The 57,671-nt window shown below is 36.6% G+C and carries 40 protein-coding genes (2 of these 40 only partly in view); 7 read left to right on the forward strand and 33 right to left on the reverse strand.

The features are described from left to right. The 7 genes from LOK78_RS01360 to LOK78_RS01390 all read right to left on the reverse strand — a co-directional run. A protein-coding gene (locus tag LOK78_RS01360; RefSeq protein ID WP_232633243.1) for an Eco57I restriction-modification methylase domain-containing protein crosses the window boundary here: on the reverse strand, positions 1 to 1,220 show its 5' end (the start). It extends 1,744 nt beyond the left edge of the window; only the first 1,220 of its 2,964 coding nucleotides appear in the window; its start codon is at positions 1,218 to 1,220; its stop codon lies off the left edge, out of view. A gap of 215 nt (positions 1,221 to 1,435) precedes the next feature. After that, entirely contained in the window at positions 1,436 to 2,125 is a 690-nt protein-coding gene (locus tag LOK78_RS01365; RefSeq protein WP_232633244.1) for a hypothetical protein, read from the reverse strand. Between the two features lie 59 nt (positions 2,126 to 2,184). Then, positions 2,185 to 2,472: a helix-turn-helix domain-containing protein gene (locus LOK78_RS01370; RefSeq protein WP_232633245.1), complete on the reverse strand. Its 288-nt coding sequence runs from the start codon at positions 2,470 to 2,472 to the stop codon at positions 2,185 to 2,187. Between the two features lies 1 nt (position 2,473). Then, positions 2,474 to 2,761, reverse strand: coding sequence for a helix-turn-helix domain-containing protein (locus LOK78_RS01375; protein ID WP_232633246.1), 288 nt, complete (start codon positions 2,759 to 2,761; stop codon positions 2,474 to 2,476). Between the two features lie 86 nt (positions 2,762 to 2,847). Continuing rightward, the gene (locus LOK78_RS01380) at positions 2,848 to 4,011 is read right to left on the reverse strand and encodes a hypothetical protein (RefSeq protein ID WP_232633247.1); all 1,164 of its coding nucleotides are present in this window, start codon (positions 4,009 to 4,011) and stop codon (positions 2,848 to 2,850) included. Between the two features lie 12 nt (positions 4,012 to 4,023). Continuing rightward, the gene (locus LOK78_RS01385; protein ID WP_232633248.1) at positions 4,024 to 5,331 is read right to left on the reverse strand and encodes a tyrosine-type recombinase/integrase; all 1,308 of its coding nucleotides are present in this window, start codon (positions 5,329 to 5,331) and stop codon (positions 4,024 to 4,026) included. A 253-nt stretch (positions 5,332 to 5,584) separates the two neighbouring features. Then, on the reverse strand, positions 5,585 to 5,992 hold the full coding sequence (locus LOK78_RS01390; RefSeq protein WP_053971294.1) for a hypothetical protein: 408 nt from the start codon (positions 5,990 to 5,992) through the stop codon (positions 5,585 to 5,587). 472 nt (positions 5,993 to 6,464) lie between these two features. On the opposite strand from LOK78_RS01390, the gene LOK78_RS01395 reads away from it, so the two are divergent. Further along, on the forward strand, positions 6,465 to 7,649 hold the full coding sequence (locus LOK78_RS01395; RefSeq protein WP_232633249.1) for an MFS transporter: 1,185 nt from the start codon (positions 6,465 to 6,467) through the stop codon (positions 7,647 to 7,649). A 4-nt stretch (positions 7,650 to 7,653) separates the two neighbouring features. On the opposite strand, the gene LOK78_RS01400 is transcribed toward LOK78_RS01395, so the two are convergent. Beyond that, positions 7,654 to 8,841 carry a TlpA family protein disulfide reductase gene (locus tag LOK78_RS01400; protein ID WP_232633250.1) on the reverse strand — a complete coding sequence of 396 codons (1,188 nt, stop codon included), beginning with the start codon at positions 8,839 to 8,841 and terminating at the stop codon, positions 7,654 to 7,656. A gap of 212 nt (positions 8,842 to 9,053) precedes the next feature. Here LOK78_RS01400 and LOK78_RS01405 point away from each other — a divergent pair, with 212 nt between their 5' ends. Then, on the forward strand, positions 9,054 to 11,171 hold the full coding sequence (locus LOK78_RS01405; RefSeq protein ID WP_232633251.1) for an elongation factor G: 2,118 nt from the start codon (positions 9,054 to 9,056) through the stop codon (positions 11,169 to 11,171). A gap of 22 nt (positions 11,172 to 11,193) precedes the next feature. Continuing rightward, on the forward strand, positions 11,194 to 11,577 hold the full coding sequence (locus LOK78_RS01410; protein WP_053971290.1) for a hypothetical protein: 384 nt from the start codon (positions 11,194 to 11,196) through the stop codon (positions 11,575 to 11,577). A gap of 96 nt (positions 11,578 to 11,673) precedes the next feature. Here the strand turns inward: LOK78_RS01410 and LOK78_RS01415 are convergent, their stop codons facing one another. The 7 genes from LOK78_RS01415 to LOK78_RS01445 all read right to left on the reverse strand — a co-directional run bounded on the left by LOK78_RS01415 (position 11,674) and on the right by LOK78_RS01445 (position 22,512). Further along, positions 11,674 to 13,341, reverse strand: coding sequence for a formate--tetrahydrofolate ligase (locus LOK78_RS01415; protein WP_232633252.1), 1,668 nt, complete (start codon positions 13,339 to 13,341; stop codon positions 11,674 to 11,676). A 130-nt stretch (positions 13,342 to 13,471) separates the two neighbouring features. Further along, a complete protein-coding gene (gene ppdK, locus LOK78_RS01420) occupies positions 13,472 to 16,204 on the reverse strand; it encodes a pyruvate, phosphate dikinase (protein WP_232633253.1) in 2,733 nt (910 codons plus the stop codon). A 189-nt stretch (positions 16,205 to 16,393) separates the two neighbouring features. Next, positions 16,394 to 16,579: a YgaP family membrane protein gene (locus tag LOK78_RS01425; RefSeq protein WP_053971287.1), complete on the reverse strand. Its 186-nt coding sequence runs from the start codon at positions 16,577 to 16,579 to the stop codon at positions 16,394 to 16,396. A gap of 11 nt (positions 16,580 to 16,590) precedes the next feature. Next, positions 16,591 to 16,896 (reverse strand): hypothetical protein, encoded by a 306-nt coding sequence (locus tag LOK78_RS01430; protein ID WP_053971286.1) that lies wholly within the window; start codon positions 16,894 to 16,896, stop codon positions 16,591 to 16,593. A gap of 12 nt (positions 16,897 to 16,908) precedes the next feature. Then, complete coding sequence (locus tag LOK78_RS01435; RefSeq protein WP_232633254.1) at positions 16,909 to 20,106, reverse strand: efflux RND transporter permease subunit; 3,198 nt, start codon at positions 20,104 to 20,106, stop codon at positions 16,909 to 16,911. Between the two features lie 12 nt (positions 20,107 to 20,118). Next, positions 20,119 to 21,192, reverse strand: a complete 1,074-nt coding sequence (locus tag LOK78_RS01440) for an efflux RND transporter periplasmic adaptor subunit (protein ID WP_232633255.1) — start codon at positions 21,190 to 21,192, stop codon at positions 20,119 to 20,121. Positions 21,193 to 21,201: 9 nt separating this feature from the next. Then, positions 21,202 to 22,512 carry a TolC family protein gene (locus LOK78_RS01445; protein WP_232633256.1) on the reverse strand — a complete coding sequence of 437 codons (1,311 nt, stop codon included), beginning with the start codon at positions 22,510 to 22,512 and terminating at the stop codon, positions 21,202 to 21,204. 179 nt (positions 22,513 to 22,691) lie between these two features. On the opposite strand from LOK78_RS01445, the gene LOK78_RS01450 reads away from it, so the two are divergent. The 3 genes from LOK78_RS01450 to LOK78_RS01460 all read left to right on the forward strand — a co-directional run bounded on the left by LOK78_RS01450 (position 22,692) and on the right by LOK78_RS01460 (position 27,566). Further along, the gene (locus LOK78_RS01450) at positions 22,692 to 23,426 is read left to right on the forward strand and encodes an energy transducer TonB (protein ID WP_232633257.1); all 735 of its coding nucleotides are present in this window, start codon (positions 22,692 to 22,694) and stop codon (positions 23,424 to 23,426) included. Between the two features lie 286 nt (positions 23,427 to 23,712). Then, entirely contained in the window at positions 23,713 to 24,708 is a 996-nt protein-coding gene (locus tag LOK78_RS01455) for a serine hydrolase (RefSeq protein ID WP_232633258.1), read from the forward strand. 2 nt (positions 24,709 to 24,710) lie between these two features. Continuing rightward, the gene (locus LOK78_RS01460; RefSeq protein ID WP_232633259.1) at positions 24,711 to 27,566 is read left to right on the forward strand and encodes an NTP/NDP exchange transporter; all 2,856 of its coding nucleotides are present in this window, start codon (positions 24,711 to 24,713) and stop codon (positions 27,564 to 27,566) included. Here LOK78_RS01460 and LOK78_RS01465 read toward each other — a convergent pair. Beyond that, positions 27,561 to 30,449, reverse strand: coding sequence for a PEP/pyruvate-binding domain-containing protein (locus tag LOK78_RS01465; RefSeq protein WP_232633260.1), 2,889 nt, complete (start codon positions 30,447 to 30,449; stop codon positions 27,561 to 27,563). The two genes, LOK78_RS01460 and LOK78_RS01465, sit on opposite strands and share 6 nt — an antisense overlap. 504 nt (positions 30,450 to 30,953) lie before the next feature. On the opposite strand from LOK78_RS01465, the gene LOK78_RS01470 reads away from it, so the two are divergent. Beyond that, positions 30,954 to 32,882: a glycoside hydrolase family 97 protein gene (locus LOK78_RS01470; RefSeq protein ID WP_232633261.1), complete on the forward strand. Its 1,929-nt coding sequence runs from the start codon at positions 30,954 to 30,956 to the stop codon at positions 32,880 to 32,882. A 72-nt stretch (positions 32,883 to 32,954) separates the two neighbouring features. Here LOK78_RS01470 and LOK78_RS01475 read toward each other — a convergent pair whose 3' ends face one another. From LOK78_RS01475 to LOK78_RS01555, 17 genes are all read right to left on the reverse strand, one after another. After that, a complete protein-coding gene (locus LOK78_RS01475) occupies positions 32,955 to 34,658 on the reverse strand; it encodes a sodium:solute symporter (RefSeq protein WP_166957697.1) in 1,704 nt (567 codons plus the stop codon). A 22-nt stretch (positions 34,659 to 34,680) separates the two neighbouring features. Next, on the reverse strand, positions 34,681 to 35,853 hold the full coding sequence (locus LOK78_RS01480) for an aldose epimerase family protein (RefSeq protein WP_232633262.1): 1,173 nt from the start codon (positions 35,851 to 35,853) through the stop codon (positions 34,681 to 34,683). Positions 35,854 to 35,877: 24 nt separating this feature from the next. Continuing rightward, the gene (gene araA, locus LOK78_RS01485) at positions 35,878 to 37,374 is read right to left on the reverse strand and encodes an L-arabinose isomerase (RefSeq protein WP_232633263.1); all 1,497 of its coding nucleotides are present in this window, start codon (positions 37,372 to 37,374) and stop codon (positions 35,878 to 35,880) included. 18 nt (positions 37,375 to 37,392) lie between these two features. Continuing rightward, a complete protein-coding gene (locus LOK78_RS01490) occupies positions 37,393 to 38,094 on the reverse strand; it encodes an L-ribulose-5-phosphate 4-epimerase (RefSeq protein WP_053971275.1) in 702 nt (233 codons plus the stop codon). Beyond that, positions 38,078 to 39,769, reverse strand: a complete 1,692-nt coding sequence (locus LOK78_RS01495) for a ribulokinase (RefSeq protein ID WP_232394042.1) — start codon at positions 39,767 to 39,769, stop codon at positions 38,078 to 38,080. Before LOK78_RS01495 ends, LOK78_RS01490 begins: the two co-directional genes overlap by 17 nt. Before the next feature lie 56 nt (positions 39,770 to 39,825). After that, entirely contained in the window at positions 39,826 to 41,787 is a 1,962-nt protein-coding gene (locus tag LOK78_RS01500; protein ID WP_232633505.1) for an alpha-L-arabinofuranosidase family protein, read from the reverse strand. Positions 41,788 to 41,854: 67 nt separating this feature from the next. Beyond that, positions 41,855 to 42,856, reverse strand: a complete 1,002-nt coding sequence (locus LOK78_RS01505) for a glycoside hydrolase family 43 protein (RefSeq protein WP_232633264.1) — start codon at positions 42,854 to 42,856, stop codon at positions 41,855 to 41,857. A gap of 1 nt (position 42,857) precedes the next feature. After that, a complete protein-coding gene (locus LOK78_RS01510) occupies positions 42,858 to 44,198 on the reverse strand; it encodes an MFS transporter (RefSeq protein WP_166957712.1) in 1,341 nt (446 codons plus the stop codon). A gap of 30 nt (positions 44,199 to 44,228) precedes the next feature. Next, the gene (locus LOK78_RS01515; protein WP_232633265.1) at positions 44,229 to 46,196 is read right to left on the reverse strand and encodes a glycoside hydrolase family 127 protein; all 1,968 of its coding nucleotides are present in this window, start codon (positions 46,194 to 46,196) and stop codon (positions 44,229 to 44,231) included. Beyond that, on the reverse strand, positions 46,196 to 47,437 hold the full coding sequence (locus LOK78_RS01520) for a glycoside hydrolase family 47 protein (RefSeq protein ID WP_232633266.1): 1,242 nt from the start codon (positions 47,435 to 47,437) through the stop codon (positions 46,196 to 46,198). The genes LOK78_RS01515 and LOK78_RS01520 overlap by 1 nt, the downstream gene beginning before the upstream one ends. Positions 47,438 to 47,452: 15 nt before the next feature. Beyond that, positions 47,453 to 48,763, reverse strand: coding sequence for a BNR repeat-containing protein (locus tag LOK78_RS01525; RefSeq protein WP_232633267.1), 1,311 nt, complete (start codon positions 48,761 to 48,763; stop codon positions 47,453 to 47,455). Between the two features lie 51 nt (positions 48,764 to 48,814). After that, on the reverse strand, positions 48,815 to 49,801 hold the full coding sequence (locus LOK78_RS01530; protein WP_232633268.1) for an arabinan endo-1,5-alpha-L-arabinosidase: 987 nt from the start codon (positions 49,799 to 49,801) through the stop codon (positions 48,815 to 48,817). 4 nt (positions 49,802 to 49,805) lie between these two features. Next, a complete protein-coding gene (locus LOK78_RS01535; protein ID WP_232633269.1) occupies positions 49,806 to 50,807 on the reverse strand; it encodes a glycoside hydrolase family 43 protein in 1,002 nt (333 codons plus the stop codon). Between the two features lie 5 nt (positions 50,808 to 50,812). Continuing rightward, positions 50,813 to 52,414: an arabinan endo-1,5-alpha-L-arabinosidase gene (locus LOK78_RS01540; RefSeq protein WP_232633270.1), complete on the reverse strand. Its 1,602-nt coding sequence runs from the start codon at positions 52,412 to 52,414 to the stop codon at positions 50,813 to 50,815. Between the two features lie 11 nt (positions 52,415 to 52,425). Further along, positions 52,426 to 53,967 carry an alpha-N-arabinofuranosidase gene (locus tag LOK78_RS01545; protein WP_272490911.1) on the reverse strand — a complete coding sequence of 514 codons (1,542 nt, stop codon included), beginning with the start codon at positions 53,965 to 53,967 and terminating at the stop codon, positions 52,426 to 52,428. A gap of 95 nt (positions 53,968 to 54,062) precedes the next feature. After that, positions 54,063 to 55,625 carry a RagB/SusD family nutrient uptake outer membrane protein gene (locus LOK78_RS01550; protein WP_232394051.1) on the reverse strand — a complete coding sequence of 521 codons (1,563 nt, stop codon included), beginning with the start codon at positions 55,623 to 55,625 and terminating at the stop codon, positions 54,063 to 54,065. Positions 55,626 to 55,648: 23 nt separating this feature from the next. Beyond that, positions 55,649 to 57,671: the 3' portion of a SusC/RagA family TonB-linked outer membrane protein gene (locus tag LOK78_RS01555; RefSeq protein WP_232394052.1), read on the reverse strand. It continues 1,028 nt past the right edge of the window; 2,023 of the gene's 3,051 nt are visible here — the last part of the coding sequence; its start codon lies off the right edge, out of view; it ends in the stop codon at positions 55,649 to 55,651.

Consider the following 57,671-nt stretch of genomic DNA (forward strand, 5'->3'; position numbering starts at 1 on the left):
GGGTCACAAATGGTTATGTTTAAAAGCCAATCACGATATTGTTTTAGACTTTCATCTAATTTTTTTATTGTCTCTTTTTTTCTATTACGCCTACCCTTAGCATATTCTTCGTCTATGACTCCAAACTCTGTTTTTCTTTCTTCACATAGTTTGCCAACTGTGTTTTCAACTATGTACTTTGTAATATATTTAGGTGTATAGAATACCCCGTCTTTTTTCCTTTTCGTTTTGCTTTTATCAATGTCATGCCCTTCAAGTTGAGCCGTTACATTCTCAATGTCATTTAGGGAGTTTTCAAAGATATGACCTAGAATATTGACATCAACGTCAGATTGAAAGTCGTAAGCTGTTAATTTAAGAATGTGCTTTTTTAGTAAGTCATCATCTATTATAAAAGCATCTAAAACATTGTCCTCTAAAAATAGCCCTCCATTGTAGGCAAAAATATCGTCTTGGGAAGTTTTACCCTTGCGGCCTAAATTAATATAATCGAAATACTGCTTAAATATATCATAAAGTGGCTTTTGGGCATCCAATTCAATTAATTGGTCATAGCGCTCTACCATTCTTGAAATGGAATTAGGCGGCAGTAAACCACTATCTTCTGCAAAAAAGATAAACAAGAACCTATCTAAGAGCTTTTGGGATTTTTTAAACAATAAAAGCTTGTCTTGATCTGGCGCATTCTTACATACGTTGCGCCATAGTTCATGCTTAAATGCTGAGTAATCTTTATATAATTGCTTGGTGATGTTTTCTTCTACAACAACACTTTCCTCTTTAGCTTTTAATGGTATATTGTTTAATAGGCATTCTGAATGCAAGCAGAGCCACATCAACTTAAAGTCTTCTGGGGAAAGATTGAATAGATTGAACTCTATGTGTTCTACGGCATTATGGATATAAAACCTTAGTTTTTCAAAGTTCGAGGTTACTACATAAATACAATCTGTATGATTGTTTTTATAGCCAAATGCTTGGTTAGTGATTTTGTCTAAGTCGGTAGTATCTGCTCCTTTTAATTCTATAACAGCAATAGGAGAATCATTTTTTAATATAGCACCATCTGCTTTTTTGCCATTGGTTTCATTCTTCTTTTCCCTGATTAGGGTGTAACCTTCTTTTGGTCTTTTAATGTACCCCAAGACATTGACAAATAAGTCATCTAGGAAACCATCTTGATATTCCTCTTCTTTCATATTTCTTATTTCCTGTTGCATCTTTGGATTTAGAAAATGAAGTGAGTAACTAGAGTAGGCTTCTTCAAGAACCTTATTATCTAATGTCCTCAGGTATTTGTTTAATACTGAATTTTGAAATAGTGGCATGTATTACCTATAATCTTTTGATTGGTACTTTATTTAAAATAGGGAGAGTTTAAATGTAAGTATTTTTTTATTATTTATTTAAGCATTTCCCTTATATATCCCTTAATTTATGTTTTCAAAGATTTCCGCTTTGTAAAATAAAAAAGAGGGCAAATGGTATCAATTAGCTGCAAATAATGATTGCCATCCTTAAAAACAATATTTTGCCTTTCCTCCCTGTATTTACAATACAATACCATTGCATTTTTATTTACTTTCAACTTTGAATAATTTTTTTGAACTTGTAGTAACCCTGCCTTTAAGGCACTATTTTTTAATCTTGAAGCAGTTGCCGGAGAGAAATTAAAAATGGCACTTACCCCTAAAACAGAAACAGGAGCCAGTTTATCTTTGTAGTTAAACTTAGGAGTTGGAAAATGATAGGTGCTTCCCTTAATTTGCACGCTTTTCTTACTCTTAACTTTTCTCCAAAAATCTTTATGGAGATACCCATAGATAACCGCTCCCGCTACTGCCTTTATATTTAGTATTCCTGAAAAATTTAATGGTATTGCCAATCTATTTTCCCAATCTTCTTTATCCCTAATCTTATCAAACGAATTGAGTATGTAATATTTTGTTTTTGCATTATACCTGACATACCCTTTTTCCACCAACCTTTCTAAATTCCTTTTAGTTGTTTTAATAGATTTGACCATTAATAAATAACTAACAAACCACATGGTTCCGTTGTCTAGTTTTATCTTACCTCCTACACTTATTAGCTTTAGAACACAAAACAATTTCAGCTCATTCAAGTAGCCGTTTTCAACTGCACTTATTATTAATTGAATGGGAACATTTACATGATCAATTTCTAATCTTTTTTTTTAGCAGGTTGGTAATTGCTATCGATAAGATTTTGAATATCCTCTAGCTTATAATAAAATTTATTATTGATCTTGGAATATGCCAAAATACCTTCATCACGCCAATTAGCTGCTGTACCTGAACTTATTTTGAACAATTGCAACACATCTGCATTATCCAAAATGATGTTATCCTGCGAGAGTTTTGTTTTTAACTCCACTTGTTTGATAAGATATTCTAACCTTTGAGTAATCTTATTAATACTATCCTGGAAAGGGTGTTTAATAACTGCCATCTTATTTGTTTATTTTGATTAATGCTTCATCTATTTCTGAACGTTTATACCTAATAAGGTTTCCTAACCTATAAGGATTTAAAACTCCTTTAGAATTCCAGTCTGATAAAGTCACTAAAGAAACTTTTAAGATAGCCGCCACCTCTTTTCTTGTCAGGTACTCGGGAGGACGAACGGGTTGGAAGTTTTGAGATAGCTCATTGAGCTCCTTTCTAACATCTTGAATGATGTCTTGTTTTAATTCGGCAGGAGTGATACCGAAAACCTGTGTAACATTTTTTTCTAACATATCTATACTTTTTTAAAGATTCGATATGCTAATAAATAACAAAGTTTATTCGAGAAAATTCGGATTTATTCGGGTTTGTTCGGCGCTTATCTGTTTAGATAAATCTGGATTAATTCTTCTACCCTTTCCTCATGATTTAAGCTAGCAGATAACTTGTCTTTAGCCCTTATTACATCATTAAACTGTTTGTTTAAAAATGAAATAAATGTTGAAATTTGAAGATGATATTTAAATATTTTCTCCTTACAAGATTTGTTGGAAAAAATAGCGTTGCACTTAGCTTGAAACCCTCTTGTTACTTTATTACCCATAATTGCATTCATTTCTTCAAGAGTATCGAAAAACCAATCTTGAGCTTCTTGCGACAGGAACACGTCTGAATAGAATTTTTCAGTTACGTTATCATTGTTTGGAGTTGCCTGCAATTTTAAATGCATCTCCAATAACTTACCCTCATCTAATATGGATTTATATATTTCGTCATTAGCAATTTTCTCTGATTCAATTTTTAGTACATCATGTAAATAAGTATCATAAAAATAAGCCTCGTTTATTCTATCTATAAGGTTAGATATTAATTTAACGGTCTGCAAATGATTATAGGGGCTATGATTTAATGAAACATATTTAATTAGCTTATGAAATGATTTATAAGATTCCTCTATTTGTCCTTTCACAAGATTAAATTTATTATCACTTAAGACCAAGATTTCCTCTGGCGTATATAATTTGAAACACTTTTCTGCTAGATCAAGTAGATTACCAACACTGTAAATAATAATTTGAGAGTAGGCTTTCGCATTCCCTTTTATATCCAGATCAAAATCAAAGAAATCACTTAACTCTTTGATAAATTGTTTTTTATAATCATCTAACTTCTTAAAACCATCACTAAAATGAATGGGCATATAAATAGCATCTAAATCCGATTTCCTGCGTTTAATCTCCTCTAAATATTCCATTTTATGGGCAGCATTATATAATACAACGCTACCTCTTTTGGTTTCACGGAAGAAAAATGACGGCATACCAGCCAAGGAATAAATATTAAGGCTTACATCTAAAACCTCGTATTTTGTTTTTGCTTTCTTATCATCCGTTTTTAAAAAGCCATATAAATCTTCGTAAAGATTGGGGTTCTTATCTAAGTATGGAGTTAAGTAAGGATTATTGCTTTGCACCTTTTTAAAATCGGCTAAGGAAATACTCTTATCAAAATTAAAGGATGTTGTTATAAATGGTGTACGCATACAAGTTCAAAATCAAATATTAAAAAAGCCACTTTTAGCTATATGTACCGCTCTTTCTTCATTTTTGATTCTAATATACTTATAAAACTCCTTTTCTGTAGTATGACCACTAAAAAGCATGATATCATAAACACTCATACCCGCTTTGTATTTATTGGTACAAAAACTTCTTCGGGCGGTATGACTTTTAATGAGGTCATATTTAGGAATCATTTCGGTTTGATACTCCCCTCCTTTTGTGAATTCACACTTCACAAGCTCATCCCATTCTAACATTTGACCTACTTGCTTGATGTTCTCGTTTAAATCTTGTTCATGAATTTTTTTTGGTGGATTTCCACTATACCTTAAATCCATAATAGACTTCATTTCTTTGGTAATTGGGCAATCAACTACCCTACTGTGTTTACGGTTCTTTTTTTGTCTTATTTTAAAGCATTTTAAACCTCCAATTACTACAATATCATCCTTCTTTAATCCATTATAATCACTTATCCGCTGACCGGTATAACAGCCCATTAAAAATACATCTCTGGCGTGTTCTAATTCAGGATACTTAGATAAGTCATATTCATACATTTGTTTAATTTCATCATCGGTCAAATATATCTCTGTTGTTATTTCCTTTTTGACTTTGAAATCATCGCTTTTAAACCTGAGATTAGTACTATACCCCTCTATCAAAGCATAATTCATAAAGGTTTTAAGGGTTTTAATGTGTTTTCCAATGGTATTTAAAGAATACCCGCTAGCTTCCATGAACCTATTAAATTTGTTGTAGAAAGACATATCAATAAAATCAAACATCAAAGTTTCATTATAATGCTTTTGATACTCTTCTAGCCTTTTTTTGGTTTGCTCATAGGACCTAATGGTTATTTTAGAAATTTCACCTTTCTTGATTTCTATAAATTCATCAATAACCTCAAAAAACGACATCCCTTTCTTGTTTTTCACTTTATGAGGAATGACCTTATTTGTTTTTACGTCTAAAGCATACTTTAAAAGGTGCTTAGGAACGACTTCATGCTCTTTAGACAATTCGTTATACTGCTTATAAATAAACTTCTCTAAATCGCTTAAATGGCCATTTACTTCATCCTTATTTGAAATACCTACTTTGTTTTTAATTCGTTGTCTAGTAAAATCCCAATCTTCAAAACAACTTTTATAACCGCTAGAATATTTAAACTTATTTTTACCATAAGTGAAGTGAAGATAAATAAGACTTTGTTTCTTCTTATTTTTTTGTAAACTTGCATTCGAGTCTTTAAATGCAAATCTAACTTTACCCTTAGACCTTTCAATTGTACTATTCATAAGACTTTATTTACCTTAAAGATAAACAAAAGGGTGCAAAATAGGGTGCAATTAAGGGTTTACTTATCAACATCAAAACCACTTATTTTTCAACATAAGAATACGAAAAACCTATATTTTATAGCACACAAGAAAGGTTTTAATAAAATCTAATAAGATTCAAAAAGGAAAAGAATAGTACTGGAGGCACCACATTAAAAACCCGAACAATTGTTCGGGTTTTTTTGTTTATAAAATGAGCTCTTAGTTACATTCACCTAGTCACAAATAATAGACACCAACTGTTTTCTATAAAACTTAGCGTGTTCATGACCCTTTGATTGAATAGTCTATTGGACGCCTCAAACTTATAAGTCTTCAAGCTTTTATGACAATCTTCATCAGGAACATTAATTACGGACGTTATTTTTTCCCGTTTTATATTCGCTGTCACACAAGCATTTTCACTACTATTCCAGTATGATATACGTTTCTCATTGCTCAGTTGTACATTATTAGAAAATTGATATCCCAAATGCTTTAGCACGGATTCAGCATGATTTGGATTCAAACCTTTTAAATGTTTCAATTCATAAACACCTGTTTGACTATACCCCTGATAGCCAATAAAAGCGAATAACAGGCAGATGCCCAAAGGAGTGGTTGTTAGTTTCATCATCATCGGTTTTGGTTATGGTTGGTTGGCCTAACAACAAAATGTATTAGACCTCTGTTTTGCTTGAAATCAATAATCAAAAACCACTTTCAAGTTAATATCATGTTACCATTTGGAGCGCTACGCTAATTAGTTCTTGTGTGAAGAATTGGAAATGTACAAAAACATTTCATATTTTCAAAGAAATAAAACCAAGTAACAATCTAAAAACCAAATAAATGCAACTTTTCTGTCAAAAAACTGAAAGAAGAACCTTGGATCCCAATTTACCAATTAAAACATCTAGCTATCAATTTGGCAAAAAGAATGTCTAAATGCTATGCAAAAAAGAAATAGCACCTAGATTATTTTCAGATTCTCCAATTAACTTTTTTTTACCATTTACCACCTGAGGCTTGCCATTAATATCCTCTACCTTTGACCCTTTAAAAGTGTTATTTTAACACCTTTAAAAAATCAAAACCATCAAGCAACAAACATGAATAAAGCGTTACTTTCCCTTGCAATAGGAGGTTTTGGCATAGGCCTTACCGAATTTGTAATTATGGGCATTTTACCCGATGTAGCAAATGCCTTTGAAATAAGCATTCCCATTGCAGGACATTTCATTTCAGCATATGCCTTAGGCGTTGTTGTAGGAGCTCCTACCTTAACGGGTCTTTGCAGCAAATGGCAACCACAAAAGGTTTTGTTGGGCTTAATGGTGTGGTTTACTATTTTTAATACCCTTTCGGCTTTTGCTACTGGTTACACTTCATTCTTGGTCTTAAGGTTTTTATCAGGGTTGCCTCATGGTGCTTTTTTTGGAATCGGTGCCGTTGTAGCAGGAAAACTATCTAAAGAAGGCAAACAGGCCCAAGGTATCGCCATTATGTTTAGCGGTCTTACAGTAGCCAATCTTTTAGGCGTTCCTTTAGGAACCTATTTGGGCAAGCACCTTAATTGGAGTATTTCATTTTTGATGGTTGGTATTGTTGGGATTCTAACTGTTTTGAGCATTAAATTTTGGATGCCCCTAATAAAACAAACCTCAGAAAGCAGCTTTGTTCGTGAACTACGAATATTTAAAAAACTGGAATTATGGATGATTATCATACTCACAACTATTGGCACCGGAGGTTTTTTCGCATGGTATAGTTATATCGCCCCTCTCATTACAGAAGTAGCTGGACACCCAGAGCAAGTAGTCTCTTATGCCATGATTCTTGCTGGTCTAGGTATGGTTATAGGTAATTTTATAGGCGCTAAACTGACTGAAAAAGTATCACCTATATACGCCGTTATTGTAACCCTCATTTTTATGGTGATTCTTCTCTCTTTAAACACTTTTGTAGCGACTAATAAAGTATTGGTATTAGTGATGACCTTCTTAATTGGAGTGGTCTCCTTCTGTATCTCTACCCCAATACAGATGACCATCATTAACGCTTCAAAAGGATCGGAAACCCTAGGATCATCTCTTAATCAAAGTGCCTTTAATATTGGAAACGCTTCTGGAGCCTATTTTGCTGGCTTACCCATTGCTATGGGTTACGGCTATACCGCTGCCGATTGGGTAGGAGCGGCCATGGCGGGATGCGGAATCTTTATTGCTCTTGGTATCATCCTATTGAGAAGAACCAAGGTTAAAAAACACACTAAATTAAGTACATCTTACACTTAAAGTGTTATTTTGTCTCTAAATAGGTTTTTACAAACTCAGACAATTCCTCTCCATGTAAATTTTTCTCTAAAACCACTCCTTGAGAGTCTAATATAAAATTTGCTGGAATCGTTTGAACTCTAATTTCTTTCATGAAAGCATTATCGTCCCCTTTCAAATGAGAGCCATGAGGCCAATTTTCGGCGCCATCTTTTTCAATAGCCATTTCCCAGCCTTTCCTATCACTTTCTAGACCATATGCCAAAATTTCCAATCCCTGCTTCTTATAGGTTTCATACAAGGGACGTAAGACCATTCTATTCTCTTTTCTGCATGGAGCACACCAAGACGCCCATAGATCAATGATGGTTAGTTTAGAACCAAATTGACTTTTGATTGATATGGTATCACCCGAAATCATTGGCCACTGTGAATCTGGAAATACATCTCCTTTCAATACGGGTAAATTATGAGCTTCTGCCATTTCACATAAATCCCTTATCCATAGAGAATCATTGGAACTAGCACCTTCCCATCGATTACATTGTCTTACCAAAAACTCGGGAATTCTTTCGTAATCCTGATTTGGGCTCACCAACCTAATGGCTGATAAAGCAGAAACAACGCTTGAAGTAGAATCGGCAAAATTCATTAATTCCTTTTGATAATGTAAAATTGCCGCTTCCTTTTCCAACAGATTGGACCCTTCTTCCAAATCCCATTTTCCACCCTTTAAATAAGTGGCATAACTTTCCTGATTAATTCCCACAAGCACCATTAAATCCTTGTTAGTAGCCGAAGGATCAAGAATACTAAAGTCCTTTTGAAAAGAGGTAACACTTGATTTAACGGAGATAGATTTATCTGAAGACAAAATAATGGGCATAAAATTGGATGAATCAACTTGATTCAATTCTAACTTCCCGACAGGTTCATCGGAAGGCTGCAACACCAATACCACCAACTCATTATTAAGTTTTAACGGCAGCAGATCAATTGAAAAATGTCCATCTACTCCCACAATGGTAGAATCTAAAACCTCTCCCAAATAAGGCGTAAACAATTCTTTCAAATTGTTTGGTTTCAACACATATAAGGTATAGTCCTTATTTTGCACATTTTCTATTTCCCCTTCCAGTACAGGTTCTTGAGAACAAGAAAATACCAAACAAATAAGCCATAAAAATATCCAATAAAATTTTTGTCTCATCATGCAATTAATTGGGCTTCGAAAATAGCGAAAATGTACCATTTAAACCGGTTTTTATGCTTATCTTTAATACCCTTTCATTAAGATATATAGTCTGCATATTTGGCCAACAAAACCTACTGATCCTTAAGGTATAAAATACCTAGAACTAACAAATATCATATTTTAACTTGAGTTGTTAGTGTATCTTTAAGTAACATTTAAACACCAAAAATATGGAAGTATTTGACGATAAGCACATCAAAAATGTGGTGTTTGTTGGAGCGCATCATAGCGGCAAAACAACCCTCGCTGAAACCATGCTTTTTGAAGCCGGCCTAATTAACAGAAGAGGTACTGTAGAAAACAACAATACAGTATCAGACTTTCACGATATTGAACACGAGCGTGGAGCCTCAGTGTTTGCCACTCCATTACATACGGAGTGGCGAAACTACAAGATCAATATCATTGACACTCCTGGATTGGATGATTTTATTGGCGAGATAATTTCATCCATTCGTGTTTCTGATACCATATTAACAATTATTGATGCCAAACAAGGCGTTGAAATAGGGACAGAAATCATATGGAATTACATTGATCAATACCACAAGCCAACTGTGTTTGTGATGAATCAAATCGATCATCCATCGGTTCATTTTGAAGATGCTTTTATAAGTCTCCAAGAACTAGTGGGAAACAAAGCAGTTAAAATACAGTACCCAATAAAAATTGACGGAGCTCAGGGCATTATTGATATTCTAAAAATGCGTCTTTACAAATTTGGGCCCAATGGAGGAAAACCTGAAAAGCTCCCAATTCCAGAAAGCGAGTTGGAAAAAGCCAACCAATTACACAATGAATTGGTCGAAAAAGCGGCTGAAAACGATGAAAGTTTAATGGAACTCTATTTTGAAAAGGGTAGCTTAAACGAAGACGAAATGCGTCAAGGGATAAAAGCTGGAATGCTTCAGCACGATTTATTCCCAGTATTTTGTGTGTCTGCTATCAATGATATGGGGTCTGGAAGATTAATGGGATTTATTGACAATGTAGCACCCGCGGCTACGGATATGCTTCCTGAAATAAGCTTAGAAGGCCATCAAATTAAACCCATTAAAGAAGACCCAACTACTTTGTTTGTTTTCAAAACACTTTACCTACCGAATATTGGCAAAGTCAGTTATTTCAAAGTAAAATCGGGTGAGATTAAGGTTGGAGATAAGTTAACCAATGCCAGAACAGGCGAAATGGAAGTTATCAACCAATTGTATATTATGGATGGCAAAAAACGACATGCCGTAGAAAAATTATCAACTGGTGATATTGGCGCCACTATTAAGCATAAGGATGCAGAAGTGAATGACACCCTTTACACCGGAGACGAAATTATCACCTTGTCGCCCATTGATTTCCCAGAGCCTAGAATTTACAAATCAGTGGCAGCCGAAAATAAAAACCATGAGGAAAAACTTTTTGAGGCCCTTAAAAAAATACATAGTCAAGATCCTACCATGGTTTTGAGATATTCTCCTGAAACAAACCAACACATACTAGCCTGTCAAGGAGAACTGCATTTAGCAACCATTAAATGGGAGCTTCAAAATCACCACGATATTGAAGCCATATTCAAAAAACCGAAAATTAATTATCGGGAAACCATTGAAGGCAGTGCTAAAGCTGTTTACAGACACAAAAAACAATCTGGAGGTGCAGGTCAGTTTGGAGAGGTTCATTTGAGAATCGAACCTTTTGAAGAAGGTATGGATGAACCTACAGGAGTCAGTATTAGAGGGAAAGAAGAAGTCTCCCTTTCTTGGGGAGGAAAATTAATCTTCTACAACTGTATCGTAGGAGGTGTTATTGATGCTCGATTTTTACCTTCCATTCAGAAAGGTATTATGGAAGTTATGGAAAATGGCCCGTTAACAGGCTCCAAGGTTCGCGATATTAGGGTTATGGTTTACGATGGAAAAATGCACCAGGTAGACAGCAATGACATCTCATTTAAAATTGCAGGCGCCCATGCCTTTAAGGAAGCTTTCCTAAACTCAAAACCCAAATTACTAGAGCCTCTTTTATCACTTACGGTTCTAGTTCCAGAAGATAATGTTGGTGGAGTAATGACTGAACTACAAGCCAGAAGAGCTGTTATACAAAGTATTGAAAGCACACATAAATATCAAACTTTAAAATGCTCCATGCCTGAAGCAGAATTATTTGGCTTCTCCACAGAATTGCGTTCCTTAACTCAGGGAAAAGCAACCTTTACATCAAAATTTAGGTCCTATGAGCCTGTTCCCGCCTATGTGCAAAGCGAATTGGTCTCTGGAGAATTCGTAGAACATTAACACATATAAAAACAGATAGTTTATGGAAACCAAAATATCTTATTTAAGTGACCTAAAATTTAATCTAGAAACCTGGATTAGAGAACTACGTTTTCATTTCAATGAGATGGAAACGTTTAAAACCAAATTAGAGGAAATAGCTTCTCGAGAATATACTTCTGAAGTTTTTAAACCTCTAGAGATGTTTGAAAATCGCATTGCTTTAGAAAAGGATGCTATTTCAAAATTAATTCACCGGTGCAAGCAAAAAATGCACAACTTGGAAATAGCAGACATGACCGAAGCTATAGACGGTAGGTTGCTTTATGAACAACGACCATTACGCGACGATATTAAAACCTATTTAAAGCTACACTATGAGCTAAAAGAAGAAATGATGGATTATTTCTTAAAGTGGCTTAATTAACTATTTATTCCAGCATTAAAAGTTAAGCCCCACTATTAAAGGTGGGGCTTATTCATTAAAGGACTAATTGTTTGCTATTAATCAACTTAGGGAAGTTTATGAAAGTCCTTTAATTTTACCAAAAGCATCAATCTGCATATTTTCTGAAGCAGGATGTTTAGGAAGCCCTGGCATTCGCATCATGTCTCCAACTATGGGAATTACAAAACCTGCTCCTGAGGCAATTTCTATATCTCTAATTACAATCGTAAAATCGGTGGGTCTTCCTATTTTTTTAGGATCTTGAGAAAATGACATCTGGGTTTTGGCAATACATACCGCCAAATGTTCCATATTCAAGTTCTTTATGGTTTTCAATTTATTTAAAGCTCTTTTATCATATTCAATTCGGCTAGCTCCATAAATTTCCTTTGCAACGACATCTATTTTATCTTCAATACTTTGTGTTGAAGCATATAAGGGCCTGAAATTTGTTGGCTCATCAAGACTATCCACTACCATTTGTGCAAGCTCCATATTTCCTTTTCCTCCTAATCTATGGCTATTTGATACCACTGCCTGAACCCTTAGTTCGTTACACAATGCTATTACTTGAGCAATTTCTTCATCACTGTCAGATTCAAACTTATTGATTGCTACTATAGGAATTAAATTAAACTTTTGAATGTTCTCCAAATGCTTCTGCAAATTTGAAAACCCTTTAGTTACAGCATCAACATCTGGAATATCATATTGCTCTTTTCCTACCCCTCCATGATGCTTGAGGGCTCTAATGGTGGCAACCACAACGACAATCTCAGGCTTTAGCCCTCCAGCAACCGATTTAATATTCAAAAACTTTTCAGCACCCAAATCAGCTCCAAATCCAGCTTCGGTTACAACAAAATTGGAAAGACTCAACCCCATTTTTGTTGCCACTAAGGTATTTGTTCCTTGAGCAATATTAGCAAAAGGACCACCATGGATAATAGCTGGAGTCCCATTAAGAGTCTGAACCAAATTGGGCTTCATAGCATCCTTCAATAAGATAGCCATGGCATCCTCCGCTTTCAAATCCCTAGCAAATACCGGTAATCGATCATGTGTAAAGCCAACCAATATATTTCCCAACCTTGTCTTGAGATCTTCAAAATCCTTGGCCATACATAAAATAGCCATCACTTCTGATGCCGGAGTAATATCAAATCCTGTTTCGCGAGGAACACCATTTATTTTTCCTCCCAACCCAGTAATGACCTGACGTAATGCCCGATCATTTATATCCATGACCCGCTTCCAGGTCACGGTTCTAGAATCTATGTTTAGATCATTGCCATTAAAATGGATCTCATTATCTATTAAAGCAGCCAATAGGTTATTTGCCTTTTCTACCGCATTAAAATCTCCAGTAAAATGTAAATTGATATCTTCCATTGGAACCACTTGGGCATTACCTCCGCCTGCAGCACCGCCCTTAATTCCAAAAACAGGACCCAATGATGGTTCCCGTAATACTACCACAGCTTGCTTTCCTATTTCACTTAAACCTTCAGCCAAACCAATTGAAACAGTCGTTTTACCCTCTCCAGCTGGAGTAGGAGTAATAGCAGTCACTAAAATCAAATGACTTTTCTCAATGGTATCATCCTGGATTAAAGAAAGAGGAAGTTTAGCTTTATACTTTCCATAAAGCTCTAATTCATCTGTTGGAACTTTAAGTTTTTCAGCAATTTCCGATATGGGCTTTAACTCACAACTTTGGGCTATTTCAATATCTGATATCATATAATTCCTTATTATTTACAAAGTTACCTCCAAATGTTAAAATCTTCTATGACAATTATCAGCATTTAAACCAATAAAAAAACCCGAAATCATTATCAGATTTCGGGTTTTCTCACCAAACAAGTTTCCTTTAATTTAGGACACTTTTAATAGCTGCTTGTGCCGCAGCTACTCTTGCTATGGGAACTCTATAAGGTGAACAGCTTACATAATCTAATCCGGTATTATAGCAGAACTCAACTGAAGAAGGTTCACCACCATGCTCTCCACATATTCCTACTTTTAGCATCGGATTCACACTTCTACCTCTTCCTGTACCTAATTGAACCAATTGCCCAACACCTGCTTGATCTAGCACTTCAAAAGGATCGTTCTTAAGGATACCTTTTTCTAAATAAATTGGTAAGAACTTACCAGAATCATCTCTTGAGTAACCAAAAGTCATTTGGGTTAAGTCATTGGTTCCGAAAGAGAAGAAGTCTGCTCTCTTAGCTATTTGATCTGCCATCAAAGTGGCGCGAGGAACTTCCATCATGGTTCCAACGAAATATTCAACGCGATCTTTTCTTTCCTCAAAAATGGTTTCGGCAGTTTCTCTAACAATGGTTTCCTGAGCCACAAACTCCTCATAAATACCTACCAAAGGAATCATGATTTCTGGTTTTGTCTCAATACCTCGTTGTTTCAAATTCAACGCTGCTTCAATAATGGCACGTGTTTGCATTTCTGTAATTTCTGGATAGGTATTTCCTAAACGGCAACCACGGTGACCCAACATAGGGTTAAATTCTTCCAAGTCTGCTACTTTAGATTTTACAGATTCTAAAGACACATGCATCTCCTCTGCCAACTCACGTAACGTTGCCAATTGGTGAGGGACGAATTCGTGCAATGGTGGATCCAATAAACGAATAGTTACTGGCAGACCTTCCATGGCTTCAAACAATCCTTCAAAGTCACTACGTTGCATAGGTAATAATTTGGCAAGGGCTTGTTTTCTTCCTTTAACTGTATCTGCCAAAATCATTTCACGCATAGCTTTAATACGATCTACTTCGAAAAACATATGCTCAGTACGGGTTAATCCAACACCTGAAGCTCCAAAACTTCTAGCAATTTTTGCATCTTGTGGCGTATCTGCATTGGCACGCACTTTCATGCTGCTATACTTATCTGACAACTCCATGATTTTTGCAAACTCACCTGTTAATTCGGGCTCAACTGTAGCTACTTTGCCATCAATAATATTTCCTGTAGAACCATTGAGTGAAATCCAGTCTCCTTCATGATACTCTTTTCCTTCCACTCTCATGGTTTTAGATTTATAATTTATTTTAATGGCTCCAGCACCAGCCACACAGCATTTACCCATTCCTCTGGCTACAACCGCAGCATGTGAAGTCATTCCTCCTCTAGCAGTTAAAATACCTTTAGATAAATTCATTCCTTCCAAATCTTCAGGAGAGGTTTCTACACGAGCTAAAATGCTATTTTTAAATTTATTGGCATCTTCAGCAAAGAACACCAATTGACCTGTAGCGGCTCCTGGAGAAGCAGGAAGACCTTGTGTAATCACATGGGCAGATTTAAGTGCCTTAGGATCAAAAACAGGATGTAGTAATTCATCTAATTTATTTGGTTCGATGCGTAAAAGCGCTTCTTCCTCAGAAATTGCTCCTTGCTCAAGCAAGTCTATAGCAATTTTTACCATAGCTGCACCAGTACGTTTTCCATTTCTAGTTTGTAGAATCCATAATTTACCTTCTTGAATGGTAAACTCCATATCCTGCATATCTCGATAATGCTTTTCAAGCGTTTCTTGATAACCATTTAATTCATTAAAAATCTCAGGCATCAACTCTTCTAATGAAGCAAATTTGGATTTTCTTATTTTCTCAGTAACTTGAGCAAGTTCTGCCCATCTTTGAGATCCGATTTTGGTAATTTGTTGGGGCGTACGAACACCAGCAACAACATCTTCACCTTGAGCGTTCAATAAATATTCGCCATTGAATAGGTTCTCTCCAGAACCTGCATCTCTAGTGAAACACACTCCGGTACCCGAATTATCACCCATATTTCCAAATACCATGGCCTGAACGTTTACAGCTGTTCCCCAATCTGCTGGATATCCATGCATATTTCTGTAATATACAGCACGTTTTCCATTCCAGCTATCAAATACGGCCATGACCGCCAGCCATAACTGATCCCATGGATCTGAAGGGAATTCTTTTCCTAAACGGCGATAGATGGCTTTTTTGAAATCAAACACCAAATCCTTAAGATCTTGAACGGTGAATTCGGTATCCAACTCTATTTCACGTTTCTCCTTAAGGTTATCAATTATTTCTTCAAAAGGATCTAAATCATCCTTATTTATAGGTTTCATTCCCATTACCACACTACCATACATTTGAACAAAACGACGGTAAGAATCCCATGCAAAACGATCATTCTTAGTCTTTTTGGCCAGTCCTTGCACTACGTCATCATTCAAACCAAGATTAAGAACGGTATCCATCATCCCAGGCATAGAAACACGTGCCCCTGAACGAACAGAGAGCAACAACGGGTTTTTGGAGTCTCCAAATTTGGCTCCCATTGTTTTTTCAACGTTGTTCACTGCGGTTTCTACATCTTTCTTGAGAAGACTAATAACAGCTTCTTTTCCTAATTGATTATATTCAGTACATACTTCTGTAGTAATGGTAAATCCTGGAGGAACCGGAATTCCTATAGCACTCATTTCTGCTAGGTTGGCTCCTTTACCACCTAACAAGTTCTTCATCGAACTATCTCCATCGGCTTTTTTGTCACCAAAGGTGTAGACTCGAGTTTTGGTTTTGTTTTTTAGTTCCATAATACGAACATTTTTAATTTCATTTTCAACATGTTAAAGGTAAACTAGCTCTTGAAGAATAACTATGACAATAGTCATGTTTCGTTCATTTTTTAACCATTAATTAGAATCATTATAAAACCAAAAAACCCAGACAATTAATCTGTCTGGGTTATCTAATTACCTAATATTTATTGCGCTATAAATGGATTAATCCTTAATCCCTATTTTCTTTAAAATATCTTCCATTAAGCACCATTTGGTAATTGAAGATTGCAGTAAATTGGCCCCAACAAATATTGTAAACCAAAACCAGTTTTCGTTTACGTACATTCCTAGCAGCACACTAATTATTACAAACGTTCCTGCAATTGCTCTTATATACCTATTAATCATCTTATTTAATTTTAAATGTGTTTTTCAATTGGAACTACAATGGCTTTCATGGGATTATTGGTTTCCAAATCTTTATTGAAATCTGAAATCAATCCAAACAAAGTATCAATGTGCTCTTCATCTGTAAATGAAAAGAACATACTTGATTCATTACCTCCTTTTACATTAGGAAACCAACTAGAAGTTGCCAACAAAGTGGGCGCATTCTTATAACCGTCAATTTCAGAACTGCTGAAACTTTCTATTCCAGCTTTCTTAAAAAGTCTCAAAACATCCTTTTCAAAGACTTCTACTGCTGTTACTATGACTAATTTCATATACCTGTTTTTTTAATCTTGATAATTTTTACGTTCAATCATGTAGTAAACTAAAGGCACTACCAATAAGGTCAGAATGGTTGAAACAATGGTTCCTCCCATAAGTGAAATAGCCAACCCTTGAAAAATAGGATCAAATAGAATCACAAAAGCCCCTATAACAACCGTACCAGCTGTTAATAAAATAGGTGTGGTTCTTACTGCTCCAGCTTCAATAACTGCTTGTTTTAAAGGAATGCCCTCTGCCAACCTCAAATTCACAAAATCAATAAGCAAAACCGAATTTCGAACCATAATCCCCGCTAAAGCAATCATCCCGATAAAGGAGGTAGCTGTAAAGAAAGCTCCCATCATCCAATGTCCCAAGACAATTCCCACTAGGGACAATGGTATGGCAACCATCATTACAACGGGTGCTTTAAAGTTTTGAAACCACCCTACAATCAATATGTATATAATGATTATGACACCTAAGAAAGCTATACCTAAATCCCTAAAAACTTCTAAGGTAATTTGCCACTCTCCATCCCACTTAACGGTATAGTCATCTTCAAAACGAGGCTGCTTTATGTACAACTCATCCATAGCATACCCATCAGGCAAAGGAATATTTTGAAGTTTATCACTCATTCCTAAAATGGCATATACCGGACTCTCAAGCTTTCCTGCCATATCAGCCATCACATAAACAACTCTTTTCTGATTTTTTCTATAAATACTTTTGGCCTTAGTTACTTGTTGAATATCGACAAGGTCTGCGATGGGGACCATGCCTCCTTGATTGGAAGCCACTTTTAATTGTGAAATATCCATAAGAGTTGACTTTTCCTTCTCGTCTAAAGCAAGTACAATTCCTACTTGATGAACAGCATTCTTATCATACAAAGCAGCAACTGGCTTATTGGACAATGCCATATTCATGGTATACACAATTTGCTGGGGTGCAATACCATTTAACATGGCTTTTTCCCTATCAACGACAAATTGATACTCCACCTGGTCGTCTTCTACCATCCAATCAATATCAACCACATCATTGGTATTTTTAAGAATGTCCTGAACATGATTTGCCACTTCCATTTGTTGATCGTAATCGGGACCGTAGATTTCAGCAACAATGGTAGATAATACTGGTGGCCCTGGTGGAACCTCAACCAACTTGACATTAGCTTGATATTTCTTCGCAATCTTTTGAATATCAGGACGCATAGATTTGGCAATGTCATGACTTTGAACATCCCGATCATGCTTATCGGTTAAGTTTACCTGAATATCTGCCATATTACTACCTCCGCGTAAATCATAATGCCTTACCAAACCGTTAAAGGTTATTGGAGCAGAAGCCCCAACATAGCTTTGGTAGTTCACCACCTCAGGTCTTGTTGCTAAATATTGCCCAATTTCCCTTGCTACCACCGAAGTTCTTTCTAAAGTGGTTCCTTCTGGCATATCAATGACTACCTGAAATTCATTTTTATTATCGAATGGTAGCATTTTAACCGCCACGGATTTGGTAAAGAACAAAGACACAGAACCCAGAAGCAAGAAAATGGTAATTCCTAAAAAGGTCCAACGTTTGGTTTTATTCTCAATCAGTGGTTTTTCAAACTTCTCATACATTCTAAAAATAAAGGTTCCAGAAACATCCTTCTTCTCTGGGTCATCTTCAGCCTTTTTATCCTTTTCCCTTAAGAAAATATAACCTAGATATGGGGTAATCGTTAAGGCAACGAACAAAGACAACAACATGGCTATGGAAGCTCCTATTGGCATCGGACTCATATAAGGCCCCATTAATCCAGATACAAATGCCATTGGCAACACAGAAGCAATAACTGTAAAGGTTGCCAAAATGGTTGGGTTCCCAACTTCATTAATGGCATAAAGCGCTGCTTGCTTAAATGGGAGGCGTTTCATCTTGAAATGTCGATGCATATTCTCTGCAATGATAATGGAGTCATCCACCACAATACCCGTTACAAAGACCAAGGCAAACAGGGTGATTCTATTTAAGGTATAATCCAGTAAATAATAACTCAACAATGTCAATGCAAACGTTATGGGCACCGACAAAAAGACAACCAATCCACCTCGCCATCCCATGGCCAGCATAACCACTAAAGTAACTGCTATGATTGCCCCGATTAAGTGCATTAAAAGTTCTGACACTTTTTGAGAAGCAGTTTCTCCATAATTTCTCGTGATTTCAACATGAACATCATCAGGCACCAGATTTTTCTTTAAGTGCTCTACCTTGTCCAATATAACATCTGCAATTTTCATGGCATCGGCACCTTTTCTTTTGGCTATGGAAATGGTCACCGCTGGATATTCAGACTGAAATACATCCTGCTTTTCACTTGCTTGCCCAAACCCTAAACTCACATAATTCACGGGTATTTGAGGTCCGTCAAATACTTGGGCTACTTGTTTTAAATAAATAGGTTGTTGTTGCTGTACGCCAACCACCAAATTTTCTACATCTTCTATCGAATTTAAAAATTGACCTGTGGTCACAAAAAACTCTTCGTCATTTTTATCGAAAGTCCCAGCTCCCATTTGTTGGTTATTAGCTTGAATCATTTGAGAAACAGATAACATATCCAAACCAGCTGCCGCCAAACGATCTTTATCCAAAACCACACGCAACTCTCTATTTCTACCACCAATATCATGGGTTATTGCCACATCTTCCACTTTTTCAATCTCACTCTTAAGCTCCTGAGCTATTTGTTTCAATTGAAAATCATCATAATTATCACTCCATAATGTTAATGCCAGCATAGGCACATCATCAATGGCTCGTGTTTTAACCAAAGGCATCGTGACACCCTTGGGCATTTGGTCCATGTGCTTATTTATTTCATTGTAAAGTTTTACAAAAGAGCGCTCAATATCCTCACCTACATAAAACTGTACGATGACCATTCCTTGTTCTTCCATGGAAGTGGAATACACATATTCCACACCTTTTATATTGGAGATGATTTTCTCCAAAGGCTTAATCACCCTAGACTCTACCTCCGTTGGACTGGCACCAGCATATCCCACAAAAATATCTGCCATGGGCACATCAATTTGAGGTTCTTCTTCTCGTGGAATCAAAAACGAACTATATACACCAATCACCATGAAAACAATCATGAGAAGTACTGTAAGTTTAGAACTTATAAAGCCTTTGGCTATCTTACCAGCTAATCCTTCTTTCATCTTTATACTTGATTATTGAACCAATACTTTGGCACCATTAAACAATTTTCCTTCTGAAGATGTGATATACGACTCATCGATTGATAATCCCGACAGCACTTCAACCATATCTCCGTAAGTTCTTCCCAAACGCACCCATCTTAGTATAGCAGTCTGGCTTTCACTTACTGTATAAATCCCTGATAATTGCCCTTTGGTTACAAGTGCACTTTTAGGAACCAATACCACTTCTGATTGCTGTTTCTTCTCAACGGGAAATTGAACCGTAACAAACATACCCGACATAACATCATTAGACTCTTCCATTTGAATGGTCACCAAATATTGTCCCCCGGTATGTTTTGCTGACCTACTAACTTGAGATACGGTTCCTTTTAAAGTCTTATTGAGTGATTTCACTTGAATTTCTACTGAACTATCCTTTGTGATTTGGGAAATTTCAGTTTCTGGAACCATGGCGATCACCTCAAATTTATTTGGATTCTCAACGGTTATCAAGGGCATTCCAGGATTGGCCATATCGCCTTTTTTCACTGTTTTTTGAGTGACTACTCCTTCAAAAGGAGCGGTGATATTCACGTATGCAAATTGCGCATTTACTTCATTCTTCATTTGTTTTGCTGCCTCCATTCTGGCATTTGCCATTTGGTATCTTGCAGTCATATCATCTAATTCCTTTTGAGAAGCACTTTGTTGCTTATATAAGGTTTGGAATCTTTCATAATCTTTTTTAGCATTTTCATAAGCGGCTTTCGCTTCCAAAATACTAGCATCAACTTGAGCTCGCTTTGCTTGAAGATCTGAATTGTTAATGGAAACCAACAATTGACCCTTTTTAACTTGATCACCAACATGGACATAGACCTCATTAACGTACCCCATCATTCTGGTACTTAAATCAGCACTATTGACCGCTTGAATTTTTCCGCTTACAGCCAAAAAAGGATTCCCTTTATTGGAAGTCGCTTCATATACTTGCACCGGTATAGGTGATATATCCTTTTGACTATTCTTTTCTTCTTTCCCTCCACAATTAAATAAGGTTGCAACTAATAATAGAGTTGAGATGGTATATACTTTTTTCATGTGTTTGTTTTATTTAGTAAGAAACTGCACATAAGACTGTGCATAGTTGTATTCAAAAATCGTTTGATAATATTCTAGTTGTTTCTGAGCATATTGCGTCTCAGACATCAACAAATCGGTTGTTTTTTCCAACCCTTGTTCAAATCTATTTTTCCTAATTCGCAAGGATTCTTCCGACTGTTCCATAGCCAGTTTACTCAACACTAATTTATTTTTCGCATCTACGAGCATGCGTTTGGCTTTATTCAATTCCAATTGACTTTGCGAGACATACTGCTCATATTCTAATTGGGATTTTTGATATTCCGATTTGCTTTTTTGAGCCTTACCAAAACGTTTAGTCCCATTGAGAATATCCCAACTTAACTGGGCGCCCACTACATACCCATTAGAGCCCGCTTGAAAAATATGTTCATCATACAATTCATAACTCCCAAAGGCATTCAACCTAGGCAGAAAAGTCATTTTATCGGCCTGATACATGGTCTTGTAAGCATCTGTAGCCATAGCCATAGCCTTTATATCTGATCGATCCTCTGCAACAGAAGTATCGTTGAAATCATTCAAGTTTTCAACTTGCAAGCTATCAGTAGGTTTATAAATGAGATCCTGATTTGCATCCATTAAAAATGCTAAATAATTGGAGCCATTTTGGACATTGCTTTTTGCTATTTGAAGTTGGTTTTGGATTTCAGTAACGCGAACTTCAACGGCAAGTAAATCTGATTTTTGTAGGTAACCTTGATTAAAATTATCTGTTGCCATCTTATAATTAGCTTCTGCTGTTAGGAGTGCCTTTTCCAAAACCTCAATACCTTTATAAGCCAATTGCAATTGCATGTAGGCTTTATCAACTTCAAACACCATGTAATCTTCTGTGCGCTCTTGCTTTAAAGACATGGCGTCCATTTTAGATTTCGCCGCCTTCCGCTGGAGGAAACCATCCATATTGATTAATGGTTGTTGGATTTCAAATTTGGTAGCGAAATTTTGAACCGCATCTGGATTATTTAAAAGGTCTGGATTAAAATCTGAAGCCGTCAAGATACCCTGATTCAATTTTGACCCAAAAGCCATGAGAGGATTGGTAGTTGACAACCCAGTATGTGATGCTGTAATATTGGGAAGAAATACAGCATTGGTCTGTCTAAAATCAGCCCTAGCCTGAATAAAATCTTCCTGAGACATTTTAAGGGTTTGGTTATTTTCTTTTACTGCCGTTTGGGCCTCCATTTTTGAGATTGCCACCCTTTCCTGAGCATTCATATAGGAATATGAGATTATCAAGAGCAGTATTAATTTATAGGTATGATTCTTCATGTATCTTAAAATTTATAAAGCAAAAATACATTTGGCACTATCCGCTGTCAGTAACACATGTTACCTAAAACAAACCACTGTTTAGCAAGCCTTTAAAAATCCAACCTCATGACAAATGTCATATATTCCACGAAAGCGTTTTCGTAACTTTATATTAGAAAACAAAAACACTTTTAGTCATGTTACCTAAAAAAAATCCAGAAGTAGAAATTGGCCGAAATAGCGGTTTGTACTTCGCCATAGGGTTAAACATCATGCTATTATTTACCTATTTTGGTTTGAACTATAAATCCTATGAGAAAGACGTTTTGCTTGCCGACGTTTTACAAATGGAGCAGCAATTTGAAGAAGACATACCAATTACCAACTTAAATACACCTCCACCTCCACCTCCACCACCAGCTGCTGCTGCACCTGAAATTATAAATGTGGTAGAAGATGTGGAAGAAGTACAGGAATCAATTATAGAAAGTACTGAATCCAATCAGTCTGATAAAATTGAAGAAAAGGTAGTACAAGTGGATGAAGTTGAAGTGGAAGAAGTAGAGGAAGAAATTGATGTTCCTTTTGCAATAGTTGAATCAGTTCCTATTTTCCCTGGTTGTGAAGGCAAAAGCAACCAAGATTTAAGAGCTTGCTTCCAATCTGGAGTTCTAGGCCATGTTAAAAAGAACTTCAAATATCCAGAAGTTGCTTTACAACTGGGTATGCATGGTAGAGTCATGGTAAGTTTTACAGTTGACAGGGACGGACATGTGTCTGCCATTAAAACCCGAGGTCCAGACAAAATTTTGGAAGAGGAAGCCAGACGAATCATTAGCCTATTGCCTGCCATGGAGCCAGGTAAACAGCGTGGCAAACCAGTAAAAGTAACTTTCGGATTGCCTATAAACTTTAAATATGTTCCCCAATAGGGTAACTGGCAATATGTCGATTCGTTTTCTGCAAACCCATTAAGAAGTTCTTAATGGGTTTGTTTATGATATCATAACATCCAAAATCAAATTTAAAACGTAATATGATCTAGCTATCACATAATAAAAGAGCTTATTAAACGTTCAGTTTAAAGTTTGATAATTGGCAATTTAGATGTTTTAGGGTTAAACCCAAGTCGCAATCGATTTCTAATAATTTAACGTTAATAAATTTTAATTTTTAAAAAATAATTTTATCATTGCACTAGTTTTTAATGAGTTATAGATGATGAACAGACAAGAAAAAACGCGCCCCAGCACCAAATTTCACTTACTTTTTGTACTAGCCTTGGTAGCTTATTTGGCCATTTCATTTACTTCTACTTTTTCAAAAAATAGGTCTAACCTATCTGCTTTGAAAAAAATTGAATCATTAACTGAGGTCGATTATTCCCATTTGCCCATAGCTATCCCGGATGAAGATTTCAAGCCTTTGGACACCTATTCAAATAGTGATCTAACATCTGCCTTACAAAATGAATTATTCAAAAACCACCAATGGAAACGATTAATCGACAGCAAAAAAATGTCTGTTGGCATTGTGGATTTAAATAATCCTTCTCAACCGCGATTTGCTTCCATTAACGGCAGTGAAATGATGTATGCTGCGAGCTTACCAAAAATTGCTGTATTACTTGCTGCTGAAGACGCTTTGGAAAGAGGTGAATTAATAGAAAATACGCAAATCAAAAACGATATGCGATTAATGATAAGCAAATCAAACAACCAGGCTACTACGCGCATGATTGATTTGTTAGGTTTCCAGAAAATTGCTGATGTATTAACATCAAAAAGATATCACTTTTATCAAGAAAATCACGGTGGTGGATTATGGGTAGGCAAGAGATATGCTGCCAGCGGACCGACAAACAGAGAACCTTTAAAGAATTTAAGTCATGCGGCAACCGCAGACCAAGTTTGTAGGTTTTACTATATGATGGTTAATGGAAAATTGGTCAATGAAGAGCGCTCCAAGCACATGCTTGAAATGATGGGCAATCCTGAATTACATCACAAATTTGTTAATACCCTTGAAAGAATAGCTCCAAGTGCACAGTTGTTCAGAAAATCGGGATCTTGGAGAAATTGGCATTCCGATTCCATTTTGGTTTGGGATAGTGAAAGAAAATATATTTTAGTAGCTTTGATAGAGAATGAAGGTGGCGAACAGATCATCAGAAATTTAGTAACCCCTATTGAAAGGGCTATCAATGCTAGTTAACTATGCCAACAACACCTAAAAGGTTAACTTTATACCTTTTAAAAGTATTTGATATTACTGAAGATGAGCTGCAAAAAACCCTGTTATTGCAGCTCAATATTTTTCTAATCTTAACAACCCTCCTCATTGTTAAGCCTACTATTAATTCCCTATTCTTATCAGAACTTTCGGCCAGTGCATTACCTGCAGGTTATGTTTTAACAGCTATATTTGCCATCATTGGCTCTTTTTTTTACGATAAAGCCTTAGCTCATTTTTCCCTAAACAAAATCATCATAAGGACCTTAATAGGTTCCATTATCACCTTGGTCTTATTTTGTTTGGCCCTCAATTTTAAACTTAAATTAGGGCTTTTACTTTACATTCCCTATATCTGGGTTGCCATATATGGCCTTTTAACAACTTCTCAATTTTGGATTTTAGCCAACATCGTTTACAACGCTAGAGAAGCTAAACGCGTTTTTGGATTTATTGGAGCTGGAGCCATTGCTGGAGGCATTTTTGGAGGCTATTTGACTAGTGCTCTTTCAAGCTTCGTGAGTTCTGAAAACCTCTTATTGGTAGCTGCCTTTTTGCTTTTTTGGTGTATACCCATCACCAAATTCATTTGGAGTAAGGAAGTTGTTAGATTAAGCCATTATCAATTAGCACATTTAAAAAGTGAGCATATTGAGAAATCTCCTTTTAAAATGATTAAATCCTCTCCTCTTTTGAGTTCTATTGGGATTGTCATTGGAATTGGAGTTATTGTTGCTAAACTAGTAGATTATCAATACAGTCATTTTGCATCGGAAATAATAACAGACAAACAAGAACTTACTGCCTTTTTTGCTTTTTGGCTTTCTACCTTAAGTGTTATTTCCCTTTTGGTTCAGTTGTTTTTGACTAATCGAATTGTAGGAAGGTTAGGAGTTGGCAAGTCCCTTTTATGGTTACCTACAGGAATCTTAATTGGCTCTGTATTGCTTTTGTTTTTTCCAGAATTGTGGGTTGTCATCTTTATTAAAATAGCAGACGGAAGCTTAAAACAATCTGTAAATAAAGCGGCCACTGAGCTTTTAATGATTCCCGTTCCTCTTGAAGTTAAAAAGAAGACAAAAACCTTTATAGATGTTGTAATCGATAGTATTGCAACTGGTATTGCTGGTTTTCTCCTCATGTTTGTGATACATGTCTTTAAAGGCTCTTATTTCTTTGTAAGCATCTTAACAACTATATTTATTTTAGTTTGGATGTTTTTTATTTTCAGACTTAAAAAGGAATACATCAATGCCTTTAAATCGCTTTTAGAAAGGCCACACTCTAAAAGCAAAAAGCTGGAACAACCTAAAAAAGAGGTGCCTGTAAACACCATTGTTGGCTCTATAAAAAACGTGTTCAAAAACGGAAACGAGTCCCAAATCCTTCACATGCTCCATCGCACTTTAGAGACGCCTGACGAACGTTTTTTTGAAGATTTAAAAAATCTCCTTAACCATGATTCAGAAGCTGTAAGAGCATTAGCTATTGAAAACCTTTACTTTCTAAAAACTGATGATTTAAGTTCATTAATTGAGCCCTTGATTTTTGAAGAGGATCAAGAAATAACTACTCATGCACTTCGGTATATTATTAAGAATAAACCATCGGAAGCTTCAAATATTTTCAATAAATATTCCAAAATAAAGGACGATGAGTCCATAGAGAACGCTGTTCTTATTGCACTGTCTCAAGAATTACACAATAGTCCCACACTCCAGAAAAAATTTAATTTCACATCCACCTTAGAGGAAGCCGTTAATGAATGGATTCATTTTGAAGAAGGCCCAATAAAAACCAATAAGTTAAAAACCATTCTGGAAGTCATCGGCAATATTAAGACCAAAGAGTTCTATTCTATTATCACTCAATCGCTCGCTTCAAACCAAAATGATATTGTGATTCAGGCCTTAATTTCAGTTAAAGAAATAAAATCAAAAGATTTCATTGACCCCATGCTATCTAGACTTTGGGAAAAAACATTAAGAGATGAATTATTTGATGCCTTACATGCCTATGGGGAAGGCATCATCGATTATTTGACTAAATGTATTTTAGACGATAAAATATCTTTAAAAAATAGCCAATTCATTCCAAAAGTGATTGAGCAGTTTGAATCCCAAAAAGCAATAAATGCTTTAATCAAATTGATAGACACCACAGAACATTCTGTTTCCATTGAGGCTATTGAGTCCTTGAAACGGCTTAAATGGAAGCATAAAAACCTAAAAGTAAGGGATGGTTTTGTGATTGGCAAAATATTAGATGAATGCCAAGTGTATCAAAATATCTTATCGTCTTTACATTCGCAAATTATAATTAGCTACAAGGAAGCCAAAATTAATACCTCTCAGGAAATAGCAGCTAGAAAAGGATTGATGCAAATACTGGAACAACGTTTGGACAGGCAATTACATCGTATTTTTAGTTTTTTAGGTATAAAATACTTGCCAGAAGATATAGATCCTTTGTTGGATATCATTCGTTCTGGAGAGGAAGAACAACGCGCCTATGCCATCGAGTTTTTGGACAATCTCCTCAATATTGATTTGAAAAAGGAATTAATACCAATTGCTGAATCTGCCTTTATCGATAACGAGATTTCTGAAGATATTATTAAAAAACTAAACTTACAGGTTTACAGTGAGTACAAATGTTACCAAATTCTTCTGGAACGGCATGATATTAAAATTAAGCATGCTGTTCTTTACTTGATAGAAAAATCTGGTGAAAAACGTTTCATACCATTGGTCAAAATAGTACTAAACGACCCAAGTAAATTAATTAGAGAACAAGCTCTCCAAACCTTAAATATTTTGGATAATCAGCCCAATTTATAAGCTGACATCCAAAGCAATTTCTTTATTCAAATCAACATCAGGGGTGATAGATTGCAGATAATCTGAACTCAATGCATTTTTATTCTCTACAAATGGCCTCACTTGAAATAGCCATATTTTATTTTCCTTAAACCCTAACTCCACATCAAATGGTCCATGGATTCCCTTGGCTTCCATTTTTGATTCCAATTCTTCTCTAAATAAATTAAGTTGTTTGATATTCTGAACACTTAATATGGGGGTTTCAAACGTAGTCATCTTGGTTTCGATACCGCCCTCTTCTAATAATGATTTGTAAAAAGGTTCCCTTGCTGGCGCAATCAAATGGAACTCACCTTGATGTTTGACAGTCCATGTTTCAGCAGCCTGACCATCAACAGCACCGCCCACGCCTTTACTAAAAGCCACGGTTACTTCATCTGTTTTTCCGGTGGTGACCCCCTTCGTTATCATGACACCAGAATAATCATTGTTAACACCCGGGATTACTACAATGGATGGATATACATTTTCTGGATTGTTCAAAAGCTTTTGTCGCCATTTAAAGCTACGTTCCGTATAAGGGGAAGCCCAGACTGTTTTAATTCCATTTAGAATTTTCTCCTTTTCAAGGACATTAAATAAAGTTAAATTTAATCCTGCGCCCGTAAAATTCCCAAGATCTTCCATATTGGTATCACTTCTTAAAAATACGGCTTGCTCCCCAAAAGGAACTCCCAAAATACTATCAAAGGAGCGATTAATATCTTTTAGAAAACTATCTTTTAAAGACATTTGACTTATCAATTGTCTTAAGTTTTCCAATTCTGAAAGTTGATACGCTTCAATATTAGCATCGGTCTCTCCTGAAGACTTCATATTTTCAGCCTTAGCAAAAATACCGTTCAAATAATCCCAATAGGTTTGTTGTTCTCCTGGAATGGTTTGTTTCATGTGATCCAGAAAAATCCCAAACGGTATGACAAATCCCTCAACCACATCATCGGGAAAATTTTCTTTCAATTCTCCCAAATTTGCTGCCTTTGGTCCGCAATAGATTCCTGAGGATTTGGCATTTAATTCCCTTAGATTGATAATGGTTGTGCGATCTAATTTGATCTTATCTGTAGGAACCGTTATCATATTGGTATTTCGCTCCTTCTTTTCAAAAAGCTTCCGTTCGACTTCCGTCATATCCTTTTCCAATTTCATTATGACGTTCCCTTTATTGGAAACAGCATAAAAAACCGTTTGACCGTCAAAGGCTTTTAAGGTATTCACATTATCGCTGGATAAGGAGGTATTGGGGATTCCTAGATTTCTTGCTAATAACTGAAGATGTGAAACCAAATTACCTTCTGAAACATTTAAAATACCAGCTACAGGTTTCAAATCGGATGGTGGTCTCGCAAATACATAAATATGATTGGGATTAACGCTTAAATCTTCTGCCGAACCTTCAACCACGACCAACTTCCCATAAGCATACCCCGGATTTAACCCATGTAAATGACTTTGGTTGGAAATATCTAAAACTTGATTACTTAAAGAAGACTGTTCGGTAATAAACTGTCCTAGTTTTCCAATACTATTGCCAAGATATAAGGCCACCGAACCTCTAATACGGTCATCTAAAAAACTATGAACCAAAGGCTCAAATCCTTCATAAAGCTCTACTATTGGATTAAAAACCGCATTATTTTTACCTGTGCCCCATTCCAATTGATTTCGAGCAGCTACTAAAAAAGCATTGAGTTCTTCCAAGGTGGTATTTTTACCATCCACCGTACTCAAACTGGTTTGTAGCATCTCCCATTCCCAAGTTTCAGTGTACCCAGAAGCCGCAGATGCAGTGCTTAAATAACATATTTTATCGGTTAGGGTTGTTACATCATCATCGGGATATTCATCAATTTGTTTGGTAATTAGAGACTCTAGTTTTAAGGAAAGATCAAACAAAGCTAACCTACCTGCAACATTCTTTTCTTCTAAAATATGTTCTCGAATAAACCACATTAACTCTGAGGCACCCTGTATTTTCATTTGGGCGCTTTCGTTTTGATATAAAGAAATATAATTTTCAATCTGATTTCGAATTTGTTCTTCTTCAACATCCTGGAGATACTTCGTAAGAGACTCCACTTCAACTGGTTTAAAATATTCCTTCATGGTTTTAACCAGTTTATTAATTTGCTTGTTCAATTCTGGAGTCAAATTGGCAGCCTGCTTTTCCTTAAATGCCAATACATCTTGGATATCTGCTACTTGTGGCTGACCATGAATTTTGATTCTTAAATTCATAAAAGGCTCAAATTCATCCGCAATGGATTTAGATTCGCTTCGCATACGTAGCGTCACATTATCATCGCCAATATGTGGAATGTCTTTGATAGCTTGTCTCACAAAATAAAAGTGCTTCGCTATGTTTTCATCCTCTTTCAACAACCAATGAAAAAAATCTATTCCCCAAGCTGCTTCATCTTCTGCCTGAATAGCTCCTCTATAATACTGTCCCCGTCTATTTACCCAACCATCATCTACCGATTTTAGGTATTTTTCAATCATGTATTGTTTGATTCTTGAGTGGTAATTCTCCTGATCCCAAAATTCATCAAACGAGGTATAAGCAAGAATTTGTCCAAGAAAAATATGGCTCTTGTCACCCAAACCTTCCACCTCATCCTTATAGCGTGCATGTTGAATCCCTCCCTCCTCGCAGGGTTCTTTGGGCATTTGAATGGTGCTATCATCACAAAACCAACGAATATCTTTATAAGGACCTCTTGGATCCTTTTTATATTTGGAAATTAGGGATTTAACATGCTTATTATCAATCTGATAGGATGAATTTTGCGAAAATGCAATAAAAGGAATAAGTAAGGTGAAGATTAAAAGTGGCCTCATTGATTTTATTTTGATGGAAATCTAAATTACAAATTAAATGTTTGATTTAATACTCTAAACGATTAATTATTAATGGAAAGAGACGAGTAGACTCCAATAAAAAAGAGGGTTGCTTTACAACCCTCTTTTTCCCAAAACCTCATCAAACAAAAATTAGCCTTTGTTGAATTCTTTATTTTTCCACTAGAAATAAAGTCACTTTAAAAAAAGCCAATTAATGACAAATAAACTACAGTATAAAATTGGCAACGTGGCCAAACTGTAGAGTGGATATGAAAATTGAATTTTTATTTTTCCTTAACCACAGTGTAAAAATACAACCAGAATATCTATCAAAACATGACATTTGTCAACTTCTCAATTTTTTTTAAAATTTTTATCTAAAAATTATAAACCCTGTATTTTCGAGCTTTTTAAAACAAAATACTTATCATTTTAGCTTTCATATTTTCACAGAACTAGGTTATTTCCTATCTTTAAAATGTATTTTTCACACTTATACTAATGAAACATTTTTTTATCTGCAGTCTCCTCATAATTCTTTGGGGATGTCAAAAACATGACAAGTCTACCCAGCATATTTTGTCAAATGCTGATGGTAGCATAGAATTAACCTTCGATTTAAATAAAAATCTTCAACCCTACTATTTATTAAAATATCAGGGGAAAATGGTCTTAGACACATCAAGACTAGGCTTAAAAAGAACCGATGGGAATTTTGAAAGCCAGCTAAGTTTGGTTTCCGTTTCTGAACCTGAGACCATAACTGATTCGTACACTATGTTCCATGGTAAACAACAACAAATGGAATATCAAGCAAAACAGTATACGGTTCATTTAAAAAACAATCAAGACCAAGAATTTAATATCCTATTTCAATTATCCGAAAATGGGGTTGCCTTGAAATACCAATTTCCAGAAACATCAGAAGATTTAAAAAGGATTGAAGAAGAATTCACTTCTTACAAATTTGGACCTGAAACCAAATCTTGGTTGCAACCCATGGCCAAGGCCAAAACAGGATGGGAACATACAAACCCCTCTTACGAGGAGCATTATGAAATGGCTATTTCTCCAGACAAACCATCTCATATAGGTGAAGGCTGGGTTTATCCAGCCTTATTTGAAACAGATAGCGTTTGGGCTCTGATTTCTGAAACTGGCCTTAAGGAAAATTATTGTGGTTCTAGGCTAAAGTACAATGAGGAGTTAGGAGCCCTTCAGGTTACTTTTCCCCAAACAGAAGAAGTATTTCCGGGTGGTGCTTTAAATCCAGAATCTGTCACTCCATGGGAAACACCCTGGCGTATCATTACCATAGGATCCTTAGCAGATATTGCTGAAAGCACTTTAGGAACCGATTTAGCCGACCCGGCTATTGAAATGAATACAGATTTTATTAAAGGAGGCCTATCGTCTTGGAGTTGGGTGTTGCTAAAAGATGACTTCACGAATTATGAAACGTCCAAGAAATTTATTGATTATGCCTCAAACATGAATTGGGACTATTGTCTGATCGATTGTGATTGGGACCAAAAAATCGGATTTGAAAAATTAGCAGAACTCGCTTCTTATGCCCAATCAAAAGATGTCAAAGTTTTGGTTTGGTACAATTCGGCAGGAAGTTGGAATACCACTCCCTACACGCCAAGAAGCAAGCTTTTAACTCATGAGGCTCGAGAATCGGAATTCAAAAAATTAAAAGACATCGGTATTGCAGGGGTAAAAATTGACTTTTTTGGAGGCGATGGTCAATCCATGATAGCCTATTATCACGACATCCTAAAAGACGCTGCAGCCCATGAACTTCTTGTAAACTTTCATGGTACCACATTGCCGCGAGGATGGCAGAGAACCTATCCAAATTTAATGACCATGGAATCCATTAAAGGCGAGGAATTTGTCACTTTTGAACAAGTCAATGCAGATTTACAACCAAGTCATTGCGCCACCATCCCATTTACGAGAAATGTTTATGACCCCATGGATTTTACGCCGATGGTTTTAGACTCCATTCCAAGAATGCACAGAAGAACATCCAAAGCATTTGAGCTTGCTCTACCTATCCTATTTACCTCTGGTGTACAACATATGGCAGAGATACCAGAAGGCATGAGTAAACAGCCTGGGGAAGTTATTGAGTTACTTAAAAATATACCCGTAGATTGGGATGAATCCAAATTACTATCAGGATATCCAGGAAAAGATGCTGTTATGGCAAGAAGAAAAGGAAGCACATGGTTTGTGGTAGGAATAAATGGTGAAAATATCCCTAAAACCATTCCATTGGATTTGTCATTCACAGGTTCAAAAACGGGCACCTTAATTACTGATAAACAGAAAAACTCATTCCAAATTGAAAATGTTACCTCAGACCAATTAAAAGAAATAGAGCTTAACGGTTATGGTGGTTTTGTTTTAAAACTAGACTAAATTACATAAATACAAGAATAAAAAAACCGGGTAAATACCCGGTTTTTTTTATATGTCTATCTAACCATTAGATTACCAGAAGTAATAATAGAAAGCACCTGTGAACAATAGGATAATTACGGTATGAATCACATCCCAATGGTTCCAACTTGCTCGTACTTCGGCTCTTTCTTCCGGAGTAGATGTACCAAAAACCAATCCTTTTATTTTCTCAGGACTTGGTGCTTTAGTCATCATACTAACTCCAACTACAATTACAATACAGAACAAGAACATCCATCCACAGAAGAACAGCCAATTCAAGTCAAAGAACAGGTATTTAAATACCGAATCGGCGGCGTCCAAATTATTAGTGTAATATACCTTGGCTCCCAAACGGGTTAAACCAATTACCAAACCACTAATCAAGCCCCACATACCTCCTTGTGCTGTGGTTCTCTTCCAAGTGATTCCCAATAAGAATGCTGCAGCTATACCCGGCGCCAAAACAGATTGCACATCCTGTAAATAGGTATAAAGGACATCACCCACACTTCTCATAATTGGTATCCAAAGGATTCCTAAAATCACAATCACCAAAGTGGCTATTTGACCAATGGTCACTAACTTTTTCTCTGGGGTATTAGGTCTTATTTTTTTGTAAAAATCTATTGTAAATAACATCGCTGATGAATTAAACAACGAAGCCAAAGAACTCATTAAAGCAGCCAGAATACCGCAAACAACCAATCCCTTAACACCAGCAGGCAACAATTTAGCAACCATAGTTGGGAAGGCAGCATCGGCGTTTGGATTTCCATTTTCTAGAAAAGGTAAGAATCCCTCTCCTCCTGCACCAACACTTTGTTGATGGATAGCAAAGGCAATCATCCCTGGAATCAAAAACAAAAATACAGGCAACAACTTCAAATAAGCTCCAAAAATAGTTCCCCGTCTGGATTCCTTTAAATTTTTACCAGAAAGTACTCTCTGAACAATATATTGATCGGTACACCAATACCAAAATCCGATAATAGAAGAACCTATTAAAGCTCCCAACCAAGGGAAATTTGGATCTTTGTTACTTCTAATTAAATCTGTCATGGAATTACCATAATCATTTACGGTTACGGCACTTGTAATTTCCATCATTTTGTCCCAGCCACCTAACTCACGGAGTCCTAAAACCACGATTATTAAAGATCCTAAAAGAAGAATTGGGGTTTGTAAAACCGAGGTATAAAGTACCGATTTCATCCCACCAAAAATAGTATACAAAGCTGTAATAACAACCAATCCAATAGCTGCTATCCAAAAGAAATCGATTCCCCACAAGGTTTCAATTCCAAAAACCTGTTGAAAGACCAAACCTCCAGCATAAACCGTAACTGCTACTTTGGTCAACACATAACTAATCAGGGAAATTACTGAAAGTATGGTCCTAGATTCTTTATTGTATCTTCTTTCTAAAAACTCGGGCATGGTATACACCATACTTCGGGTGTAAAATGGGACAAAAACCCATCCTAAAATCAAAATCATCCAACCTTGGATTTCCCAATGTGCCATGGCCATTCCACTTGAGGCTCCGGCACCTGCCAAACCAATTAAATGTTCTGAACCAATATTTGATGCAAAAATGGAGGACCCTATTGCTATCCAAGTGGCGTCCTTACCACCTAGAAAATAGTCGGCCGAATTGGATTGTTTTTGCTTTACCACATAGACTATAATTCCTATGAGTACAACGGCAAATATTCCAATCACTAGCCAATCATATAATTCTAATGCTTGCATAAGTTTAGTTAGTTATAATGAGTTATTTAGTTGAAAATTTAAAAGTGGTTTTAGACTGATACGTTTCTCCAGGTTTTAAAACAGTTGTTGGAAATTCTGATTGGTTTGGAGAATCTGGATAATGTTGGGTTTCTAGACAAAATCCTGTTCTGTGTCCATAGGTCCCACCATTTGGCATAGGCAATGTTCCATCCAAAAAGTTACCTGTGTAAAATTGAATTCCAGGTTCATCGGTATATACTTCCATGAACCTTCCACTATTCGCCTCATAGGCAGAGGCAACCAATCGCATGCCTTCACCATTCAAAACCCAACAATGGTCATAACCTTTACCAAGATTCAATTGTTCATTTTCGGCATTAATTTCTTTACCAATTAATTTTGATTGTCTAAAATCAAACGGTGTACCTTCCACTTTTCTAATCTCTCCAGTTGGAATCAAAGTGGCATCAACTGGTAAATAAGCATCTGAATTCAATACAACTTCATGGTCTAATATTGTTTTAGAAAAATCTCCTGATAAATTAAAATAGCTATGTTGCGTTAAATTCACAACTGTTGTTTTATCAGTTTTAGCCTCATAAGATACCTCTAAGGCATCATCATTGGTCAAGGTATAAACAACCGTCACTTCTAAAGTTCCGGGAAAACCTTCTTCTCCATCTTTACTAGTATAAGTCAGTTTTAAAACGGCAGCATCCCCTCCTTCAATGGGCTCAGCATTCCAAACTACCCTATCAAAACCATTAACGCCTCCGTGAAGGGAATTAGGACCATCATTGGTTGCCAAAGTATATTCTGAACCATCCAAAGTGAATTTGGCATTGGCAATTCGATTCCCATAGCGTCCTATCAAGGCCCCAAAAAATGGGTTATCTCCTAGATAATCTTCTAAATTGTCAAACCCTAAAATGACATTCTCAAACGCTCCTTGTTTATTTGGAACTTTAAATGAGGTAATTCTTCCTCCATAAGTAATGACATTCATCTCAACTCCATTGCTATTCTTTAAAGTATATTGATCAACAGTTGTTGAATCAGGCATTTGCCCGAAGGTCGTTTTTGTTATTGTAGATTTATTCTCCACTTCCATTTCATTTTCTGTTTTTTGTTCCGTTTTACTGTCTTTACAACCCACATTGATAAAAATCAATGCAACCAATATACAATGTATGGAACGTTTTAAGATATTCATATAGATGGATTTTTAAAGTTAATCCTATTGGAACCTAAAATAGGCCTCATTAGAATGAATGGTGTTTTTAAAATTTCTGATGGTCGTATCTTCATCAATAACCAAAGATTCTATTCCAGCCATTTCAGCGAAATCTTCAAGTTGTTCCACACTCACATTCTCACTATAACACGTATGATGAGCACCTCCACCCAAAATCCAAGCCATACAAGCTGTTTCAAAATCAGGAAGTGGTTTCCACATGATTCTAGCTACGGGCAATTTAGGCAAAGCTTCTTTAACTTTTTCTCCCACTGTTTTATTAACCAACAATCTAAATCTGTTGCCAAAGTCCATTAAAGCCGCCACCAAAGAGTCACCTTCCCTTCCGTTGAAAACAAGACGCACAGGGTCTTCTTTACCTCCAATTCCTAAAGGATGTACTTCACAACTAGGTTTATCTGCCGCCAAAACTGGATCTACTTCTAACATATGTGAACCTAAAATTCTTGGAGCTTTTGGATCTAGGTGATAGGTATAATCTTCCATGAAGGCATTTCCACCTTCCAAACCAGACCCCATCACTTTCATAGCTCTTACCAATGCTGCTGTTTTCCAATCGCCTTCTCCAGCAAAACCAAACCCTTTTTCCATCAACCTTTGAACGGCAATTCCAGGTAATTGTCTCATTCCATGTAAATCTTCAAAAGTATCTGTAAACCCTTTAAAGCCTCCATCAACCAAGAATTTTTCCAATCCAAGCTCTATTCTTGCAGCCTCGACTAAAGAGCTTCTATTGGCTCCACCCTCCAAAAGGCTATCAGCCATATGATAAGACGATTCATATTCTTTTACCAAAGTATCTATTTGCTCATCAGTAACTGCATTGATAAATTCAACCAAATCACCCACAGCATAGGTGTTTACAGAAAAACCAAATTTGGTTTCAGCTTCTACTTTATCTCCATCTGTCACCGCAACAAATCGCATATTATCACCAAAACGTGCAAATTTTGCTCCTTGCCAATCATCCCAACCAGCTGCTACACGTGTCCAATCTCCAATTTGTTTTTGAACAGAATCTTCATTCCAGTGTCCAACAACAACCTTTCTGTTCTTTCTAAGGCGACTTACCATAAATCCAAACTCACGATCGCCATGGGCCGCTTGATTTAAATTCATAAAATCCATATCAATAGTTCCCCAAGGAATATCTCTGTTGAATTGGGTATGTAAATGAAGCATCGGTTTTTGAAGTGCAGTTAAGCCTCTTATCCACATTTTTGCTGGTGAAAACGTATGCATCCATGTGATAATCCCGATACAGTTTTCAGCTTGATTCGCTGCTGTAAGCGTTTCATATATTTCCTCAGTTGATTTGACCGTTGGTTTAAAAACCACATTGACTGGAATCAATGAAGAATCGTTAAGAGCCTTTGCTATGGTTGTTGAATTTTGCGCTACTTGCTCTAAAGTTTCTGGTCCGTATAGGTGTTGGCTTCCTGTTATAAACCAAACTTCCTTTGTTGATATATCTATCATGAGATTAAGTTTTAATATTTATTGACCGTAATAGGCATTTTTACCATGTTTACGCTCGTAGTGTTTTTTAATTAATGAATCTTTTAATCGAGGTGCTTCAGGATTAATCTGCAATGTCAAATAGGCCATTTCAGCTACTACCTCTAATACTTTGCTATTATATACAGCTTTATCAGCATTTTTACCCCAGGTAAAAGGTCCATGGTTTCCAATAAGCACCATTTCGACCTCTTGGTGAGACAGATTTTTTTCTTTGAAACAATCAATGATTTGAATGCCTGTATTGTGTTCATAATTACCCGCAATCAAATCATCACTCATAGGTGGCGCACAAGGTATATCAGCTGTTAAGTGGTCGGCATGAGTAGTCCCAAAAATTGGAACATCCCTTTGTGCTTGTGCCCAAGAAACGGAATACTTGGCATGAGTATGGGCGATACCTCCAATATCATCCCAGTTTTTGTATAAAAACGAATGCGTTTTGGTATCAGAAGATGGTCTCATACTGCCTTCTACTATATTATTATCATAATCTAGAATGACTATGTCTTCTGGTTTTAAAACCTCATAAGGAACGCCACTTGGTTTAATGGCAAATACACCATTTTGACGATCTACAGCACTAACATTTCCGAAGGTATACACAACCAAGTCAAGAGCATTGAGTTGCATATTGGCTTCATAACATTCTTCTTTTAATGATTTATACTTGGTGCTCATATTTCTTTTGATTTAAAGTACTTTCAATAAATGCCGCCAAGGTCTTGTAGGACTCCATATAATTGGCGTAAATTTTCACTTGTTCTGACTGTGGAAAATATTCAGCTTCAAAATCACTTCCCATCACCTTGCTTGCCTCAATAACATCTTCATATATGCCTGCCGCAACTGCTGCGTAGATAGCAGCTCCTAAAGCAGGTGCTTGATCAGACTCGGCAACTTTAATAGGCATGTTCAAGACATTTGCCAAGGTCTGCATAATGAACGGGGATTTTCTAGCTACACCACCAATGCCGATGACGGAATCAATATTCACACCTTCACTTTCAAAACGATCAACAATCATTTTAGATCCAAAACAAATAGAGTTCACTAAAGCTTTGAAAATGTGAGGTGCTTTGGTCCCTAAGGATATTCCAGAAATGGCACTCTTCAACTCTTGATTAGCGTCTGGAGTTCGTCTTCCGTTGACCCAATCCAAGGCAATTGGAATAGCCTCAGAAATAGGTATACGCTCTGCCTGTTCTGCTAAGGTTCTAATAAACTTAGCTTCTATTTCGTCATTTAGGGATTTCTTTTGATCATCGGTCAAAACATTTGAGGTCATTACCAAATTATCTATGGGCCAGGAAAGGACATCCTTAAACCAAGCCAATACATCACCAAATGCTGATTGTCCTGCTTCCAAACCAATCATCCCGGGAATCACAGAACCATCTACTTGTCCGCAAATTCCTTTCACACAATTATCTCCAATCACCTCGTTGGGGGATACCATAATATCACAGGTTGAAGTTCCCATAACGCGAACCAACGCATTGTGATCTACTTTAGCTCCAACCGCTCCTGAATGCGCATCAAAAGTTCCAACGGCAATGATCGTTTTGGTTGTAAGTCCCAATTTTTCCGCCCATTCTTCGTTTAAATGACCTGCTATATCATCTGATGTGAACGTGTGTTCGTATAAGTTATCCTTTAAATCTGCCAAATAAGGATCTAACTGGGATAAAAATTCCTTGGCAGGCAGACCGCCCCAGCTCTCATGCCACATGGCTTTATGTCCTGCCGCACATCGACTTCTTTTAAAAGATTTTAAATCCTTATTATCAGCTAAAAGGTAGGTTATGAAATCACAATGTTCCATCCAAGTATGAGCCTGTTCCTTCACTTGTTTATCTTCTCTTGCTATATGCAAAATCTTGGCCCAGAACCATTCTGAAGAATAAATACCCCCTTCAAACTTGGTGTAATCTTCACCTCCCCAAGAGCGAGCCAATTCATTAATTTCATTGGCCTCTTTTACTGATGTATGATCTTTCCAAAGCACCATCATGGCGTTTGGGTTTTCTTCAAATCCTTCTACTAAAGCCAATGGAGTCCCATCAACAGTCAAAGGCATAGGAGATGATCCTGTGGTATCAATACATATCCCTTTAACAGCTTCGGGATTAACACCACTTTGGTTCATTACAGAAGTAATAGTATGCTCCAATCCCTCAATATGATCCAGGGGATGTTGACGGAACTGATTAATTCCTGGATTGCAATATTTATTTTGCTTCCATCTAGGATACCAAAAAACCTCTGAAGCCAATTCTGCACCATTTTGGGTATCAATTAAAACGGCACGAACAGAATCTGAACCGTAATCTAACCCTATAACATATGTTTTCATCTTTACTACTTTAGTTTGCTTAACAAAGATACGTTTTAGATTAATTTAAGTGTATTTTATACACTTTTAATTTTTACTTTTAACATATTTACTGAGTTAGACTGTAATTCTAACTCAATTTGCTCATCATTTACATTGATTTCAATTGATTTTGGGCTAATTTTTTCTGGAGTTTCAAATGTGTTTGAATCTGATAATTCCTCGCTTTTTAAAACAACATGTTCGGCTGTATCATGAATAGCTCCATTTTGTATTCCAATTTGAATCTTCTGACTCCATTTGGAAGCATTAATGATCTTTATAATCAACTCTCCAGTGTTGCTATCTTTTACGGCTGACGCATACAAATCACCCTCACCTGCGAGCACTTCCCCATTTTTTGTAATATGGACCACATCGGTACCAGGGTTATTAGCGAAAAGTTTTTGAACATAATAATTGGGTGTACCATAAGACTCCAAGTTATTAAACCAGATCATATCGGGAGCCCATTGAAATGCGTCAATATGAGCCATTAAAGGTGCGTAAGATGTCATTGTTACCACATCTGCATTACGTTCCAAACCAGTCATAAAAGCAGCTTCAGCAAGTGCGCCTTCCCAATTGTTTTCCTTGGGGCCATCTTCCACATCTTTCGGATGCGCTGCATATTCACCTGCAAAAACTTTTGGTCCCTTACGGTCATAGCCATCATACCTGGCTGCATTTTCTAAAAACCACTCGGGTGATCGGTAATAGTGTTCATCAACAATTTCAGCATTCATGGCCTTAAGCTGTTCCCAACCGTACTCGAAATAATCTCCATCAGGAAATGGACCACTACCAGACACAATCACAATCTCTGGATAGACTTCTTTAATCGCTTGATGAAAGACTTTATATCGATCTATGTAAACTTCTCCCCATTGTTCATTACCTATTCCTATGTATTTTAAGTTGAATGGTTCAGGATGTCCCATTTCTGCACGCAGTTTTCCCCATTCTGTAGAAACACTTCCATTGGCAAATTCTATTAAATCCAAAGCATCTTGTACATAGGGATCCAATTCTTCCATAGGGACAAGTTCACCTGTATTAAATTGGCAGGCAATCCCGCAACTTAAAATAGGCAATGGTTCTGCACCTAAATCTTCAGAAAGCTGGAAATATTCAAAGAAGCCCAATCCAAAACTTTGATAATAATCTGGAGTGAATTTGTGCATAAATTCGGTATTCCAACGGTTTACCAATACCTCACGATCTATTATATCTCCAACTGTTTTTTTCCATTGGTAACGTCTTTCCAAAGTTCTACCTTCAACGATACAGCCTCCTGGAAATCTCAAAAACCCAGGATTTAAATCAGCTAATAATTGCACTAAGTCTTTTCTCAACCCTCTTTCTCTTCCTTTCCATGTATCTTCTGGAAACATGGAAATCATATCCAAATCAATAACTCCTGTACCCTCAAATGTCAATTTAAGCTGCGCTTTTCCATAAGTTTTTGAGGCAGTTAATTGAGCCTTGTAGTTTTTCCAAGTTTCACCATCGGGAATAATAAATGCTTCACCTAAAACATTTTGAAGTGTATCTATTAATTGAACTTGTATTTTTTTGATTTCACCGCTTACTTTTTTGGCATCAAGCGTCAAGTTATATTTCCCATCTTTTTTGACACCCATACCACGGAATCCTTCATTAATTAATTCGTAGTTCGGTCCTTTCACCTCAACACGAGCATAGCGATGGTTGAAATTTTCACCAGTATATTGAATAGGATTTAAGATCCCAGATTCATTATTATGACTGTGTTTATTGCTATTTGGTTCACTCCATCCCATTTTTGGCAACAAAAATTCAAACGAGCGATTTTTAATCATTTCAGCATATAACCCTCCATCTGCGGCAAAGTTGATGTCTTCAAAGAAAATACCATACATGGTTGGTTGGACTTTTATCCCAGTATCACTTAAGTCCACCTGCAAATGAGCCACTTCTGTAGACCCAGAACCTTTTTCTGGAGTTGCTTCCTGCTCCATGCAACTCAAACAAATCCCAAGAGTTATGGCAATTAAAAACGTGTATTTAAAAAATGAATGTTTCATTTTAATAATATTCGAAAATGGGTCTGCCGTTATCATCAAATTTTACTTCCATCACTCGGGCGTGACGGTTTGGATCATATAATGGATCTGCTATTATTTCTTCCAAAGGTCGCTTATCGGATTTTGGGACAAATTCTGGATCACCAACTGCCTTTTCATAATCTCTAGCGTGGTAAACACTTAATGGTTTTCCATTCTCATCAACTGTAAAAGAGTTGTGCCCTGGTCCATAAATCCCTTTCTTTTCATTAGTCTGCAAAACAGGATATCTGGATTTCTTCCAAGAATTTCTATCTAATAAATCGGCATCTTCATCTGCTTCCATAAGTCCCATACAATAACATGCTCCAGTCGCACTTGCAGAAAAAGTGATGTAAATTTTACCGTTGTTTTTAATGACTGCAGGTCCTTCATTGACCCAAAAATCGATGCGCTCCCAATCGTAATCTGGAGTGGTGAGCATAAACTGGGTGGTTTTTAATTTTATGGGTGATTCCATTTCAGCCAAATACAAATTAGAAGCAGCAAATTGCCCCCCTGTTTTCTCAGCCCAACAGAAATAGCGCTTTCCATTGTGGTCGAAAACGGTTCCATCAAGAGAAAAATCGATAAACGTTTTGTTATCTCCATCGGCGGGTTGCATTTGTCCCAGTTCAATCCATTCATCATTTAAAGGATCTTGACCTGAACACTCCAACACATATGGTCTTAGTTTCCAAATATCTTCCTCTTCACTAGCCGCAAAATACACATACCATTTTCCGTCTAAATAATGTATTTCTGGTGCCCAAATATGGCGGCTCATAGGTCCGCTATCATGCTTTTTCCACACATTAAATGTTTCAGCATCTTGCAATTCATTTATGGTTTTAGCACGTCTGAGTTCAATAACGTCATAGGTAGGCACCGAACCTGTGAAATAGTAATAACCATCCGTATGTTTATAAATAAACGGATCGGCACGTTGCAATACAATAAGTTTATTTGATCGGCTTGTATCCATTTTAAATATTCAATTTTGCTTTGATTGTTTCGTAATATGAATCGGTAATTTTGTATCGGAACATCAATAATCCCATTATCACATGGAAGACTCCCGGAATAATCGTTAACATGAGGGCAATACCAACCAATGCTGTTTCGCTTTGTACTGTATCAGGAATGTATCCAAAGAAATCTAACAAATATCCAACGGCTGCTCCCGCGATTCCCATTCCAAATTTTTGAGCGAATGAAATGCCTCCAAAAGATAATCCAGATACCCGTTTACCCGTTTCTGCATGTCCATAATCCACTGCTTCTGCAATGGCAGACCAGAAAACAGGCGCATGTAAATCGACTACAAATGATAAGATGAAATATAAAATATAGGCCAACATCATATCACCGGGTTTAATCATAAAAAACATAATCACACTAATAACACCCACTGCCAATTGGGTATATTTAAACATCTTGACTTTACAATAATGCTTGGTAATCAAAGTGGATACAGGCATCGCCAATATAGCTGCTGCAACGCCCGTTCCCATAAACGTTGATTGCACGCTGGCATCACCACCCAGAAAATATTTAGCGTAAAAAATAGCTACCGAACCACGAATTACATAACCCACGGTCCCTGTGAAACAAACCCCAAACAGCAATGTCCATTGTCCGTTTTTAATCAATAATTTAAATTGCTCCAATAGCGGTTTGTCATCTACTTTATGCTCTACACGTTCTCTGGTTGTAAAGAAGCTAAAAAGGAATAACAGGGTTCCCATGAGGGCCATGATTCCCATTGCTAATTGATAACCTCTAGCCAAGTCATTTTTTCCTAGTTTTTCTGCTAAAATTGGCACTACAATTGACACTAAAAAGGCGGCAATCTTTGCAAAAAATAATCGGTATCCATTAGCCGATAATTTTTCTTGTGGGTCACTGGTCAAAACACTAATTAATGAGATATAGGGAATTGTCACAGATGTGAACATGATGGTCACAAAAATATAGGTGATGTAAGCATAAATAAGCTTTCCTGTATAATCAAAACCTGGGGTGGTAAACGTCAAAAAAACGGAAATACCAAACGGGACTGATAGATAAAGAAAATAGTGTCTATACCTTCCCCATTTGGTTGTAAACTTATCAGTAATCAATCCCATTAACGGGTCTGTAATGGCGTCTATCAATCGAACCAAAAGGAATAATACCGCCATGTCCTTTGGTTTCAACCCATACACATCGGTATAAAAGAAGGTGATGATTAAGAACATTGAAGAAATTACAACGTTTACTGCTGCATCGCCTGAACCATATCCTATTTTTTCAAGGATGCTTAATTTTTGATTATCTGATTTCATATATAGTCTTCAACTCTAGGCTGAAATGAATTAGTTATTGTTTTTTGTTTCCGGCAACCAAACCTTCATTTTGTTTACGCCACGATTTGACCAAGTATAATAAGGAATTGCTTTTAATTGATCATTTGAAATGGTATTGACACCTTCTAAGATATCTTCTTTTTGAACTGAAAATTGGTCATTTGCTGACACTGAAATAGTATCGAAATTTGGGTTATCCACTTCTTCTACTGCATATACTAAAGGACCATACTCCAGAGATAATTTACCTCTATCTTCTTCCACGTTTTCATTTGCTTTTACGGCACGAACTTCCATTGGGAAATGGATTTCAATGGCATCATCTGCACTCCAGTTTCTTGTAACTTCTAAATAACCATCCTGAATAGCTGTTTCTACCTTTTCTCCATTGATGGATAAAGTAGGTTGTGATTCATAAGAATTTGCATAAGAATATAAATCACTTGGCAACACTTCATTTCTACTCCAACCAGGCACACGGAATTTTACTTTTACTTCAAAGTCTGCTTCAACAGTCATGTTTACCGTTCCATTCCATGGATAGGATGTGCTTTGGGTAACTTTAACAGCTTTTCCATTTAAATCTATTTCGGCTTCATTGGATGCATATAAATTCACGTAAACCGAATTATTTCCTTTCGAATAAATCAAACCAGGAATAGATGGCACAAAACGAATCACGTTAGTAGGACAACACGAACAATCAAACCAAGCTTGACGCGTACATGAACCACGATTGGATTTGTAAACTCCATCAGACTCCAAGGCATTTGGATAGAAAAAGTTGGTGCCTTCTAATGACAAACCAGAAATTAAACCGTTGTATAACGTTCTTTCGATAACATCAAAATATTTAACGTCACCATACAAATTGTGCATTCTGTGATTCCAATACACATCGCCTATGGCTGCGCAAGTTTCATTATAAGCTGTTAGGTTAGGTAGTTCATAATTAGCCCCAAACTGTTCGCCGTCATGTTTTGCTCCAATACCTCCCGTGATATACATTTTTTTGGATACCATATTGTTCCATAATTTGTTTACTGCTGCTTCATATAAACTATCATTCTGGATAGCAGCAATATCTGTCATGGCTGCATACATATAAACGGCTCTTACCGAATGACCAACAACTTCTTCCTGTTGGATTACAGGAATACTATCTTGAGAATAAGGCCCAAATAAGTCATGATTTTCAGGGTTTCCACGATTATCCAAAAAGTATTTAGCTAAATTGATGTATTCTTCATTTCCAGTAATCTGATATAACTTTATTAAACCAGACTCTATAATTTGATGTCCCGGAACAGCCTTTATTTTTCCTTCCTCATCACCGAAGGTTTTCACCATTAAATCAGCATTTTTTATTGCTATATCCAAAAAGTTTCTTTTCCCTGTTGCTCGGTAATGAACTGCAGCTGCTTCATACAAATGACCCGCATTGTATAACTCATGACTCATAAATAACCCATCCCAACGTTCCCCTTTAGGAGTTTGAACCCAAGTTGCAGGGGGTTTTGCAGGGTCAATGGTTCGCCATGTGGTTAGGTAACCATCCTTTTCTTGACCTACTTTTATAATAGAAACCAAGGAATCTACCAAGGTTTCCAATTCCTTATTTGGTGCACTAATTAAAGAATTGGATGCTCCTTCTATAATTTTATAGACGTCTGTATCATCAAACGGCATTTCTCCTCTTACTTCACCTTTCATTTGACCTCCTGCTATCAAAAAATTATCAAACCGCCCTTCTTCTTCACATTTTGCAATGGCATAGTCTATGGTTTTTTCTTGAACCCGTTTAATGATGGGCAACCAAAAATCATCAGTTACTTTGACATGCTGAATGTCGACAGGTTCAATGGGATACCCCATACCGGAACCCGGTTCCTCTACTTTTGTAACCTGAGTCTCAGTATTGCAATTGAATATCAATAAGGAAACTCCAAAAATCAATATTTGATTTATTCTTTTCATTAAGAATTATTTCTTCTGTTTGTATTTAATTCCTTGTATCTTATCATGGCTTCAACAAAATAGTAATCGCCGTAAGTCAAAGGCACATCTATTTCACTATTATTGGGTAAATCACCTACCCCATGTTTTAAAAGAAACCCGCCATTTTTTCCTTTCTGAGCCAAATAATGTGGTGTCATCAAGTTTTTCAAAATTCTTTCAGCACTTTGATAATAGGTTTCTGATTTTCCTTCATCGGAAAAGGTACTGAGTTCCAAAAATGCGGAAGCCATGATAGCAGCAGCCGATGAATCCCTATAAGTGTTTGGAATTTTCGGTGCATCATAATCCCAATAAGGTATTTGATCATCGGGAAGATTTGAATGAGTTAAAATAAACTCCGCAATTTGTTGTGCTTGATTTAGATATTTTGGGTCCTGTGTAAAACGATACATAACAACATACCCATACAATCCCCAAGCTTGACCTCTAGCCCATGCTGAAGAATCAGAAGCTCCTTGTCTTGTTATTTGAGCTTTGACATCTCCCGTTGCTTCGTCATAGATAACTTCATGATAAGAACTATAATCCTCTCTAAAATGATTTCTCAAAGTTTTGTCAGCATGTTTTACAGCTATATCATAATAGGTACTATCTTGAGTATATTCTGTAGCCCAAAATAACATTTCTAAATTCATCATGTTATCAATTATGACCACTAAATCATCTTCTCCTGCCCTATTCCAAGGCGCACTATCCCAAGACCTAATTGCTTGAACGGTATCATTATATCGTGTCACTAAGGATTTAGCACTATTCAATAATATGTCTTGATATTCTGGGTTAGGTTGTAACCTATTGGCATTTCCAAAACTGCAATACATCATAAAGCCTAAATCGTGGGTTGATTTGTTATATTGCTCTCGTTTCAAATCGGCCATAAATGAAATGGCTTCTTCTTTTAGTTTGGGAGCATCAATAGCTTCATCTAGGTAGAGTAAAGTTCCCGGATAAAAACCACTACACCACCAACCTGAATCACTGGTAACCAAACTATCATTTTGGAAGGTCCTAGGGTAAACCCCTGGTTCAACTTGTTGACTTAGGTAAGAATATTGTTCTACAGCCAACTGTAGGGTACTGTCAATAGCTACAAGAAAGTCATTTTCTTTGGGAACCTGCAAACTACTTTGTTCCTTTTGTTTGCAAGAAACTACCCAAAGACATATTAAACTTCCTATAATAATTTTGCTAAAATTCATTCTTATTTTGTCCTATTAATTATCTCTAAATTCAACAATGTAAATTGGCTGCGGATCTATTTTATCTAGACCTTCACCGTCAATTTGGGATACTTTTTGCGAAAACACATGGATTTCATTTTTGGTTTTCCATTGATTTACATCGTAATTTGGTTCCCATTGACCAACTTCTATATTTGAAATATCGCTTAATTCCCAATTAACTTTATTCAAATTCGTCTTGGCAAGGGTCATTCTATTACCCATCTCCTCATCTCTAAACAAAACGTAAACACCCTGGTCACCTACTAAAATTTTTGGTCGGGACAACGGAATCCTTTTAGTTCCTCCACCAGTCAAACTAAAAGCCGTTTTGTGGAAGTCGGTATCCATTAAATGCCAATTATCATCTTTGTGATAAACCACCTTATATTGCGGTGTGCCTCCTTGCAAGCTCCAATAAGAAGCAATAAAAGGATTTCCTTCTGAATCTGTATCCATGGAAGTCTGATTAATCAAATTACTTCCCTGGGGGATATAACAAGCCACTTCTGCAGTTTCTTTGATTATAGGAATTTGATATTTCTCACCATTTGATTTTTCCCAAGTAAGGCCATTATCGGTTGATATCGCATAACATAAATCATGATTAGTACCCACATCCCATGTTTCCCGCCACACCCTTGAAAGATGAATGTTTCCTAATTTATCTATAGTAGTTTGCCAATAGGCATTTCTTGCATCTTCTCCACTTATTAAATCGTTCTGAATTTGTTTCCATTCTTTTGACTTTGGATTGTACAAATTCATTACCAGATTGCCATTTCCAGATTCACCAGAACGATATAAAAACAATAATTTACCGTTTGGCAAATTGTGAAACTCTGGATACGTAACCGAAGATTCTAGTAAACCGGTCATCTCTAATTCTTCAGATAACTCAATTCCCAAAGGATCTATACTTTTTGCATATCTCAAGGGAGAGTTATGTTGATCCCAACTAACATGCAAGTAACCAGCATTATCTATAGCTATGCTGATACTGTTGTGGGCATCTTGAATATTCCCTTTATATTGTGTGATGTGTTTTAGCCACTTATTAGTTCCCAAGGAACGTTTGGCTAATACCATGTAACCTTCTTGATTGTAATAAGCTGTAAATTGAAATTCGTTATTAGAGGTTAAGGCTTGATTTCTAAAGATGACTGTATTTATGGAATTTCCGCTCCAACCAAGCCCTACTTTTGATGAAGCAATTGATTGAGAAAAACCTACACTTTCACCTAGAAATAAGCCAATATAGATACTTAATAATATGAGTTTGTATGTCTGTTTTTCAAATTTCATTTGGTTATTTATAGCATATTTTTCATCCAAAAAAAACATCAAGTATAAATATTACTCCATTGGCTTTAAAGTTGGCCAGCCATCAACCCAGGTAATTTCTTTGACTATTAATTTTGGCAATCCTTTGTCATGGGCATCATACCCATGCATAAAATTATAGTCCTTCCCTTCAAAGGTAAAAACACTGTTATGGCCTACCCCATACCAATTTTTATTGCCCTCAATTACTAAAGAGCCACCACCTTCATTAAGTGGTTTCCCTTCTTGATCCAGATATGGACCAGTTACCGATTTTGAACGACCTACCACTAATTTGTAGGTGCTATTTTCTCCTCTGCAGCAGTAATCCCATGACAAAAACAGATAATAATAGGCTCCCTTTTTGAAGATAAAAGGCCCTTCTAAGGCAGCATCTCCTGCATCGGCATCTGGAATTTCAGGACTACGCTCCCTACTTGCTATAGGATACCATTCCTCGGGTTGTGCCATGGTTTTCAAATCTGGATTCAGTTTGACCATCTTCAACCCACTCCAAAAAGAACCAAAAGACATCCATGGCGTTCCATTTTCATCAAAAATTAAATTAGGGTCAATGGCATTCCACATATCTCTATTTGGCACTGATTGAATTACTATACCTTGATCTTCCCATTGATAATTAGGATCTTTAGGATTTAACGTTTTATTAGTTACTAAACCAATAGCCGAAGTGTTTTTACCAAAGGCCGAAATAGAGTAATACAAATAATATGTTCCGTTGTGGTGGGTTATATCTGGAGCCCAAATATGCCCGTTGAATCCAGGCGCAACTTCTTTGGCCCACTTGGGACTCTCAGCAAAGACAGGATCTCCCTGTTTCCAACTTTTTAAATCTTTGGAAGTAAAACTTGTAATACCTGGTCCAGTACAAAACAAATAATAGGTATCTCCTTGTTTAGCCACAACTGGATCGTGGGTAATAGGCTTGTCAGTTTGGGCGCAAGAACATAATGACACCAAAGCCAACAACACTGTTAAATAATACTTACCTTTTTTCATGATTTTATTTTTGAATTCCCTCAGATGTCATTACAACCCTCTTAAGGGTACCATCTTCGTTATATTTTAATTCATCAATGCATACCGATCTCCTAAAACTGCCTCCATTTGGCTGAATGCCTCCAGTATGATAAATAAAATAATCTTTGCCTTTATATTCTAAAATTGCTTGGTGATTGGTATTACTATTCCCCGCCAATTCATTTAAAATACCTTTATACTCCCAAGGGCCTTCGATAGATTTACTCATGGCATAGGCCGTTTTCTCTGGAAATTGATAGGCATAACTTAAATAATACCAATCTCCTTTTTTATGAACCCATGGCGCTTCAGTAAAATGAGGAAGGTCAACCGTATGAATATCCCCATCAAACTCTATCATATTATCCTTCAATTTTGCCCAATAGCATTTTGTATTTCCCCAATACAGGTAAGCTTGGTCGCCATCCATAAAAACTGTTGGATCAATATCATCCCATGAGATATCCGTATCTGTTGTCATATCATTGGTTACCAAGGCACGTCCCAAAGCATCCTTGAAAGGACCTATTGGTGAATCAGATACTGCAACTCCAATTGCTTTCCCAGGATGTGTATCGTCATGTTCAACCGTTACGTACCAATAAAATTTACCGTTGCGCTCAATGACCTGAGCCGCCCAAGCATCACCCTTTGCCCAAGAAAAATCGGTGGGTTTTAATGGTACTGGGTGCTCTTCCCAATCGACCATATTGGTTGATGAAAAAACCAACCATTCATTCATTCGGTAAAAATGAAAATCATTGGGAGCCTCATCATGACCCGCATACAGATAAACCGTATCCTCATAAACCAAAGCTGCAGGATCTGCAGTAAACTTATCCTTTATAATAGGATTATTAATTTTTAAAGGTTTTGAAGTTTCAGACGCTTTAGTTTCTGTTGCTACTTCTTGATTCACCTTATTCTGATTATCACAGGACACCAAACTGGCTAAACCTATTATGACGAATAAAAAGTTTTTCATGGTCGTTAATTTTTCTTACCCCAAATTGGTCTACCGTCATCTGTAAATCCAGTATAAGTAATCGTCACTTTTCTTGGCGATCGTTCCCAATCCCAAGCATCCATTAATTTACATTCTGCTCCATTGATGTAAAGTGTTCGGGTATTGCTATCTAATTCCCAAGTTCCCGAAACTCCTCCTGCTACGGTTCCATCTGCATAAAAATTCACATTGACAGCTGTTTGTTGTACTTGATATTGATATTGCATCGTTATTTGTTGCCATGAACCAACAATATCTTCTTCTGTAATTTCAGTTTCTGGAACATCGGCAAATCTTTCTGGAGCTACTGCAGGCCAACCATCTGAGGTCCATCTTATTTCCCTAACATGTCCCATCATCACTGCATTAGACACATTAATCCCTGGAACTCCTTCTGGTAATCTTGCTTGAGAAGCATAATACCATTTTTGGGATACAGGATCTTTGAATATGGAACAGTGTGAAAAACCAACCCAGCCAGTATGATAATCAAATTTATATGGATGGGTCAGCATAGGCCAGCATTCGGCCCCTTCTGAAACATTTCCTCCATCCATACCAATGTAAGGCCCTAAAATATTTGTTGATCTTGCCACCCTAGTGTTATAGGCTTTTGACAATTCATCATAAGCTAAAAAGAGGTAGTAATAACCTGTATCTTCATTATAAATAATTTCTGCCCCTTCCAAACCTTGCCATCTATTATTATTTAAATTACCTCTTCCAGCAATTCTTGTCCCATAATCTTCAATAGTTTCCAATTGAAAAGGCTTACCAGTAATGGGATCTAACTGAACAGCAGCAATACCGGTATGCCACGATCCATAAATAAGCCAATGCTCTCCTTCAGGGGTTTGAATATAACTGGGGTCAATGGCATTAAACTTGTAATAACCGCTCCAATCGTTACAGCTATCCCTATAATAATCTTCCAATCCATCTGGAACCGCTGTAACAACCATACCTTTATCTTCCCAATTATTGGAAGCTAGATCGGTTGTTTCCATCATTCCAATATAAGGACGCTCTCCCCATGAGGCACAATTATCTGTCCCCACAATAAGTTCATTGACAACTAAACTGTAGTACATTCTATAAACACCATTGACTTCGGTAACAGCAGGTGCCCAATAGCCGTAGTTCGGATTTTCAATAATGGGCAACCCCATAGCAATACGATTGTCATTCATGGAATCTTTTACCCAGGTAGGGGCTTGATCCATGGTACTACCTAAATATTCCCAGTTTACTAAATCTGTAGAACGCCTTCCATGAAAATGACCATGGCCATCATGAGCATTCCCATATGAAGCATCTGTTTGATACATATACCAATAGTTTCCCTGCTTGACAACAGTTGGGTCATGAATATTGGCCAAATTCCATTGACTTCTATTACTCCAAGAGGCTATTGGTGTATAATCATCTGCATAGGTTGGCCCGTCAAAAGTGTCCTCTATCGGATCATTATTACCATCTCCACCTGATGGTGGTGGCGTTACTTCATCTTCCTTAGAACAACCTAAAACTAGAATCAACATGAGGCCAAGAAGAGCCTTTAAGTAGTTTAATTTTTGACGTACCATTTAATATTATTTTATTCTCCCTCTAAGACAACCACCGAAAATGGCGGTAGGGTTACTGTTAATTTTCCTTTTTTCAACTTAAAATCACCGAACTCCTGAGGGGTTATCTGGTTTGGTGAATCAAAAGTGTTATGATCTTGAAGTTTTCCAGACTTTAGAATGGTTCCAGAAACTTTTTTGAATCCCAAAGCTTCCACATCAAGTTCGACTTCATTTGATTTTTTAGAATCTATGTTTACTAAAGACAAATGCTTTTTCCCTTGCTGATCCTTTGATGCTGAAATTGAAATAGCTGGCAAAGTTTCACCATTAAATTCATAACTAGGTGACTCAAATTTAACTGGGATTAAAGTGGCATCCTGATGCACATTATACATTTTCAAAACATGATAGGTAGGTGTCAATAACATCTTATCTCCATCAGTCAAGATTACGGCCTGTAATACATTAACAGTTTGTGCCAAATTGGCCATTTTAACTCTATCTGCTCGATTATTAAAAATATTTAAAGTGATACCTGCAATCATAGCATCTCTCATGGTATTCTGTTGGTACAAGAAACCTGGATTAGTTCCTTCTTCCACTTCATACCATCCACCCCATTCATCAACTACCAATGCTATTTCATTTTCTGGATCATATTTATCCATAATGGCGGCATGTTTGTCAACCAATTCTTCCATTTTAAGAGCTGTCTGCATCGTAGAAAAATATTGGCTTTCATCAAATTTGGTTGAAGACCCTTTTTTATCCCATTCTACAAAAGAATAGGAATGTAATGCGACTCCTTCAATCAAACTTTTTGGAATGTCTCTCATGAGTACTTCTGTCCAATGATAATCGGCAACATTAGCTCCAGAAGCAATTCTAAACATCCCATCACTATTCGTCCAATCGGTCATAAAGGTGGCGTATTGCCTATAAATATCAGCATAGTGTTCTGGTCTCATATTACCACCACAACCCCACATTTCGTTACCAACACCCCAAAATGTCACTTTCCATGGCTCTTTTCTACCATTTTCAGCACGATAATCCGACATGGGAACTCCTACTTCTCGTGTAACATATTGTGTATATTCTGTAAATTCCTGAACTGTGCTACTTCCCACATTTGCCGCTAAATAAGGCTCTGTACCCAAAACCTCACACAGATTTAAAAAATCATGGGTTCCAAAACTATTGTCTTCAACAACACCACCCCACCATTTGTTTACCATGGTTGGTCTATCTTCTTTAGGACCCACACCATCTTTCCAGTGGTAGGTATCCGCAAAACAGCCTCCCGGCCATCTCAAATTGGGAATTTTTAAGGCCTTCAAAGCTTCAATGATATCATTTCTTACTCCATTGGTATTAGGAATGCTACTATCCTCCCCTACATAAAATCCATCATAAATGCACCTTCCTAAATGTTCTGCAAAATGTCCATAAATGTGTTTACTGATTAAGGGGTCGCTATCGCTTGGTTCAAAGGACACCTTGGTTTGGCTTATCATGTTTTGTGCAAAACATAATACCAACACTAAAATTCCTGCTTTAACTCTTAACATACTTCATTGATTATTTTATGAAAAAGGCCGCGTGATTATTCGACACGGCCTTTTTCAAAACTAAAGACTAACAATTCAAAAAAAATATAAATATTTTAGTATCCCGTGTTCTGTTGTGTAACTAAAGGATTGTTATCCATTTCAGATTGAGGTATTGGGAAATACTCTCTACCTGGAACATACGTTTGAAACTCAGGATCTCTATCTTTTAACCATTGTAATTTGGCTGGATCTTGCAACCATCCCCAACGGCGAATATCATCTGATCTATGACCCTCTAATGGAAATTCCAAGAATCTCTCATGAGCAATTTGATCTCTCATTTGTTGTTGGGTCATATTTGGTTGAGTGACGCTTAAATCAGGTAAATTAACGCGGTCTCTTACCATTTGAATATAATCATAAGCCAACGGCGTGCTTCCTGTTTCATTTAAGCATTCAGCATACATCAATAACACATCGGCATATCTCATGATTCTTTCATTAATTCCAGATCTCCAATCAAATTCATCTGCAAATTCTCCATCAGAATTTTGATATTTTCTACAGAACAAATCATTTAAATCTCCAGGGCTGTTTGCATAAAAGGTTGCAAAATCATGTCCGTAAAGCATCATACCTCCTGGCTTGTTGTAAAACATAGTGGCATCCAATCTTGGATCGACCTCACCATCAATAGTAGCTTCAATTTGATAATCGTTGTACAGTGTCCAAGTTGGTTGAACATCGGTCCATCCAAATGCTCTCGGCGCATAGGTAATAGCTCTAGCCGAAGTTTTTCCCCAACCAGAAGAAGGTTCTCCACCCCATCCTAAATCAACACCAAATGCATCTCTATTAAATTGAACTTCAAAAATAGATTCCACATTATTCTCATTGGCAGTAGTGAAGTTATCTCTATAATTAGCCACCAAGTCGTATACATTTAAGTTGATTACATCTTCAAATGCATTTCTTGCATTGGTAAAATCTTGAGTAAACAAATAGGCTTTCCCTAAATATGCTAATGCAGCACCTTTGGTTGCTCTTCCTTTATGACCACTATCTGGTCCATCTAAACCATCATAAGAAACTGGCAACAATTCTGAAGCTGCCATAAAATCTGCTTTAACCTGAGCCCATCCCTCTTCTTGAGATTTTTGCTCATGATAAATTTCTAAGCTGGTCAAAGGAAGTGGCACATTCTTGAACATATTGACTAAGTGAAAGAAATATAAACCTCTTAAAAAGTGAGCTTGACCTAAAATTCGATTCTTTAAGGCTTCATCCATTTCAATAGCTGGAACATTTTCCAATACTTGATTTGAACGGTACACCCCTTGATAATAGGTTTCAAACGCCCACCCATAAATAGCGGCATCAGATACACTTGTATTGAACTTTCCAACATTAGCCATAGCACCCCAAGGGCTTAAACTCCTAGCTCCGTCACTTTTCAAATCCAACAACAACGGCGTACTACGCATATAAGTACCATCAGTCAACAAACTACCATAAGCTGCATTAACCCCTTTTAGCGCATCGTTTTCATTTTCCCAAAATGTATCGGCCGTTTGCACATTGGGATCTACTTGATTTAAATCATCTTCTTTAACACAATTGGTCATCAATAAGGATGATGCAATTGCTACGGAAAATAGTATCTTTTTAGTTTTCATATTTTTCAATTTTCATATTATTTTTAAAAATCAACCTGTACTCCAAAAGCTATTGTTCTTGGGTTAGGGAAAGATCCGAATTCAAATCCTCTATTAAATAAACCATTACTGATAAAGTCTGGGTCATATCCACTGTAATTAGTTATTACAAATAAGTTTTGTCCTGATGCAAATACTCTAGCTCTTTGAAGTATTTTGTTTTCTGGAAGCGGAATGTTATAACCCAATTCCAAACTTTGTAATCTTACAAAGTCACCATCTTCGATAAATCTATCAGAAGCTCTATTATTGGCATTAGGGTCACCAATGACTGGTCTAGGCACATCCGTGTTGGTATTATTTGGTGTCCAATAATTGTTCATGTCGGTATGATTGTTCACATAGTCTCCTGTCATTAAAGCATTGTAGGTTCCGTTGTAAATTTTATGTCCAGCCGCTCCTTGGAAGAACATTGAGAAATCTAACGCTTTATAACTACAGCTAAAGTTCAAACCGTATGATAACTTTGGAATTACTGTTCCTTGGAAAGTTCTATCGGCATCAGTAATTAAACCATCTCCATTCACATCTCGGAACTTAACATCTCCAGGTGCTGCATTAGGTTGGAAGGCATGGTTATCTATATCTTCTTGGCTTTGGAAAAGACCTTCAGTTTCATAAGCAAATAATTCTCCTGCAGATCTTCCTACTTCTGTTCTACCTACACCATCAGTTATTGGCGTATCATCGTTTCCTATTTTAAGTACTTCGTTTTTAAGAGTTCCTAAATTGGCAGAGATGTTGTATTTGAAATCTTTATTAGAATTCCCATAACTCAAAGTAAATTCAAGCCCCGTATTCTGAACCGTTCCTGCATTGGTTGTTAACCTAATTGGGAAAGAACCTGAAGAGTAAGGAATTGGAACATCAGCTAATAAATCTGTAGATCTTTTCTTAAACCACTCAGCAGAAAACTGCAATTTATTATCAAAGAATCCAAATTCAGCAGCAACATTGGTAGACTCTGTGTCTTCCCATTTAATATCTGGATCAACTATTTTCACAACTGTCGAACCAGGAGCTTCAGTATCTCCAAACACATATCCAGCAAAGGCATTTACAGTTTGAGCAAATTCATAAAGCCCAATAGTGTTGTTACCTAACTGCCCATAACCTCCTCTTAGTTTTAAAGTATTCCACCAAGAAGGGAAGTTAATAAATTCTTCTTCATGAACTTTCCAAGCACCTGAAACAGAGAAATAATTACCTACATTATTCTTTGGCGCAAACTTTGAAGATCTATCCTGACGGAAATTTGCTGTTAACAAATACTTATCGGCAAATGTATAATCCAATCTACTGATATAAGACTTATAAGTTTCTGTAGTCTTAAGTTCTTGAGAGAAATCGTCTGTGGCATATTGCAACATAGGAATTGAACCTGGTTCAAAACCAATTCCTCTAGAAAAGTGTCTTTGAAAATCGTTGCGTTCCTCAATCATCCCCGCTAACAAACTTATTTGATGCTTTTCTGCTAATGTCACATCATAAGATAATAAATTATTAAGAATTGTCCTAGTTGTACTTCCTGTATTAACATCCAATCTAGACTCTGCTGGTGTAGTTATGTAGTACCATCCCAAATCACTGGCAGGGTTGTAATATCTATTATTCCAATGCAATTTATCAGCACTGACACTTATTTTATATTTCAATCCCTTTAAAATTTCCAATTCACCCCAAACATTACCAACAAAACGGTTTCTCTCATTGGTATTGGTAATTAAGTTATTGTAACCAATCACATTTAAGGTAATCGCCTTTTGTGTCAAGTTATCAGCACCACCATAGCCTCCTAGACGGTTTGGATCATAAACAGGCATAGTAGGTATCGCTTGAAGCAAGTTGATCATTGAACTTGTTCCAGCCAGATACTCGTTAAAGTTTTCTTTATCTGATTGGGAATAGGTTAATTTACTTCCATACTTAAACCTTCCCTTTTCTCCATTTATATTGATTGTACCGTTATATCTTTCATATGCCTGAGGTGTTTCCATATAACTTGTA

Source organism: Mangrovimonas futianensis (assembly GCF_021245805.1).
GTDB classification, from domain to species: domain Bacteria; phylum Bacteroidota; class Bacteroidia; order Flavobacteriales; family Flavobacteriaceae; genus Mangrovimonas; species Mangrovimonas futianensis.

Coding starts and splice junctions, on each gene's coding strand:
- LOK78_RS01400 (WP_232633250.1), bottom strand. CDS start 8,841: ATGATGAGACAAAAATTTTATTGGATATTTTTATGGCTTATTTGTTTG.
- LOK78_RS01540 (WP_232633270.1), bottom strand. CDS start 52,414: ATGGTACGTCAAAAATTAAACTACTTAAAGGCTCTTCTTGGCCTCATG.
- LOK78_RS01385 (WP_232633248.1), bottom strand. CDS start 5,331: ATGAATAGTACAATTGAAAGGTCTAAGGGTAAAGTTAGATTTGCATTT.
- LOK78_RS01410 (WP_053971290.1), top strand. CDS start 11,194: ATGGAAACCAAAATATCTTATTTAAGTGACCTAAAATTTAATCTAGAA.
- LOK78_RS01465 (WP_232633260.1), bottom strand. CDS start 30,449: ATGAGGCCACTTTTAATCTTCACCTTACTTATTCCTTTTATTGCATTT.
- LOK78_RS01380 (WP_232633247.1), bottom strand. CDS start 4,011: ATGCGTACACCATTTATAACAACATCCTTTAATTTTGATAAGAGTATT.
- LOK78_RS01370 (WP_232633245.1), bottom strand. CDS start 2,472: ATGGCAGTTATTAAACACCCTTTCCAGGATAGTATTAATAAGATTACT.
- LOK78_RS01390 (WP_053971294.1), bottom strand. CDS start 5,992: ATGATGATGAAACTAACAACCACTCCTTTGGGCATCTGCCTGTTATTC.
- LOK78_RS01415 (WP_232633252.1), bottom strand. CDS start 13,341: ATGATATCAGATATTGAAATAGCCCAAAGTTGTGAGTTAAAGCCCATA.
- ppdK (WP_232633253.1), bottom strand. CDS start 16,204: ATGGAACTAAAAAACAAAACCAAAACTCGAGTCTACACCTTTGGTGAC.
- LOK78_RS01455 (WP_232633258.1), top strand. CDS start 23,713: ATGATGAACAGACAAGAAAAAACGCGCCCCAGCACCAAATTTCACTTA.
- LOK78_RS01375 (WP_232633246.1), bottom strand. CDS start 2,761: ATGTTAGAAAAAAATGTTACACAGGTTTTCGGTATCACTCCTGCCGAA.
- LOK78_RS01515 (WP_232633265.1), bottom strand. CDS start 46,196: ATGAAAAGAATAAATCAAATATTGATTTTTGGAGTTTCCTTATTGATA.
- LOK78_RS01425 (WP_053971287.1), bottom strand. CDS start 16,579: ATGATTAATAGGTATATAAGAGCAATTGCAGGAACGTTTGTAATAATT.
- LOK78_RS01460 (WP_232633259.1), top strand. CDS start 24,711: ATGCCAACAACACCTAAAAGGTTAACTTTATACCTTTTAAAAGTATTT.
- LOK78_RS01435 (WP_232633254.1), bottom strand. CDS start 20,106: ATGAAAGAAGGATTAGCTGGTAAGATAGCCAAAGGCTTTATAAGTTCT.
- LOK78_RS01445 (WP_232633256.1), bottom strand. CDS start 22,512: ATGAAGAATCATACCTATAAATTAATACTGCTCTTGATAATCTCATAT.
- LOK78_RS01490 (WP_053971275.1), bottom strand. CDS start 38,094: ATGAGCACCAAGTATAAATCATTAAAAGAAGAATGTTATGAAGCCAAT.
- LOK78_RS01495 (WP_232394042.1), bottom strand. CDS start 39,769: ATGAAAACATATGTTATAGGGTTAGATTACGGTTCAGATTCTGTTCGT.
- LOK78_RS01470 (WP_232633261.1), top strand. CDS start 30,954: ATGAAACATTTTTTTATCTGCAGTCTCCTCATAATTCTTTGGGGATGT.
- LOK78_RS01530 (WP_232633268.1), bottom strand. CDS start 49,801: ATGAAAAAAGGTAAGTATTATTTAACAGTGTTGTTGGCTTTGGTGTCA.
- LOK78_RS01480 (WP_232633262.1), bottom strand. CDS start 35,853: ATGAATATCTTAAAACGTTCCATACATTGTATATTGGTTGCATTGATT.
- LOK78_RS01430 (WP_053971286.1), bottom strand. CDS start 16,896: ATGAAATTAGTCATAGTAACAGCAGTAGAAGTCTTTGAAAAGGATGTT.
- LOK78_RS01500 (WP_232633505.1), bottom strand. CDS start 41,787: ATGGAGCAGGAAGCAACTCCAGAAAAAGGTTCTGGGTCTACAGAAGTG.
- LOK78_RS01550 (WP_232394051.1), bottom strand. CDS start 55,625: ATGAAAACTAAAAAGATACTATTTTCCGTAGCAATTGCATCATCCTTA.
- LOK78_RS01395 (WP_232633249.1), top strand. CDS start 6,465: ATGAATAAAGCGTTACTTTCCCTTGCAATAGGAGGTTTTGGCATAGGC.
- araA (WP_232633263.1), bottom strand. CDS start 37,374: ATGATAGATATATCAACAAAGGAAGTTTGGTTTATAACAGGAAGCCAA.
- LOK78_RS01520 (WP_232633266.1), bottom strand. CDS start 47,437: ATGAATTTTAGCAAAATTATTATAGGAAGTTTAATATGTCTTTGGGTA.
- LOK78_RS01510 (WP_166957712.1), bottom strand. CDS start 44,198: ATGAAATCAGATAATCAAAAATTAAGCATCCTTGAAAAAATAGGATAT.
- LOK78_RS01505 (WP_232633264.1), bottom strand. CDS start 42,856: ATGGATACAAGCCGATCAAATAAACTTATTGTATTGCAACGTGCCGAT.
- LOK78_RS01450 (WP_232633257.1), top strand. CDS start 22,692: ATGTTACCTAAAAAAAATCCAGAAGTAGAAATTGGCCGAAATAGCGGT.
- LOK78_RS01440 (WP_232633255.1), bottom strand. CDS start 21,192: ATGAAAAAAGTATATACCATCTCAACTCTATTATTAGTTGCAACCTTA.
- LOK78_RS01525 (WP_232633267.1), bottom strand. CDS start 48,763: ATGAAATTTGAAAAACAGACATACAAACTCATATTATTAAGTATCTAT.
- LOK78_RS01545 (WP_272490911.1), bottom strand. CDS start 53,967: ATGTTAAGAGTTAAAGCAGGAATTTTAGTGTTGGTATTATGTTTTGCA.
- LOK78_RS01535 (WP_232633269.1), bottom strand. CDS start 50,807: ATGAAAAACTTTTTATTCGTCATAATAGGTTTAGCCAGTTTGGTGTCC.
- LOK78_RS01405 (WP_232633251.1), top strand. CDS start 9,054: ATGGAAGTATTTGACGATAAGCACATCAAAAATGTGGTGTTTGTTGGA.
- LOK78_RS01475 (WP_166957697.1), bottom strand. CDS start 34,658: ATGCAAGCATTAGAATTATATGATTGGCTAGTGATTGGAATATTTGCC.